General features: G+C 61.9%; 59 protein-coding genes, 1 tRNA gene and 2 pseudogenes (1 of these 62 cut by a window edge). 39 read left to right on the top strand and 23 right to left on the bottom strand.

Translation table 11 applies throughout. From position 1 onward, the window contains the following. Window positions 1-380, top strand: the end of a protein-coding gene (locus H8F26_RS08910) for a universal stress protein (protein ID WP_197158812.1). It extends 469 nt beyond the left edge of the window; 380 of the gene's 849 nt are visible here — the last part of the coding sequence; the start codon falls outside the window, past its left edge; the stop codon is at window positions 378-380. A 361-nt stretch (window positions 381-741) separates the two neighbouring features. On the opposite strand, the gene psbM is transcribed toward H8F26_RS08910, so the two are convergent. Both psbM and H8F26_RS08900 read right to left on the bottom strand, forming a co-directional pair. After that, complete coding sequence (gene psbM / locus H8F26_RS08905) at window positions 742-849, bottom strand: photosystem II reaction center protein PsbM (protein ID WP_197158811.1); 108 nt, start codon at window positions 847-849, stop codon at window positions 742-744. A gap of 84 nt (window positions 850-933) precedes the next feature. After that, window positions 934-1,419, bottom strand: a complete 486-nt coding sequence (locus tag H8F26_RS08900) for a 2Fe-2S iron-sulfur cluster-binding protein (protein ID WP_197158810.1) — start codon at window positions 1,417-1,419, stop codon at window positions 934-936. Window positions 1,420-1,622: 203 nt separating this feature from the next. On the opposite strand from H8F26_RS08900, the gene psbB reads away from it, so the two are divergent. From psbB to H8F26_RS08830, 14 genes are all read left to right on the top strand, one after another. Further along, window positions 1,623-3,182 (top strand): photosystem II chlorophyll-binding protein CP47, encoded by a 1,560-nt coding sequence (gene psbB, locus H8F26_RS08895; protein WP_197158809.1) that lies wholly within the window; start codon window positions 1,623-1,625, stop codon window positions 3,180-3,182. Between the two features lie 24 nt (window positions 3,183-3,206). Then, on the top strand, window positions 3,207-3,302 hold the full coding sequence (locus H8F26_RS08890; protein ID WP_006042122.1) for a photosystem II reaction center protein T: 96 nt from the start codon (window positions 3,207-3,209) through the stop codon (window positions 3,300-3,302). 202 nt (window positions 3,303-3,504) lie between these two features. After that, window positions 3,505-4,008, top strand: coding sequence for a transcriptional regulator NrdR (gene nrdR / locus H8F26_RS08885; protein WP_197158808.1), 504 nt, complete (start codon window positions 3,505-3,507; stop codon window positions 4,006-4,008). A gap of 115 nt (window positions 4,009-4,123) precedes the next feature. After that, window positions 4,124-5,197, top strand: a complete 1,074-nt coding sequence (locus H8F26_RS08880; protein ID WP_197158807.1) for a 30S ribosomal protein S1 — start codon at window positions 4,124-4,126, stop codon at window positions 5,195-5,197. 50 nt (window positions 5,198-5,247) lie between these two features. After that, a complete protein-coding gene (locus tag H8F26_RS08875) occupies window positions 5,248-6,081 on the top strand; it encodes an HAD family hydrolase (RefSeq protein WP_197158806.1) in 834 nt (277 codons plus the stop codon). Window positions 6,082-6,112: 31 nt separating this feature from the next. Continuing rightward, a complete protein-coding gene (gene metK, locus H8F26_RS08870; protein WP_197158805.1) occupies window positions 6,113-7,384 on the top strand; it encodes a methionine adenosyltransferase in 1,272 nt (423 codons plus the stop codon). A gap of 123 nt (window positions 7,385-7,507) precedes the next feature. Continuing rightward, window positions 7,508-8,758: an FGGY-family carbohydrate kinase gene (locus H8F26_RS08865; RefSeq protein ID WP_231605568.1), complete on the top strand. Its 1,251-nt coding sequence runs from the start codon at window positions 7,508-7,510 to the stop codon at window positions 8,756-8,758. A gap of 186 nt (window positions 8,759-8,944) precedes the next feature. Then, entirely contained in the window at window positions 8,945-9,226 is a 282-nt protein-coding gene (locus tag H8F26_RS08860) for a DUF2470 domain-containing protein (RefSeq protein ID WP_197158804.1), read from the top strand. A gap of 287 nt (window positions 9,227-9,513) precedes the next feature. Continuing rightward, window positions 9,514-10,026, top strand: coding sequence for a ComF family protein (locus H8F26_RS08855; protein ID WP_197158803.1), 513 nt, complete (start codon window positions 9,514-9,516; stop codon window positions 10,024-10,026). 8 nt (window positions 10,027-10,034) lie between these two features. Beyond that, window positions 10,035-10,107, top strand: a tRNA-Phe gene (locus H8F26_RS08850). A gap of 292 nt (window positions 10,108-10,399) precedes the next feature. Then, the gene (locus H8F26_RS08845; RefSeq protein WP_197158802.1) at window positions 10,400-10,711 is read left to right on the top strand and encodes a hypothetical protein; all 312 of its coding nucleotides are present in this window, start codon (window positions 10,400-10,402) and stop codon (window positions 10,709-10,711) included. Beyond that, window positions 10,689-11,003 carry a hypothetical protein gene (locus H8F26_RS08840; RefSeq protein WP_231605567.1) on the top strand — a complete coding sequence of 105 codons (315 nt, stop codon included), beginning with the start codon at window positions 10,689-10,691 and terminating at the stop codon, window positions 11,001-11,003. Before H8F26_RS08845 ends, H8F26_RS08840 begins: the two co-directional genes overlap by 23 nt. An 11-nt stretch (window positions 11,004-11,014) precedes the next feature. Further along, window positions 11,015-11,617 carry a chromophore lyase CpcT/CpeT gene (locus H8F26_RS08835; protein WP_197158800.1) on the top strand — a complete coding sequence of 201 codons (603 nt, stop codon included), beginning with the start codon at window positions 11,015-11,017 and terminating at the stop codon, window positions 11,615-11,617. A gap of 158 nt (window positions 11,618-11,775) precedes the next feature. Then, window positions 11,776-12,552: a phycobilisome rod-core linker polypeptide gene (locus tag H8F26_RS08830; protein WP_197158799.1), complete on the top strand. Its 777-nt coding sequence runs from the start codon at window positions 11,776-11,778 to the stop codon at window positions 12,550-12,552. 5 nt (window positions 12,553-12,557) lie between these two features. Here the strand turns inward: H8F26_RS08830 and H8F26_RS08825 are convergent, their stop codons facing one another. Together H8F26_RS08825 and H8F26_RS08820 are read right to left on the bottom strand one after the other, a co-directional pair. Next, window positions 12,558-13,034, bottom strand: a complete 477-nt coding sequence (locus H8F26_RS08825) for a hypothetical protein (RefSeq protein ID WP_197158798.1) — start codon at window positions 13,032-13,034, stop codon at window positions 12,558-12,560. Between the two features lie 239 nt (window positions 13,035-13,273). After that, window positions 13,274-14,308: an IS5 family transposase gene (locus tag H8F26_RS08820; RefSeq protein ID WP_197157164.1), complete on the bottom strand. Its 1,035-nt coding sequence runs from the start codon at window positions 14,306-14,308 to the stop codon at window positions 13,274-13,276. A gap of 250 nt (window positions 14,309-14,558) precedes the next feature. On the opposite strand from H8F26_RS08820, the gene H8F26_RS08815 reads away from it, so the two are divergent. The 7 genes from H8F26_RS08815 (at window position 14,559) to H8F26_RS08785 (ending at window position 19,405) form a co-directional block, all read left to right on the top strand. Continuing rightward, window positions 14,559-15,404 (top strand): phycobilisome rod-core linker polypeptide, encoded by an 846-nt coding sequence (locus H8F26_RS08815; RefSeq protein WP_197158797.1) that lies wholly within the window; start codon window positions 14,559-14,561, stop codon window positions 15,402-15,404. A gap of 35 nt (window positions 15,405-15,439) precedes the next feature. Further along, window positions 15,440-15,691: a phycobilisome linker polypeptide gene (locus tag H8F26_RS08810; RefSeq protein ID WP_197158796.1), complete on the top strand. Its 252-nt coding sequence runs from the start codon at window positions 15,440-15,442 to the stop codon at window positions 15,689-15,691. A gap of 406 nt (window positions 15,692-16,097) precedes the next feature. After that, window positions 16,098-16,616: a phycocyanin subunit beta gene (locus H8F26_RS08805; RefSeq protein WP_197158795.1), complete on the top strand. Its 519-nt coding sequence runs from the start codon at window positions 16,098-16,100 to the stop codon at window positions 16,614-16,616. 84 nt (window positions 16,617-16,700) lie between these two features. Further along, window positions 16,701-17,189, top strand: a complete 489-nt coding sequence (gene cpcA, locus H8F26_RS08800; protein WP_197158794.1) for a phycocyanin subunit alpha — start codon at window positions 16,701-16,703, stop codon at window positions 17,187-17,189. 145 nt (window positions 17,190-17,334) lie between these two features. Then, window positions 17,335-18,183, top strand: coding sequence for a HEAT repeat domain-containing protein (locus H8F26_RS08795; RefSeq protein WP_197158793.1), 849 nt, complete (start codon window positions 17,335-17,337; stop codon window positions 18,181-18,183). A gap of 12 nt (window positions 18,184-18,195) precedes the next feature. Then, window positions 18,196-18,879, top strand: a complete 684-nt coding sequence (locus H8F26_RS08790) for a HEAT repeat domain-containing protein (protein WP_197158792.1) — start codon at window positions 18,196-18,198, stop codon at window positions 18,877-18,879. Next, window positions 18,872-19,405, top strand: a complete 534-nt coding sequence (locus H8F26_RS08785) for a low molecular weight protein-tyrosine-phosphatase (protein WP_197158791.1) — start codon at window positions 18,872-18,874, stop codon at window positions 19,403-19,405. The genes H8F26_RS08790 and H8F26_RS08785 overlap by 8 nt, the downstream gene beginning before the upstream one ends. Window positions 19,406-19,465: 60 nt before the next feature. Here the strand turns inward: H8F26_RS08785 and H8F26_RS08780 are convergent, their stop codons facing one another. Both H8F26_RS08780 and H8F26_RS08775 read right to left on the bottom strand, forming a co-directional pair. Continuing rightward, window positions 19,466-21,046 (bottom strand): bifunctional pantoate--beta-alanine ligase/(d)CMP kinase, encoded by a 1,581-nt coding sequence (locus H8F26_RS08780; protein WP_197159082.1) that lies wholly within the window; start codon window positions 21,044-21,046, stop codon window positions 19,466-19,468. Window positions 21,047-21,121: 75 nt separating this feature from the next. Continuing rightward, on the bottom strand, window positions 21,122-21,721 hold the full coding sequence (locus H8F26_RS08775; RefSeq protein WP_197159081.1) for a septal ring lytic transglycosylase RlpA family protein: 600 nt from the start codon (window positions 21,719-21,721) through the stop codon (window positions 21,122-21,124). 436 nt (window positions 21,722-22,157) lie between these two features. On the opposite strand from H8F26_RS08775, the gene purM reads away from it, so the two are divergent. Both purM and H8F26_RS08765 read left to right on the top strand, forming a co-directional pair. After that, window positions 22,158-23,195, top strand: coding sequence for a phosphoribosylformylglycinamidine cyclo-ligase (purM, locus tag H8F26_RS08770; protein WP_197158790.1), 1,038 nt, complete (start codon window positions 22,158-22,160; stop codon window positions 23,193-23,195). Window positions 23,196-23,329: 134 nt separating this feature from the next. Continuing rightward, on the top strand, window positions 23,330-24,001 hold the full coding sequence (locus H8F26_RS08765; protein ID WP_197158789.1) for a 2-hydroxyacyl-CoA dehydratase: 672 nt from the start codon (window positions 23,330-23,332) through the stop codon (window positions 23,999-24,001). An 11-nt stretch (window positions 24,002-24,012) separates the two neighbouring features. Here the strand turns inward: H8F26_RS08765 and H8F26_RS08760 are convergent, their stop codons facing one another. Further along, on the bottom strand, window positions 24,013-24,987 hold the full coding sequence (locus H8F26_RS08760) for an aldo/keto reductase (RefSeq protein ID WP_197158788.1): 975 nt from the start codon (window positions 24,985-24,987) through the stop codon (window positions 24,013-24,015). A gap of 737 nt (window positions 24,988-25,724) precedes the next feature. On the opposite strand from H8F26_RS08760, the gene H8F26_RS08755 reads away from it, so the two are divergent. The 3 genes from H8F26_RS08755 to H8F26_RS08745 all read left to right on the top strand — a co-directional run bounded on the left by H8F26_RS08755 (window position 25,725) and on the right by H8F26_RS08745 (window position 27,999). Further along, a complete protein-coding gene (locus H8F26_RS08755; protein WP_197158787.1) occupies window positions 25,725-26,162 on the top strand; it encodes a hypothetical protein in 438 nt (145 codons plus the stop codon). A 40-nt stretch (window positions 26,163-26,202) separates the two neighbouring features. Then, window positions 26,203-26,346 carry a hypothetical protein gene (locus tag H8F26_RS08750; protein ID WP_197158786.1) on the top strand — a complete coding sequence of 48 codons (144 nt, stop codon included), beginning with the start codon at window positions 26,203-26,205 and terminating at the stop codon, window positions 26,344-26,346. A gap of 234 nt (window positions 26,347-26,580) precedes the next feature. Then, a complete protein-coding gene (locus H8F26_RS08745; RefSeq protein WP_231605566.1) occupies window positions 26,581-27,999 on the top strand; it encodes a hypothetical protein in 1,419 nt (472 codons plus the stop codon). A 104-nt stretch (window positions 28,000-28,103) separates the two neighbouring features. On the opposite strand, the gene H8F26_RS08740 is transcribed toward H8F26_RS08745, so the two are convergent. The 5 genes from H8F26_RS08740 to H8F26_RS08720 form a co-directional block, all read right to left on the bottom strand. Further along, window positions 28,104-28,292, bottom strand: a complete 189-nt coding sequence (locus H8F26_RS08740; RefSeq protein ID WP_010311765.1) for a hypothetical protein — start codon at window positions 28,290-28,292, stop codon at window positions 28,104-28,106. 328 nt (window positions 28,293-28,620) lie between these two features. Then, window positions 28,621-29,289, bottom strand: a complete 669-nt coding sequence (locus H8F26_RS08735; protein WP_231605565.1) for a hypothetical protein — start codon at window positions 29,287-29,289, stop codon at window positions 28,621-28,623. Window positions 29,290-29,637: 348 nt separating this feature from the next. Continuing rightward, on the bottom strand, window positions 29,638-30,210 hold the full coding sequence (locus H8F26_RS08730; protein ID WP_197158785.1) for a recombinase family protein: 573 nt from the start codon (window positions 30,208-30,210) through the stop codon (window positions 29,638-29,640). A 309-nt stretch (window positions 30,211-30,519) separates the two neighbouring features. Next, the gene (locus H8F26_RS08725) at window positions 30,520-32,547 is read right to left on the bottom strand and encodes an acyltransferase family protein (protein WP_197158784.1); all 2,028 of its coding nucleotides are present in this window, start codon (window positions 32,545-32,547) and stop codon (window positions 30,520-30,522) included. A gap of 1,238 nt (window positions 32,548-33,785) precedes the next feature. Then, window positions 33,786-34,178 carry a transposase gene (locus H8F26_RS08720; protein ID WP_370594698.1) on the bottom strand — a complete coding sequence of 131 codons (393 nt, stop codon included), beginning with the start codon at window positions 34,176-34,178 and terminating at the stop codon, window positions 33,786-33,788. A gap of 228 nt (window positions 34,179-34,406) precedes the next feature. On the opposite strand from H8F26_RS08720, the gene H8F26_RS19370 reads away from it, so the two are divergent. Then, window positions 34,407-34,694, top strand: a complete 288-nt coding sequence (locus tag H8F26_RS19370) for a transposase (RefSeq protein ID WP_231597691.1) — start codon at window positions 34,407-34,409, stop codon at window positions 34,692-34,694. A 10-nt stretch (window positions 34,695-34,704) separates the two neighbouring features. Then, window positions 34,705-35,577 carry an IS3 family transposase gene (locus tag H8F26_RS08715; protein ID WP_231598222.1) on the top strand — a complete coding sequence of 291 codons (873 nt, stop codon included), beginning with the start codon at window positions 34,705-34,707 and terminating at the stop codon, window positions 35,575-35,577. A gap of 213 nt (window positions 35,578-35,790) precedes the next feature. Here H8F26_RS08715 and istB read toward each other — a convergent pair whose 3' ends face one another. The 3 genes and pseudogenes from istB to H8F26_RS08700 form a co-directional block, all read right to left on the bottom strand. Beyond that, window positions 35,791-36,585 (bottom strand): IS21-like element helper ATPase IstB, encoded by a 795-nt coding sequence (gene istB, locus H8F26_RS08710; protein WP_231597868.1) that lies wholly within the window; start codon window positions 36,583-36,585, stop codon window positions 35,791-35,793. A 622-nt stretch (window positions 36,586-37,207) separates the two neighbouring features. Continuing rightward, window positions 37,208-38,047: pseudogene (istA, locus tag H8F26_RS19365) on the bottom strand (IS21 family transposase); the annotation flags it as partial. 127 nt (window positions 38,048-38,174) lie between these two features. Continuing rightward, window positions 38,175-39,014 (bottom strand): annotated as a pseudogene (locus H8F26_RS08700) (IS256 family transposase); the annotation flags it as partial. A gap of 465 nt (window positions 39,015-39,479) precedes the next feature. Between H8F26_RS08700 and H8F26_RS08695 the strand changes: the two are divergent. Further along, window positions 39,480-40,460, top strand: a complete 981-nt coding sequence (locus tag H8F26_RS08695; protein WP_197158783.1) for a hypothetical protein — start codon at window positions 39,480-39,482, stop codon at window positions 40,458-40,460. Between the two features lie 259 nt (window positions 40,461-40,719). Here the strand turns inward: H8F26_RS08695 and ltrA are convergent, their stop codons facing one another. Continuing rightward, window positions 40,720-41,970, bottom strand: a complete 1,251-nt coding sequence (gene ltrA / locus H8F26_RS08690; protein WP_231597922.1) for a group II intron reverse transcriptase/maturase — start codon at window positions 41,968-41,970, stop codon at window positions 40,720-40,722. 562 nt (window positions 41,971-42,532) lie between these two features. On the opposite strand from ltrA, the gene H8F26_RS08685 reads away from it, so the two are divergent. After that, window positions 42,533-43,744: an IS256 family transposase gene (locus tag H8F26_RS08685; RefSeq protein WP_197158927.1), complete on the top strand. Its 1,212-nt coding sequence runs from the start codon at window positions 42,533-42,535 to the stop codon at window positions 43,742-43,744. 231 nt (window positions 43,745-43,975) lie between these two features. Here the strand turns inward: H8F26_RS08685 and H8F26_RS08680 are convergent, their stop codons facing one another. Continuing rightward, window positions 43,976-45,418, bottom strand: coding sequence for an IS66 family transposase (locus H8F26_RS08680; RefSeq protein ID WP_197158782.1), 1,443 nt, complete (start codon window positions 45,416-45,418; stop codon window positions 43,976-43,978). Here H8F26_RS08680 and H8F26_RS08675 point away from each other — a divergent pair. From H8F26_RS08675 to H8F26_RS08665, 3 genes are all read left to right on the top strand, one after another. Next, entirely contained in the window at window positions 45,411-45,902 is a 492-nt protein-coding gene (locus H8F26_RS08675; protein WP_197158781.1) for an alpha/beta fold hydrolase, read from the top strand. The genes H8F26_RS08680 and H8F26_RS08675 overlap by 8 nt on opposite strands. A gap of 173 nt (window positions 45,903-46,075) precedes the next feature. Beyond that, the gene (locus H8F26_RS08670; RefSeq protein ID WP_197158780.1) at window positions 46,076-46,321 is read left to right on the top strand and encodes an AbrB/MazE/SpoVT family DNA-binding domain-containing protein; all 246 of its coding nucleotides are present in this window, start codon (window positions 46,076-46,078) and stop codon (window positions 46,319-46,321) included. Between the two features lie 29 nt (window positions 46,322-46,350). Next, window positions 46,351-46,677, top strand: coding sequence for a type II toxin-antitoxin system PemK/MazF family toxin (locus H8F26_RS08665; RefSeq protein WP_231605563.1), 327 nt, complete (start codon window positions 46,351-46,353; stop codon window positions 46,675-46,677). Between the two features lie 299 nt (window positions 46,678-46,976). On the opposite strand, the gene H8F26_RS08660 is transcribed toward H8F26_RS08665, so the two are convergent. Together H8F26_RS08660 and H8F26_RS08655 are read right to left on the bottom strand one after the other, a co-directional pair. Further along, entirely contained in the window at window positions 46,977-48,035 is a 1,059-nt protein-coding gene (locus H8F26_RS08660) for a transposase (RefSeq protein ID WP_197158778.1), read from the bottom strand. After that, window positions 48,035-48,832, bottom strand: a complete 798-nt coding sequence (locus H8F26_RS08655) for a tyrosine-type recombinase/integrase (protein WP_231605562.1) — start codon at window positions 48,830-48,832, stop codon at window positions 48,035-48,037. The genes H8F26_RS08660 and H8F26_RS08655 overlap by 1 nt, the downstream gene beginning before the upstream one ends. Window positions 48,833-48,963: 131 nt before the next feature. Between H8F26_RS08655 and H8F26_RS19360 the strand changes: the two genes are divergently transcribed. From H8F26_RS19360 to H8F26_RS08645, 3 genes are all read left to right on the top strand, one after another. Beyond that, window positions 48,964-49,251, top strand: a complete 288-nt coding sequence (locus tag H8F26_RS19360) for a transposase (protein WP_231597691.1) — start codon at window positions 48,964-48,966, stop codon at window positions 49,249-49,251. 10 nt (window positions 49,252-49,261) lie between these two features. Further along, a complete protein-coding gene (locus H8F26_RS08650) occupies window positions 49,262-50,134 on the top strand; it encodes an IS3 family transposase (RefSeq protein ID WP_231598222.1) in 873 nt (290 codons plus the stop codon). 644 nt (window positions 50,135-50,778) lie between these two features. Next, the gene (locus H8F26_RS08645) at window positions 50,779-52,107 is read left to right on the top strand and encodes a dipeptidase (RefSeq protein WP_197158776.1); all 1,329 of its coding nucleotides are present in this window, start codon (window positions 50,779-50,781) and stop codon (window positions 52,105-52,107) included. Between the two features lie 63 nt (window positions 52,108-52,170). Here the strand turns inward: H8F26_RS08645 and H8F26_RS20140 are convergent, their stop codons facing one another. Further along, window positions 52,171-52,383 (bottom strand): DUF3955 domain-containing protein, encoded by a 213-nt coding sequence (locus H8F26_RS20140; protein ID WP_197158775.1) that lies wholly within the window; start codon window positions 52,381-52,383, stop codon window positions 52,171-52,173. Continuing rightward, window positions 52,380-52,820 carry a lysozyme inhibitor LprI family protein gene (locus H8F26_RS08635; RefSeq protein ID WP_197158774.1) on the bottom strand — a complete coding sequence of 147 codons (441 nt, stop codon included), beginning with the start codon at window positions 52,818-52,820 and terminating at the stop codon, window positions 52,380-52,382. Before H8F26_RS08635 ends, H8F26_RS20140 begins: the two co-directional genes overlap by 4 nt. Window positions 52,821-52,880: 60 nt before the next feature. Between H8F26_RS08635 and H8F26_RS08630 the strand changes: the two genes are divergently transcribed. Further along, the gene (locus H8F26_RS08630) at window positions 52,881-53,231 is read left to right on the top strand and encodes a hypothetical protein (RefSeq protein WP_197158773.1); all 351 of its coding nucleotides are present in this window, start codon (window positions 52,881-52,883) and stop codon (window positions 53,229-53,231) included. An 8-nt stretch (window positions 53,232-53,239) separates the two neighbouring features. Here the strand turns inward: H8F26_RS08630 and H8F26_RS08625 are convergent, their stop codons facing one another. Then, window positions 53,240-53,530 (bottom strand): hypothetical protein, encoded by a 291-nt coding sequence (locus H8F26_RS08625; protein WP_006170418.1) that lies wholly within the window; start codon window positions 53,528-53,530, stop codon window positions 53,240-53,242. Between H8F26_RS08625 and H8F26_RS08620 the strand changes: the two genes are divergently transcribed. Further along, window positions 53,522-54,196 (top strand): hypothetical protein, encoded by a 675-nt coding sequence (locus H8F26_RS08620; protein ID WP_197158772.1) that lies wholly within the window; start codon window positions 53,522-53,524, stop codon window positions 54,194-54,196. The genes H8F26_RS08625 and H8F26_RS08620 overlap by 9 nt on opposite strands. Before the next feature lie 227 nt (window positions 54,197-54,423). Here the strand turns inward: H8F26_RS08620 and H8F26_RS08615 are convergent, their stop codons facing one another. Next, entirely contained in the window at window positions 54,424-54,957 is a 534-nt protein-coding gene (locus tag H8F26_RS08615) for a GNAT family N-acetyltransferase (protein ID WP_197158771.1), read from the bottom strand. Window positions 54,958-55,007 lie beyond the last annotated feature (50 nt).

Here is a 55,007-nt window from a genome sequence, read left to right as displayed (position 1 = left end):
GCATGGCCTGTGAACTGGTGCGCGACATCCCCGGTGGCAGCCTGATCGGCGTCCACGTGACTCGGCACGACATCACGCCATCCCGGGGCGGCAAGAGCCCGGTGGACGAGGTGCTGGAAAAGGCCGTGCTGCGTGCCCGGGGCTTTGGCGTCGAGATGCAGACCCTGCACCGCACCGGTGACATCGGCCGCACCGTCTGCGCGGCCGCCGAGGAAGCCAAGGCAGATCTGCTGGTGATCGCCTCCCAGGACCGCAGACCCCTGGTGGCGCAAGCCCTTGTCGACCTCGACAGACTGCTGGGCAGTTCGGTGAGCGATTACATCCGCGTGCACGCACCAGCCCCGGTGCTGCTGGTTCGCGAACCGGAAGGGCGCCGCTGAGACCAGAGCCCGTCGGATTGATCAGCCGTGGCCTCTGCTGCTGAGCGCTCGCCTCTTCGTGAGCAGTTATGCAGTGAGCGGGGCCACAGCAGGAGTCCGGAAAGACAGCCGGCAAACCAGGAGCGGTGCTTCCTCAGACCCGAGCAGATAGAGACCAGACAAGGGAACCAGCGCCAATCGGGGGCCAGAACAAGCATGGCCACCCAGGGCGTGCAACCTCGGCCACCGCCAGAGCTATGCCAGTGGCAAAACGGGCATCAAGGCTCCAAGCAAGCCAGAGGCCTGGCTGGTAGAGAGCCAGCCAGGCCTGCTGACGCCTGAAGACAGCTTGAACTAAGGCTCAGATCACCCCAAAGACCGATCAGCCGCCCTGACGACTGCTGGTCTGGATGTAAAGAATGATCAAAAACACCGCGGGCACCAGAACAAACAGCAGGCTGGCGACGAAACCGAGATCGTTGGTTTCCATGGCAGTGTTGGAGATCCTGGGAGGGTATCACCGCCATTCGGCACTCTTTTCGGCCCCTTCATCGCTCGTTGTGATGCAGCCCTCTCAGCCCTCAAGCGGATCGCTGGGAAGGTCAGCCAAGTTGCCGTCAGCCTCGGCGCCTTCCGTTGCGATCTCCTCAGGGGATTCGATCGGCTCGGGTGGAGCGGGCCAGGCGGTGGGCCCCTCGGGCAGTGGTTGCTGGCTGACCTTCGCCAGCACAGCGTCGCGATCGGGAAGACCCACCTGGGGGCGGGTCAGCACCAGCACCGAGCGGTTCACGAGGGTCTGACAGGCGAGTCGCCAGCCCTGGGGCCGGCGGCGCAACTTCTGCTCTTCCACCGCCGTGAGCGGGCTCAGGGCCGACGGCTTCTCCCGACCCTCCACGATCTCCACAAAGCAGGTGATGCACTGGCCGCATCCGCCGCAGTTGCCCAGCTTGCCCTTGAGGCCATAGAGCTCCAGCCCCTGGCGCAAGGCCACCTCGCGCAGGTTCTCACCCGGGTAACACTCCACATCCTGACCTTCACGCACGAATCGGATCACGGGCATGGGGCTTCTATCCAGCTCAGCCCCCATTCTGAAACCGGCAGTTGCGCTCCGTAACTCAGGCTCCCGCCCGGCCGGGAACAACCCTTACGATCACCAGAACTGATCGTCTCAATGGCTTTTCAGCCAATGGGTCAATCGTTGCTGGCCAACCCCATCGACGGATGGGCGACGGCCAGCTCCCTGTTTCCCCGGACCTAACCCCCATGGGATTGCCCTGGTATCGGGTGCACACGGTCGTGATCAACGACCCGGGCCGTTTGCTCGCCGTGCACCTCATGCACACCGCTCTGGTTGCCGGCTGGGCCGGCTCCATGGCGCTTTATGAGCTCGCCATTTTCGATCCCTCTGACCCGGTGCTCAACCCCATGTGGCGCCAGGGCATGTTCGTGATGCCCTTCATGGCGCGTCTGGGCGTGACCGGCAGCTGGGGTGGCTGGAGCATCACCGGTGAAACCGGTGTGGATCCAGGCTTCTGGAGCTTCGAGGGTGTGGCTGCGGCACACATCATTTTCAGTGGACTGCTCTTCCTCGCCGCCATCTGGCACTGGACCTTCTGGGATCTCGAGATCTGGCAGGACCCACGCACCGGTGAACCGGCCCTGGATCTGCCCAAGATCTTCGGGATCCACCTGCTGCTGGCCGGCCTCGGCTGCTTCGGCTTCGGTGCCTTCCACCTGACCGGCGTCTTCGGTCCAGGCATGTGGATCTCAGACCCCTATGGCGTCACTGGCCACCTGGAGGCTGTTCAACCCGCCTGGGGCCCAGAGGGCTTCAACCCCTTCAACCCGGGTGGCATCGTTGCTCACCACATCGCCGCCGGCATTGTGGGGATCATCGCCGGCATCTTCCACATCACCACCCGACCCCCGGAACGCCTCTACAAGGCTCTGCGGATGGGCAACATTGAAACGGTGCTGGCCAGTGCCATTGCCGCCGTGTTCTTTGCAGCCTTCGTGGTGGCAGGGACCATGTGGTACGGCTCCGCTGCCACCCCTGTCGAACTGTTCGGCCCCACGCGTTATCAGTGGGATCAGAGCTACTTCAAGACCGAGATCAACCGTCGGGTTCAGACCGCACTCGACAACGGCGCCAGCAAGGCCGAAGCCTATGCCGCGATTCCTGAGAAACTCGCCTTCTACGACTACGTCGGCAACAGCCCTGCCAAGGGTGGTCTGTTCCGCGTCGGTCCCATGGTGAATGGCGATGGCCTGCCCACCAGCTGGCTGGGCCATATCTCCTTCACCGACAAGGAGGGCCGTGATCTCGAAGTGCGCCGCCTGCCCAACTTCTTCGAGAACTTCCCTGTGGTTCTCCAGGACAAGGACGGCATCGTCCGCGCTGACATCCCCTTCCGCCGGGCTGAAGCCAAGTACTCCTTCGAACAGACCGGAGTCACCGCCACGGTCTATGGAGGCGCACTCAACGGCCAGACCTACACCGATCCTGCAGACGTCAAGCGGTTGGCCCGCAAGGCCCAACTGGGTGAAGCCTTCGAATTCGACCTCGAGCGCTACCACTCCGATGGCACCTTCCACAGCTCCCCGCGTGGCTGGTTCACCTTCGGCCATGCCACCTTTGCACTGCTCTTCTTCTTCGGTCACATCTGGCACGGTGCCCGCACCCTCTACCGCGATGTGTTCGCCGGCATCGACCCCGATCTCGGCGAGCAGGTGGAATTCGGTCTCTTCCAGAAACTGGGAGACCGCTCCACCCGTCGTCTGCCGGAGGGCTATGCACCTCCTGCCGGCTCCCCGCTCAGCTGACCGCCAGTTCCTTCGAGGTAACCCATGGAGAGCTTCGCTTACATCCTGATCCTCACGCTGGCCATCGCCACCCTGTTCTTCGCCATCGCCTTCCGCGATCCCCCGAAGATCGGTAAGTGAGAGTCCACTTGCGGCTCCAGGGTCGCTTTCCAACCCCCGCCACGGCGGGGGTTTTTTCTTGGCAGCACCTGGCAAAGCCATGCGATCTGGAGCAATGTTCCGTGACTGTTGCAACACCGGGCAGCATCTGTCGCCCCGCTGGCTATTGCCGAATCAGAGGATCGCTGTCTAAGCTAAAGAAATACGCGTCGCACCTTCAGGGATGCAATGTCCCTCCTGCCAACACACGGACAGTCGGGTGCTCGAATCCCGTGCGGCCGATGTCGGGCGGAGCGTCAGACGCCGCCGCGAATGCCTGGAGTGCAGCTTTCGCTTTACCACCTATGAGCGGGTCGAAACCGTACCGATCACCGTGGTGAAGCGCAGCGGCGGTCGTGAGATCTTCAGCCGCCACAAGGTGTTGCATGGACTGATCCGCGCCTGCGAGAAGACCGGTATCGAACCGGCCTGCCTCGAGAGTGTGGTGGAGGAGATCGAAGTGCACCTGCAGCAGCGGGGTGGACGCGAGGTTCCCAGTGCCGAGATCGGGGAACTGGCCCTGCAACGCCTGGGGGATCTGAGCGAGGTCGCCTATGTGCGCTTCGCCTCCGTGTACCGCCAGTTCCAGGGCATCAGCGATTTTGTGGCGGCCCTCGATGGGCTCAGCCGACGGGATACGAGCAGCACCGAAGCGCGGCAGCCGGTCTCCCTGGCGGCCGTGAACTGACCCTGAAAGGCAGAACGGGGCGACCTGCCTGTAGGTTGGGAGATTGCGTTGGTTTCGCTGGCGGGCGGACGCAACGCTCCCTTCCCATCTGCCGCCGGCAGACCGCCGTTTCAACATGACCGTAACCCCTTCCGAAGCCAGCGCTCTGGAGAGCACGGCCGAGATCGCTGCAGACGTGGATCAGGCCTTCGCCGCCGACACCGAACTCGATCTGGGCATTCCGGAAGAGGTGCCCAGTGCCGATGACCCCAGCAGCCGTGCCGTGAGCCGCGACCTGGATGGCGTGGGCTTCACCCTGGATGAATTCGCAGCACTGCTCAGCAAATACGACTACAACTTCAAGCCCGGTGACGTGGTGAACGGCACCGTGTTCGCCATGGAGCCCAAGGGCGCCATGATCGACATCGGCGCCAAGACCGCTGCCTTCATGCCCCTGCAGGAGGTGTCGATCAACCGGGTCGAGGCGCTCAGCGATGTGCTCGAACCCGGGGAGGTGCGCGAATTCTTCATCCTCAGCGAGGAGAACGAAGACGGCCAGCTCACCCTCTCGATCCGTCGCATCGAGTACCAGCGTGCCTGGGAGCGGGTGCGGCAGCTGCAGAAGGAAGACGCCACGATTCACTCCGAGGTCTTCGCCACCAACCGCGGTGGTGCCCTGGTACGGGTCGAAGGTCTGCGCGGCTTCATCCCCGGCAGCCACATCAGCACCCGCAAGGCCAAAGAAGAGCTGGTGGCCGACTTCCTCCCCCTCAAGTTCCTGGAGGTGGACGAGGAGCGCAACCGCCTGGTGCTCAGCCATCGCCGCGCCCTGGTGGAGCGCAAGATGAATCGCCTCGAGGTTGGCGAAGTGGTGATCGGCACCGTGCGTGGCATCAAGCCCTACGGCGCTTTCATCGACATCGGTGGCGTCAGCGGCCTGCTGCACATCTCCGAGATCAGCCACGAGCACATTGAGACGCCTCACACGGTGCTGAATGTGAACGACCAGATGAAGGTGATGATCATCGACCTCGACGCCGAGCGTGGGCGGATCTCCCTCTCCACCAAAGCCCTCGAGCCCGAACCCGGCGACATGCTCACCGACCCCCAGAAGGTGTTCGACAAGGCCGAGGAAATGGCGGCCCGCTACAAGCAGATGCTGCTCGAGCAGGCTGAAGACAACGAGCCCATGGGCGTCACCCTCGACTGAGCCACCCCGTTTCCGTTCTGCTTGACCGCGCAGCATCCGTCCCCTTGCCCATGGCCCACCTGACGCTGCGCGGCCAGCCCCTCGGCCGCTTCGCGGCGGTGCTGTTCGACAAGGACGGCACCCTCAGCCACAGTGAACCGCTGTTGATCACCCTGGCCGAGGCCAGGGTTTTTCATGCGGTGCAGCGCCTGAACGCCGTCCATCCGGAGCGGGTCCACGATGGCAGCAGCACCGAACTGGAGACCCTGCTGCGCCGGGCCTACGGCCTTGATCAGCACGGCGTCCATCCAGCCGGCACCACGGCCGTGGCTTCGCGCGAACACAATCTGATCTCCACCGCCACCGCCCTGGCCCAGGTGGGGGTCGGCTGGCCCGAGGCGTTGGCGCTGGCGCATGCCGTGTTCAGCGACACCGATGGGCTGCATGGGGAGGGTGCCGCCGCTGCGCTCCCCACCAACGGACTGATGGAGCTGCTGACGGCGCTCTCTGGCGCCGGCCTGCGTTGCGGTGTGATCAGCAATGACGGAACCGCCGGTATCCACCATTTCCTGCATCACAACGGGCTGAGCGGCTTCTTTTCGGCCAGCTGGAGCGCCGATCACCAGCCCTGCAAACCGGATCCTGGTGCGGTGCATGGGCTGTGCGACCTGTTGCGGGTGAAGCCTGCCGAGTGCCTGCTGATCGGAGACGCCAACAGTGATCTGCGCATGGCTCTGGCGGCAGGGCTCCCCACCGCCCTTGGGTACACCGCCGGCTGGCAACGACGACCACCACTGGACCCCCTGTTTCCCCAGCTGCAGCACTGGTCTGAACTGGCCGTCATGGGGACGGACGGGGCGAGCGTTGTGAGCAGCGCGATTTCAGGCTGCAGCACTGCCGAATAAGCTGCTCGACTGATCCATCAGCCAGCGTGGGATGAGCCGTTACGTCTTTACCTCTGAATCGGTCACCGAGGGGCATCCCGACAAGATCTGCGATCAGGTGAGCGATGCGGTACTCGACGCGTTACTGGCCCAGGACCCCGCCTCACGGGTGGCCTGCGAAACGGTGGTGAACACCGGCCTCTGCCTGATCACCGGTGAAGTGACCACCACCGCCCGGGTGGACTTCAACACCCTGGTCCGCGGTGTGATCCAGGAGATCGGCTACGAGGGCGCCCGCGCCGGCGGCTTCGATGCCAACAGCTGCGCCGTGCTGGTGGCCCTTGATCAGCAGTCGCCCGATATTGCCCAGGGAGTGAACGAAGCCGATGACCACGACGGTGATCCGCTGGATCTGGTGGGTGCCGGCGATCAGGGCATCATGTTCGGCTACGCCTGTGACGAAACCCCGGAGCTGATGCCGCTGCCGATCAGCCTGGCCCACCGGCTGGCGCGGCGCCTGGCGGAGGTGCGCCACGATGGCACCATCGGCTACCTGCTGCCCGACGGCAAAACCCAGGTCAGCGTGGTGTATGAAAACAATCAGCCGGTGGCCATCGACACCGTGCTGATCTCCACCCAGCACACCGCCGAGATCGACGGCATCAGCGAGGAGAACACCCTGCGCGAGCGTATTGCCGCTGATCTCTGGGATCACGTGGTGCTTCCCGCCACCGCCGGCCTGACACTCCAGCCCCGCAAGGAAGCGACCGACGACGGTCCATCCACCCGCTTCCTGGTCAATCCCACCGGCAAGTTCGTGGTGGGAGGCCCCCAGGGTGATGCGGGCCTCACCGGCCGCAAGATCATTGTCGACACCTACGGCGGTTATGCCCGCCACGGCGGTGGTGCCTTCTCCGGCAAGGACCCCACCAAGGTGGACCGATCCGCCGCCTATGCCGCCCGCTACGTGGCCAAAGCCCTGGTGGCCGCCGGTCTGGCGAAGAAGGTGGAAGTGCAGCTCAGCTACGCCATCGGCGTGGCCCGGCCCGTGAGCATCCTGGTGCAGAGCTTCGGGACCGGCCGCATCAGCGACGAGAACCTCACGGCGCTGGTGCAGGAACACTTCGATCTGCGCCCCGGCGCCATCATCGAAACCTTCCAATTGCGGGAACTGCCCGCTCAGCGCGGCGGCCGCTTCTACCAGGATGTGGCCGCCTACGGCCACTTCGGCCGCACGGATCTCAACCTTCCCTGGGAAGACGTGGCCGCGATTGCCGCCACGATCCAGCAGGCCACCAGGGATCTGGTGGCTGCGGCCGCCTGAAACCAGGGTTCAGCGGTCGTCTGTTCGGCAGCACCCATCGATACGCCAGCCCCCTGCAGTGATCCAGGCCCAGCGGACTGGTCGCTTGGGGTTGACCTGGGCAGCAGCGGCCTACGGATTGCCTTGATCGATGGGGCCGGCCAGCGACAGGCCGACGAATCCTGCGACTACCCCGCTCCGTTCCCGGATCCCGGCGGCTGGCGCACCGGTCTGATCACCCTGGTGCAGCGGCTGCCGCGGCCGTGGCGCCAGCGGATCGGCGCCATCGCCGTGGACGGGACCTCCGGCACGCTGCTGCTCTGCCATCCCGATGGCGCCCCCCCCGCCTGCCCGTTGGGCCAGGCCCTCCCGTACCACCAGGCCTGTCCAGACAAAGCTGTCGAATCAGCCACCCTGGCCGCAGACTGCACCGCCGCAGCGAGTCCCAGCGGCAGCCTGGCCCGGGCCCTGCGCCTGCTGGATCAAGCGGCAGCAGCGGGCTACGGGCCTGCGGATCTTTGGCTGCGTCATCAGGCCGACTGGCTGATGGGCTGGCTGCTGAACGACTGGCGCTGGGGCGAGGAAGGCAACAACCTACGCCTCGGCTGGCACTTGCCAGACTCGGCGACAGGAGACGGGCACTGGGCCGGAGCGATCCACCAGCAGGCCTGGAGCCCTGCCCTGCCCCAGATCCGGCCCAGTGGCACCCGCCTGGGCCCGTTGGCGCCGGCCGCAGCGGCAGCCCTCGATCTGCCCGCCAGCTGCCTCGTGATCGCCGGCAGCACCGACAGCAACGCCGGGGTGCTCGCCGCCGACCCAGCCCCGGACGACGGCATCACGGTGCTGGGCACCACCTTGGTGTTGAAACAGTTCAGTGCCGTGCCGGTCCGGGCGCCTGGGGTGAGCTGCCACCGGCTGGGGGGGCGTTGGCTGGTGGGGGGAGCCTCCAATGCGGGCGCGGGCATCCTGCGCCGCTTCTTCGACGACGCCACGATCGCGGCCCTCAGCCGGCAGATCGATCCAGGGCGGCCCAGCGGCCTCAACCTGCTGCCCCTGCCCGGGACGGGCGAACGGTTTCCCGTGGACGATCCGGAGCTCAGGCCTCGGCTCGATCCCCGCCCTGTGAGCGATGCGCTCTACCTGCAGGCCCTGCTGGAGGGGCTCACGGCGATTGAGCAGGCCGGCTGGCAACGGCTGGAAACCCTCGGCCTGCCTCCGGTGCGGCGGGTGATCACGCTGGGGGGAGGGGCCCGCAATCCTCAGTGGCGTGCCCTGCGCCAGCAACGGCTGGGCCGAACCGTGCTGAACCGGCCGGCGCTGTCGGCCGCCCTCGGCATGGCGCGCCTGGCCCGGCAGGGTCTGAGACTGGGCCCGTCCCCCACTGATGCCCCATGAACGAACGACTGCGCACCGTGATCTCGATGGCCCTGTTTGCGGTGCTGGCGGGATACGTGGGCTTCAGCGCCATCCGCCTGGGCCTGCTGCTGTGGCAGCGCTTCGGTGCCGCCTGACGTGAAACCGGCCGGGAAGGGGCCCGGCGCGAGCGCCAGAATCAGGCCGACCCCACCCACCTGTTGTCCCATGGCCGCCGACCCCCTCACCACCGCCGTGAGCGATCGGATCTGCAAGCACATGAACGAAGACCATGCCGAAGCGGTGCTGTCCTATGCCCGGCACTACGCCGGTATCAGCGGAGCGACCGAGGCCCGCCTGCTGGCGGTGAACCCCGATGCGATGCGGCTGGAGGTGGACGGAGCCAGGGTGGAGGTGGCCTTTGATCACCAGCTCAGCGACAGCGAGGATGCCCATCGCACCCTGGTGGCCATGCTGCGGGCGCTGCCGAAGCAGGACACCAACGCCTGAACCCGCTGGGTCCGCCTTGGGGAATCCTTTCGCCAGTTCGCCTGCCGCCGGCAGCTGCCGTTCTGGTCACCTCCCATCGTGCCTCCCCCCAGCTGTCACCGCCCGATCCGATCCAGCGGGCGCTCAACCTGATCAGCCGTCCCTGTTGCCCCCTCTGCCGCCGTGCCCGGGCCAGCACCGATGAGAGCTGCGGCGATCAGCACCACTGGCCCTGCGCCCCCTGCCAGGAGCGCCTGGACCTGCGGTTTCCCTGCCTGCACGAGAGTGCTCCACTGCCCTGGTGGGCAGTGGGCAGCTACGACGGCCCGCTGCGCCAACTGCTGCTGAACCTGCGCAAGCACGCCGATGGCGCCACCAGCCGCGACGCCATCGCCGGCCTGTTGCAGCAGATGAGCCTGGGCCTGCCGCTCTGGAAGCAGCCGCCACTGCTGGTCGCCATTCCCAGCTGGAAACGGCGCAGCAATCCCCTGCCGGCGCTGATCTGCGACGAACTGCAGCGGTTGCTCGCCTGCCGCAGCCAAGCACTCCTGGAGCGCAGCCGCCCCACCCTGGGGCAACACCACCTGGGCCGCGCCCTGCGGCTGGCCAACCAGGCGGGTGCCTTCCGCTGCAGCCAGGTCAGACCGGTGCAGTCGGGGCCGCGCCAGCCGGTGCTGTTGATCGACGACATCCTCACCACAGGAGCAACCGCCTGCGCCGCCGCCGCCGCCCTGGAGGAGAGTGGCTGGCGCGTCGCCGGCCTGCTCTGCCTGGCCCGAACGCCGGCGTTGGGTGGTGATCTAAGATCTGCGAATCGCTGAGGCGACGGGCCGGGATAGCTCAGTTGGTAGAGCAGGCGACTGAAAATCGCCGTGTCCCCAGTTCAAATCTGGGTCCTGGCATCACATTTCAAGTCAACTCCGACCGCTTTCGATTGGAAGCGTTGATGATCCCCACCCAGGGACAGACAGTCCCCATCGCCGCCGATCTCCCTTGGCAGGGAGTCATTGGACCTCAGCGCCACGGCTTCAGCCTGATTCAACCCATTGACCCGTGGAGCGCGACACCCACAACGCCTCTCACAGCACGACAAAATTGTCCATGACGCCACCTCGGGGGCTTCGCAGCCTGGAGGCCTGCCGGCCAGCAGCACCGGCCCGTCTTCACCTGATGCCGCAGAGGCAGCCCTGAACCATGGGAAGTCCAATCGATAAGGAGACCTTCCTGGCACGGGCACGAACCCGCTTCGGCCAGCGCTATGACTATCGCGACATCGTGTACAAGAGCTACAAGACACCCATCAAGATCCGCTGCAGTCTGCACCCGGTGAAGCTGATCACGATCACGCCGGAAAAGCATCTGCAGACCACCGGGGGCTGCAAGTTCTGCCTACGCGAGAGCCGCATTCAGATGCTGGAGCGGGAGTTGCGCCGCGACCCCGCCGATCGCCCCCAGGCCCTGGACAAACCCAAAGCCTCCCGCCATGTCCCGCAAGCAGGCGGCTGAAGCAGGCTTCACCGACGCCGGAACAGCCACGTGGTGCACGGGCACAATGGGATGGTTGCTGCCGAGGCTGATGCCCGTACCGCCACTGGCCACCGATCGGTTGTATGACAACGCCGACAGTTTCGCCCAGAGCTTCGATGCCGCCTGGAAGGCCCTGGGGAACAGCCCAGAGGACGCCAACCACAGGATTGACCTGGTGCTCGACCAGCTCCGCGACCACCCCTTCATGATCAGCCGCCCGGCCATGGCCCGCCAGGTGGCTGACTTTCGGATTCGCCTCCTGGGTTTGTAAGGTCTGACGTCATGAGCAGCTCTCTCGGTCGGCTGGTGGCCATGCTGAGCGCCGGCTTCAGCAATCAGGCCCAGGCATTCGATACCCCCCCCCTCTACGCCCACATCCTGGTCCACTTCCGGCCCTTGCCGCAGCTGGCCCCGGGATCGTTGCTGCTGGAGCAGTCGTACGCCATTGCGCCGGCAGTCCCGTACCGGATCCGGGTGCTGCAGGCTGAAGAGCGGCAGGGAAGCCTGATCATCCGCAACCAGGCCCTGCGCGATGAACGTCGCTTCTGGGGTGCCATCGACGACGCCGAGCGACGCGACCAGATCGTCGCCGACGATCTGCTTCCCCTGGAAGGTTGCAATTACGTGGTGCGCGAACAGGGCGAAGGATTCGTGGGCGAGGTGGAGCCGGGTTGCCGCTGCCTGGTGGAACGCAAGGGCAGCACCGCCTACCTGGTCAGCAGCTTTGACATCGATAGCCGCGGCATGCGCACCATTGACAGTGGCCATGACCCCAGCACCCACGAACAGCTGTGGGGATCGCTGGCAGGCCCGTTTGAATTCAGCCGCACCCACGACTACAGCGCCGAGATTCCTTCCTCCTGGGGCGACACCTTCCGGATCTGAATACTGTGGGGGCCTGTCCTGTCAGCCCTGGACAAGGCTCACGAAACATAGAAGAGCGACATCAATCTTGAAATCGTGAAGCGATGTAATAAGCCGCGCCGAACGGACCCATTTCCGCCAGAAGCCCCATACCGTTCAGCACGTTATTCTCACCAGGCATGGCACTGCCCCTTCTCAGCACCAACCCCACCGCGATCAACGCGAGAGTCCAGGGATTCACCACAGGAAGTGAGCAGGATGCCGGGCGACTGGCACAGCGACTGCCCAGTGAAACCGCCGCTCGTAGCCGGGAAGAGGTCGATGCTCTGATTGAGCGGGCCTATCAGCAGATCTTCTTTCATGCCTTCCGGGTCGACCGCGATGCGGCGCTGGAATCGCGGCTGCGCAACGGCCTGATCAACACGCGCGACTTCATTCGCGGCCTGTTGTTGTCGCAGGCCTTCCGAGATGGCTTCTACCGCTGCAACAGCAACTACCGCGTGGTTGAGCAGATGGTGGGCCGCGTTCTGGGACGGCCGGTGCATGGCCAGCAGGAACAGATTGCCCTCTCGATTCTGATCGCTGAACAGGGTCTTCCAGGCCTGATCGACACCCTGCTCGACTCCCAGGAATATCTCGAGGCCTTTGGTCTTGACGAAGTTCCCTATCAGCGCAACCGGGTGCTGCCAGGACGCGCCATCGGCGCGATTCCCTTCAACCAGCAGGCACCGCGTTACGACCAGTACTGGCGCGAAGCCACGAACCGCCGGGCCCCAGCCGGCGGACTGGGCTCGGGAGCACGTTTTTCCGGCGAAATCACCTCGCCGTCCTGGAAGGGCGGCAAGCCTCCGGAATGGGCCCAGCGACTCTGGCTGGGACTGGCCGCCGTGGGTGCTCTGGAAGTGGGCCGGGTGCTGCTGACCACCGCCGGAGCCATGCTGAGCACCGGTCCCTGAACGGATCAGGCCGTTTGTTGCGCCAGAGGAACCTCGTCATCCATGAAGGCCTGTTCCTCCTCCTCCGGGAACGGATCAGGCGGGCAGGGATCAGGCGTGAGCATCACCACCTGATCAGCACTGGCAGGTTCTGGCCTGACCGTGTCTGGCTTGGCGGCTGACGGGCTGGCCACTGCGGCAGGAACCACTTGCAGCCTGGCGGGGGGTGCGGCCTTGGATCGCGCCTCTTCCCCACCCAGCAGGATTTCCAGTCGCTCCAGCCGATCTTCGGTCTCCAGCAGGCGCAGTTCCGTTTCCTCGGCCTGATGGACCGCCGCCGCGCTCTCAGCCTGCAGCCGCTCCAGGCTGCGGGCTTCCTGGGCATTCAGCCGCTCTTCCAGATCGAGAAGGCGATAGGTGAGCGTCTCAGCGACCTGCGACAGGGATTGAAGCTGCTCGGCAAGTCGCAGGGCGGGATCGGCAGCCTCGGGAGCCTTTGCCATCACGAGGAGTTCGCAGATGTGGGCGGATGGTATCGGCCCTGCCCAGGCTGGCCAGAGGGGATAGGCCGCAGGCAGAGAGCCAGCCAGAGCGGGCGAAACAATTGTGGCCACCTCGAATAATCAGCTATTCGCAAGGTCTCTGTGGACACGAAAAAGCCGCCGAAGAGGCGGCAGAGCATGAGAGCCTTATATCGTCTATTGACGAGATCTCCTGAACTATGGGAGCTTCTCTGGGAGATTCATGCAACAGTTGCTATATGGGAAGAGCGCTGGAGATAACGAAGGAAGTTGAAGGTCAGGTTCTTGAGGCCCCACCAAGCATCATTCCTTTCTAGCCCAATTTTTCTTGTCAGTTTTCCACCCATGGACATAGTCATGCAGCCGAAGACATGCTCCACACAAGCTCTGATTGACGACTTGACACGATTCAGTTCCTTGGCTTTGTCGCCGAGAGGATGATTGCGAGCACCTTTTTCATGGATCAGGCTTTCGAAGCCACCTAGACTCAGAAGATCCTCAAAGCATTCACCTGAATACGCTGAGTCTGCCCAAACAAAGTCATGTTCGTTTTCTGGATCCAGCAAGCGTGGGAGCAACTGGCTGTCGTGAATGTTGGCAGGAGTGACAGCATATCGGCGGATGAATCCATGGTCAACATCGATACAGATGCTGTTCTTGTAACCGTAGTAACTGATGCCGTTCTTTTTTGTCCAGCGAGCATCTAAATCCTTCTGCTGCAAGCGATCTGGGTTTTCATCCCAGCCCTCCGGCAGCCTCCCGGCTTTGATTTCTTTGTTCTCCTCGCGGGTATTGCGTTGCTTGGGAACCGGAACAAGAGTTGCATCGATGATCTGGCCACCGCGGGCTTGGAGGCCCTGGGAGCGGAGGTATGCCTCAAACATCTCGAAGAGCTCCTCGATAACTTCCGCCTTGCGCAGTCGCTCTCTGAAGAAGGCGACTGTGGTGGCATCAGGAATGCTGTTCATCACACCAAGCCCGACAAACTCCTCAAAGGAGCGCCTGTCATTCACCTGAAATTCAAGCTCTTCATCGCTGAGGTTGAAAAGCTGCTGGAGAACGAGCATCTTGAAAAGGATCAGCGGATCAATCCTCTTGCGCCCTGCATTAGTCTTGCGCTCATGGACATAGCCCTTGTCAAGCAGTGGGCGGAATGAATCCCAAGGGATCGATTCAGAAAGTCGCTGAAGAACCGGCTTCTTCTCCTTGAGCTTTGCGACTCTTTGCTGTTCGTCCCAGAAGCCTCTCTGACCCACTGCAGAATTAGAATGTCATCAATCTAATATTAGCTCAGATTAGGCATATTGCATTGGCTTGTTGATTTATCGAGGTGCCCTTGTAACGATTCTGAAAGCCAGCCCGGAGAGAGAAACCGCCCCCATAGGATCCGGCTGAAGCCTCTTGGTCAGAACCGCCAGCGGCTTCCCACGCCACCGGACGTCTGCCGATGACGTCCTCGGCACCGTCTTCTGCCTGTCCGCTTCCGCCCCCCGGCCCCTCACGCCCATGACTCTCGCCAACGCTGCCTACCTGGGCATCGAGCGCTTCTCCAATGCACGGAACAAGGAGAACTGGACGAACGGAACGGAGGTGGATAAGTCCACCCTGATCCGGGCCGTCTACCAGCAGGTGCTCGGCAACCAGTACATCATGGAAAGCGAGCGCCTTGAGGGTCCCGAATCCCTGTTCCGGCGCGGCTACCTGAGCGTGCGTGAGTTCGTGCGTCAGGTGGCCAAAAGTGGCCTGTACCGCCAGAAGTTCTTCGAGAACTGCAACGCCTATCGCTTCATCGAGCTGAATTTCAAACACCTGCTCGGTCGCGCTCCCCAGAACAAAGCAGAGATGCTGGAGCACTTCACCATTCTCCAGGAGCAGGGTTTCGACGCCGAGATTGACTCGTACATCGACAGCGCCGAATACCAGAACCGCTTCGGTGAGGAGATGGTTCCTTACCTGCATGGCTGGGACTACTCCATTGGCCAGCAGGGCCTGCAGTTTTCCTACATGCTGCAGCTCAGCCGCGGCGCTGCGGCCTCGGTCAAGGGTGACATCCTCAAGAATCAGTCCCGCCTCAACCCCGCCGTCCACTCCGAAGCTGCCGTTCCGGTGGTGAGCCCCAACGCCAAAGGCTCCGTGTTCCGGAAGGTGCAGGCCGATGGCGTGACCCGCATGGGTGTAGGCGCGTCCGAGGAAGGACGCACCTTCCGGGTGGAGATCACCGGCTTCAGCAACTACCGTCTGCACAAGCGCAGCAATCGCGTGCGTTTCATTCCCTTCGCAAAACTGCTGGCGTACCAGCAGCAGATCCACCGGGAAGGCGGTCGCATCGCCAGCATCACCCCGGTGAACTGATCGCTTACTTCCATTCCCTCGCTGTTTGAACCACCATGAAAGTTTCTGCCGGTTCCCGGGGCACGAGCTTCAGTAGCGGCCGTCAGGTCACCATCCAGGTGACCGGGCTCGCTCAGAATGATTTCGTACGCAGCGCTGATTGCGTCATGCAGGTGCCTTACACCCGCATGAATGAGACCCTTCAGATGGTTAACCGCATGGGCGGAAAGGTGACGAGTGTGTCAGTGAATGGCGGCGACCTGCCCGGCGCCGGCGGAGCTGCGCCCCGCAAGAAAGCCAAAGGCTGAATCCTCCGCAGTGCTGCAATCCGAACGGTGCCCTGCACTGCCCGGCCCCAAGGCCCCCTGACGGGGGCCTTTTTGCTGCGCGGATCTGGCCATCCCCATCGGAGCACCCATCCCATGGCGAGACACAACGTTCATTGCGATACAAAGACAGTCAGGTCCGGCTGTCCACCACGAACCGACCAACCCGCCCCCTGGAGCAGAGCCACTGCACCGCAGCCGATCTGGCCAGTGGTGACCGTTTGTGAATCACTCCTCATTCAGGTGGGGTCAGGGTCCAACAATGGTCAGGTCTTGTTGACAGAGGTTCGCCAAGAGCGGCTCCGATCAGCTGACCAGAGTGCGTGGAATCACGCCTCGACCATTCACCATCCCGACACTGAACGTCGAGAACAGGAGCTTTAACTAAATGTTCGACGCCTTCACCAAGGTTGTTGCGCAGGCTGATGCCCGCGGCGAATTCCTGAACGCTGGTCAGATCGACGCTCTGTCGTCGGTCGTTGCTGACAGCTTCAAGCGCATGGATTCCGTCAACCGGATCACCTCCAACGCTTCCAAGATCGTCACCAACGCAGCTCGCGATCTCTTCGATCAACAGCCTGCCCTGATCGCCCCCGGCGGTAACGCTTACACCCACCGTCGCATGGCTGCCTGCCTGCGCGACATGGAGATCGTTCTCCGCTACATCACCTACGCCGTGTTCACCGGCGATGCTTCCGTGCTGGAAGATCGCTGCCTCAACGGCCTGCGTGAGACCTACCTCGCCCTGGGCGTCCCTGGCGCTTCCGTGGCTGAAGGCATCCGCAAGATGAAGGACGCCGCCATCAGCATCGCCAACGATCGCAACGGCATCACCCCCGGCGACTGCTCCGCTCTGATGAGCGAGATCGGCACCTACTTCGATCGCGCCGCTGCTGCTGTCGCCTGAGGCGACCAGCTCCGCTGATCCCTGGCTGTTGCCCTCGGCAGCAGCCTCCTGATTTAGGTCCACCCTTCTTCTTCAATCCCTTCAATGAAGACCCCCCTTACCGAAGCCGTCGCCGCCGCTGATTCCCAGGGCCGCTTCCTCTCCAACACCGAGCTCAACGCCGCTTTCGGTCGTTTCGAGCGCGCCAAGAATGCCCTCGAGGCTGCCAAGGCCCTCACCGCCAAAGCCGATGAGCTGGTGAACGGTGCTGCCCAGGCCGTCTACAGCAAGTTCCCCTACACCACCCAGATGCAGGGAACCAACTATGCGTCTGACGCCCGTGGCAAGGCCAAGTGCGCCCGTGACATCGGGTACTACCTCCGCATGGTCACCTACTGCCTCGTGGCTGGTGGCACCGGCCCCATGGACGAGTACCTGATCGCCGGTCTCGATGAGATCAACCGCACCTTCGAACTGTCCCCCTCCTGGTACGTCGAAGCCCTGAACTACATCAAGGCCAACCACGGCGTCTCCGGCGACGCCGGCGTCATCGCCAACAACTACATCGACTACGCCATCTCGGCTCTCGTCTGATCCCGATCCGAGCCTTCGTTCCCTGCGGTTCGTTCGCTCCAGGATCCAACGCCCCCCTCACGGGGGGCTTTTTTGTTGCGCAGGCCCCTCGCCAGGAGGCTGCGGCTGTCAGCATCGGCAGCATCTGACCAGCAGTCTGCGGGCCATGAGCGGCAGCGGCGATTCCCAGGCCATCCAGGTGGAGGGCGATCCGATCGACGAGGCGGAAGCGCTGCGGCGCCTCCGGTGCAGCGATGATCCCTCGGCCCAGTACTACGCCGCCTGGTGGCTGGGGCGGGCGCGCAGCAGCCATCCCGACACCGTGCCGCTGCTGCAGTTCGCCCTGCAGCAGCGGCGCCCCCGTGACCCGGGAGCCGGTGTGGAGGAGAACGCAGTGGCACGGAACGCCGCCCGGGCCCTGGGCAAGCTCGGCTCAGCCGCCACACCGGCCATCGGCGACCTGCTGGAGACCCTGGACGACCCCGATGACGGTCTGCGGGAGGCGGCGGCACGAGCCCTTGGTGACCTGAGGGCCGCCGTTGCCGTCGAGCCCCTGCGGCGACGCCTGGCCAGTGGACCGGCGAGGGCCGGCGCCCAGCAGAGCAACAGCCCCCGCCTGGTGGAACCCTGCGAGGCCCTGCTGGAGGCCCTGGGCGACATCGGTGTGGCCAGCGACGAGGTGGTGGCGGTGATCCGTCCCTTCGTGGAGCACGAACGTCCGCTGATTCGCAGCGCGGCCTGCCGAGCCCTGCTGCAGCTCACCGGCGAGGCCCACTGGGGGGAGCGGCTGGTCGTCCTGCTGCAGCATCCCCAGCTGCAGGTGCGCCGCGCCGTCCTGATGGATCTCGGCGCGGCAGGCTGGCGGCCTGCCCTGCAGCCCATTGCCACCACCCTGGCGGAAAACAGCCTCAAGCTGATTGCCTTGCGGGGCCTGGTGGAGCAGGACGGCGATCCCGCCACCCAGGTGGATTCTGAGATTGCGGCGGTGCTGGAGGCGATGGATGCCCTGCTCTGAGAGCCTGAACCGATGACGATCTCCCCTTCAACAACGGGCGAAACCACCGATCTCCAGCTCCCGCATGAGCTGATCGAGCGGGTGCAACAGGCCAGCACGGCTCTGGAGTTGCTGCAGGCCACCCAGGCCCTCGCCGCCGCCGCCCACCCGGCCGCCGCCCCCTGCCTGGTGGATGTACTCGGCTTCAACAATCCAGGCGCCGCCGTGGCCGCGGTGGATGGCCTGATCGCCCTGGGACCCCAGGCCGTCGAGCCGATCCTCGACAACCTGGATGGCTACAACTACGGCGCTCGCGCCTGGGCCGTGCGGGCCCTGGCCGGCATCGGCGATGTGCGGGGCCTGGAGGTGCTCGAAGACGCCCTGGCTCAGGACATCGGACCGAGCGTGCGCCGTGCTGCGGCCCGGGGACTCGGTCAGTTGCAGATGCAGGGGCTGGAAGAAGCTCCCCGAACCGCCCTCGCGGAGCGTTGCCTGCGGGCCCTGGAGGCGAGCTGCGGCGACGGCGAATGGGTGGTGCGCTACGCGGTGGTGGTGGGACTGGAATCCCTGGCCGCCCGGCTGCACCCCACGTCGGAGCTTCGGCCACGGCTGCGCCAGGCGCTGGAGGGCCTCCGGCAGAGCCCTCCCGAGGCCGCGGCCGTGGTGCGACTGCGGGCGGAGCAGGCCCTGCACCGTCTGGAGGCGCGGCATGGCTGAACCGCGTCTGCTGTTCGTCTGCCTCGGCAACATCTGCCGTTCCCCCGCTGCGGAGGGGGTGTTCCTGCATCTGCTGGCCCGCGAGGGTCTGGAGCAGGCCGTTGTGGTGGATTCGGCCGGCACCGGCGGCTGGCACGTGGGCCAGCAGGCCGACCCCAGGATGCGGGCCGCCGCGGCCCGGCGCGGCATTGCGCTGCCGAGCCGGGCCCGCCAGATCGAGCGCGCCGACCTGGAGCGCTTCGATCGCATCCTGACGATGGACGAGGACAACCTCAGGGCGGTGCAGAGCCTGGCCCGCGCAGGACGGCAAAAATCAGAAAGGACAGACGCAGAGGCAACGGACGGGAATGGGGCAGCCCACCCTGGCGCCCTGGTCGAACCGATCACCAACCATTGCCGCCGCTTCAGGGCACGGGAGGTGCCGGATCCCTACTACGGGGGCGAGGAAGGCTTCGAGCAGGTCCTTGATCTGCTGGAAGACGCCTGCAGCGGACTGCTGGAGGACTTGCGCGCCAGTCTGGATTGAAACAGGCAGCCGGGACTGCCCATCGCATCGGCAGCCCCGCTGAGCCCCTGCAGGCGCTGGTCAGTCCTGCAGGGGCTCAGCGGGAGCCGGCCAGGCATCCTCCGGCACCCGCTCGCGGAACAGATCGACGAGCCGCTGGATCACGGCCTCGATCGTCAGGCCATCGGTGACCAGGGCGACAGCATCCTCGGCCTGCAGCAGCGGCGCCACGGCACGGGTCGAGTCGAGATGATCCCGTTCGGCGATCTGCGCTTCCAGCTCCGCTAGGGGCGGCACTGCGAACCCCCTCTGCTCAAGATCGAGGGCGCGCCGGCGGGCCCGTTCCGCAGGGGTGGCCGTCAGGAACACCTTCAGCTCGGCGTCGGGAAACACGGCGGTGCCGATGTCGCGGCCTTCCGCCACCAGACCTCCCCTGCGGCCCAGTGCCTGCTGCTGGCGTGTGAGCACGTTGCGCACGCAGGGCTGGGCCGCCACCTGCGACACGAGGGCCGTCACCGCGGGGGAGCGGATCGCCTCGGTGACATCCTGCCCATCGAGCTTGACCCGCTGGCTGCCGTCCTCCGCCAGGCTCAGCTGCAGATCGAGGAGCTGCAGCTGCGGGGCCAGGTCAGCGAGAGAGGACAGATCGAGGCCCTGGCGCTGCACCCACCAGGTGAGAGCCCGGTACATCGCCCCCGTATCGAGATAGAGCAGGCCCAGCCGCTGAGCGAAGGCACGGGTCACGGTGCTCTTTCCGGCACCGGCGGGGCCATCGATGGCAACGATCGGGGGACGGCTCATCAGAAAGGTGTGATCGATCAGGCGACTGGAGCCGCAGCGGGCAGCCACCGCCAACAGGCAGAACGGGCTCGCCTGCCGCAGGGGCTGGAGACCATGGGGCTCCACCAGCTCCCCATACTCCACTGTCAAACCCACCGCCTCCAACGGCGCGCGGACAGCCTCCAGCAATGGAGCGGCCTGCCGCTCTCCAGAGCGATAAAGCTCCGCCGCCCGGGCCAGGGCAACAGGCAGCATCGCCGCCCGCTGCCGCTCCACCGGGCTGAGGTAGCGATTGCGGGAGCTGCAGGCCAGCCCATCAGGTTCCCGAACAGTGCAGCAGCCCTGCACGGTCACCGGCAGGGCCAGATCCGCCACCACACGCCGCAGAATCACCAGCTGCTGCCAGTCCTTCTCCCCCAGCAGGAGACGATCAGGACGCACCAGCGCCAGCAACCGGGCCACCACGGTGGCCACACCCTCGAAGTGACCGGGGCGCTGGCGACCACAGAGCGAGGCCTGCAGCTGGGCCGGTGGCTGGATGCGGGTGAGGGCGGCTTCACCGCCCGGATAGATCTCCTCCGCATTCGGAGCGAACAGGGCGTCAGCGCCCGCCGCCGCCGCCAGGCCTGCATCGGCTGTCAGATCCCGCGGATAGCGCTCGAAATCCTCACCGGCTCCGAACTGCAGCGGGTTGACGAACACACTCACCAGCACGGCCGGTGAACCGGAGCCCCCCCCCCGAGCCGCCCGACGGATCAGTTCCTGATGACCCCGATGCAGTGCGCCCATGGTGGGCACCACATGGAGTGGGCGGCCGGAGGCGCGGATCTCGGTGCACCAGCGGCTCAGCTCCGTGCGCGACGTGAGCAGGGGAAAGGGCAGGCGAGACACAGGATTGACAGCAAAAGCCCATCCGCCAGGTTGACGGATGGGCCAGGGGCTGAGGCCGGGTCGGGCTCAGCGCAGGACTTCGAGCTTCACCTGAGCAACACCGCTGGAGACCAGACCAAGATCCTGAGCGGCACCATGGGCCAGATCGATCACACGGTTTCCGTGGAACGGACCCCGGTCGTTGATGCGGACCACCGACGACCTCCCATTGCGGAGATTGGTGACCCGCACCTTGGTGCCAAAGGGGAGAGTGCGGTGAGCTGCTGTACGGGTACCGGGCCGGAACACCTCACCATTGGCGGTGCGGTTGCCGAAGAAACCGGGCCCATACCAGCTGGCCTGACCGGTGATCACCTGTGCCACTTCGGGCAGACGAACCGAAGCCAATGCCAAAGGGGCGATCGGCGCCTGCTGCATCAACGACGGCTTGGCGGGAGCCGAGGAATCTTCAACCTGACGAATGGCAACGGCTGAACTCGGAGCAGAGGAAGCAGCCAACGCCAGATCCGAAGTCCCCTTGGCTGGAGCCACGTCGATGGAAAGGCCATCCAGGGGACCGCTCAAGGTCAGTGGAGTTGTTTGGCCGACTTCCGCTATGGCAGGGAAGACAGAACCGGCACCAGAAATCAGGGCGGTGAGAACACCGAGAGAAAATGTTGCTCGCATGACAGGCGAAACTCGCCGCCCAAAGCAACTGACATCCAAGGATCAGATGACCAGTTGACGATGACTTCAAGCCTCAATTGCGGAAGAGGTAGAGGCAGAAGCCGTCGGCGGAGTTCCTATCGGGAAATGACGACGAGCAGAACTTAACCGCACTGGACCAGCCAATTGGTTATCCGTGGACAACCGATTGGCGATCAGGAACTGTCATCATTCCCCAGATTCTTGACACCTACAGGCTTCGCCCGCCCCACGCCAGCCTCGGCCCATCAGCAAGGTCAATCACTTACATAAGCTGCGCTGATTAAAACTTGTGCCGATTCGAGAATCGACCACCGAATTCGTGCGTAACGGATCGCTGGACGGCGGCAAGTCGAGGGTCGGGGAGCGAGAAGCGGCAGGATCGGTGGAAGACGAGCGACGCCTGGAGACACCCTGAATGGATTACCGCACGGCAGGAGTGGATGTGGTGGCGGGGCGAGCCTTCGTTGATCGCATCCGCAGCAGCGTTGAATCCACCCGCCGCCCGGAGGTGGTGGGTGGTCTGGGCGGCTTCGGCGGGCTCTGCCGCCTGCCCGAAGGCCTCAAGCGCCCCCTGCTCGTATCAGGAACCGATGGGGTAGGCACCAAGCTGGAGCTGGCCCAGGCCCACGGTCGCCATCACGCCGTCGGCATCGACCTGGTGGCCATGTGCGTCAACGACGTGATCACCAGCGGCGCCGAACCTCTCTTCTTCCTTGACTACATCGCCACCGGCAAGCTCAGCCCCGAGGCCATGGCGGCCGTGGTGGAAGGCATCGCCGACGGTTGCCGCCAGAGCGGCTGCGCCTTGCTGGGTGGCGAAACGGCGGAGATGCCCGGCTTCTACGGCCCCGGCCGCTACGACCTGGCCGGCTTCTGCGTGGCCGTGGTGGAGGAAGACGAGCTGATCGACGGGAGGGCGGTGCAGGCGGGCGACCGGATCCTGGCGGTGGCCAGCAGTGGTGTGCACAGCAATGGCTTCAGCCTGGTGCGCCGCATCCTGGAGATGAACCATGTCACCCAGGACACACGGCTGCCACAGACCGGAGAGCCCCTGATCGACACCCTGCTAGAGCCCACCCGTCTCTATGGGGCCCTGGTAAAGGGGCTGCGGCAGCGGCGTCTGCCGCTGCATGGCATGGCCCACATCACTGGCGGAGGCCTGCCGGAGAATCTGCCCCGCAGCCTGCCGGACGGGCTCCATGCCGCCATCGAGGCCGGCAGCTGGGAGCGACCGCCCCTGTTCCGCTGGCTGCAGCAGAGCGGCGAGGTGCCCGAAGCCGACCTCTGGAACACGTTCAATCTTGGGGTGGGTTTCTGCCTTGTGGTGCCGCAGGCCGCCAGCGAGACAGTGCTTGAGGCCTGCCGCGAGCTGGGTCACCAGTCCTGGCTGCTCGGTGAGGTGCGACAGGGCGAGGTGCCGGCGGAGGCACCACTGGCCGGTTTGCCGTACTGAAGCCAGGCGCCAGGGCGCCGGTGGGGTCATCCGCCCTGCTTAACCTTCTCCAGCGCCCGCTCCACCGCTTGCCGGCAACACGGCACCGAGGCCTGCGGACGCTGCGCGTCGCATGTCATTCGTTTTCTGAGCCCATGTTCGATACCTCCAAACGCATCACCCGGCGACGTAGCTCCGCCGGCCCCAGGCCTCCGGTCCGTCCACAACGCCCCCGCGAAGGATTCACCGGACCTCGCAGCGGCGGCCTGCGGCCCACCTTCCTGGCCCTGCGTGATCACGGCAAGGTCTACGTGGCCGATCTGCCGCGTCTGTCAGACGGCCAGCTGGCCCACGTGGCCAAGGAGGCGCAGGAGGTGCTGGAAAGCCTGCGGCGGCGTCTGGAGGAACTCGAGAGTCAGGTGTCCCTCAGCGAAGCGGAGCAGGACACCCGCATCCGGGCATCCACCAAGCGGGACGTGACCGAACGGTTCATCGGCGCCATTCAGGAGGAGCAGGAACTGCGGCGCAGCAACCCGGCGTTGCGGGCTGCCGCCGGCGAATCCCTGGCCCGTGCCTTCCTGGAAGTGGCACGCCACCGGTTACCTGGTGCCACCTTCGACTCCCTGCTGCAGGAAGCCTTGGCGGCCTGCGGGCCAGACGGTTCCGAGGAGAGCACGCAGAGCGAAGCGCCTGTATCCGTGGGTTCGCCAGCGCCACTGCTGCGACGGCTGGACGGTCCGGTCGTGGTGGCGGCAGCCGAGGAACGCCCGCGCGCCCTGCCGGTGGTCCTTACCCCAGCCCCCGAGCCGGCCGAAGCCATCGGCTGAGCAGGATCGATTCAGGCGCTCTGGAAGGGGTTGGCAGGCATGCGGACCCGATTGGCAAGGGCCAGGTCATCCAGCCCCTGACGCTCCGCCTCGCTCAGCGTCCAGGAGAGGGCCGCCGCTGCGGCGTCGACCTGCTCCGGTCGCCGCAGCCCCGGGATCGGCATGGCGCCATGGGCCCGGCACCAATTGAGCGCCACCGCCGCTGGCGTGGCCCCATGGGAGCCAGCGATCTCCTGGAGGGCCTGCAGCAACGGTTGGGCTGCCGGCAACAGCCGCCGCTGCAGGGCGCCCCGGGGACCCGACAACGTGTGGGCCAACTCTCCAGGCGGCTGGCCGAGCACCCCAAGGGCCAGGGGGCTGTAGGCGATCAAGGCGATGCCCAGCTCCCGGCAGACCGCCGCCACACCATCGGGAGCGATCGGCTCAGGGGCCAGCAGGGAGAGCTGCACCTGCAGGCTGAGGATCGGGATGCCGCGTTCAGCCAGGCGGGCCTGCACCTGCCGCAGGCGCCGCGGCCCCATGTTCGACAACCCCAGACCGGCCACCTCCCCTGCGATCACCAGGTCGGCGAGGCCATCGAGCAGCGGCGCTTCCTGCCAGGGCGCATACCGGGCCGTGCTCCAGTGCAGCTGGACCCGGTCCAGTTTCCCCTGGAGACGCCGGCGGGAAGCGGCGAATGCCCGGCGGAATCCCCCCCGCCCCCAGCGCCAGGGGAAGGGTGCCAGCTTGGTGGCCACAGTGAGCCGCTGCCGTTCCAGTGGCGAAAGGACCCCACAGCAACGGCCCAGCAGGTCCTCGCTGCGGCCATCGAAACGGCCCGTGCCGTAGGAATCCGCCGTATCAAAGAAATGGAGCCCCCGGTCCAGAGCTTGCCGGAAGGTGGCCTCCAGCTGGGGATCCTGGGAAGGCTCGTAGCCCCAGAGGAGCCGGTTTCCCCAGGCCCAGGTACCGACGCCGATCCCCGGCTGGGTGGTCTGCAGCGCCATTCCCCGAACCCCATGAACGGAAACGCCATGATCGTGCTGCCGCTCCCCACTGCCCCCAGCCCGATGTCCTCCCTGCCCGCAGAACCAAGCGCTGTTCAGGCCAGAGCCACAGCCGGCGCTGCTGTGGCGACCAAGCCAGCAGAGCCAGCCGTGCAGCCACAGCCTGATCGTGTGCTCTGCCAGCACTGTGGCCGCACCGCCAGCAACGACATCAGCTGCCAGGGCATCTGCGTGGCCGATTCGGGCTACTGAGCCTCGGCAATGCCGCCAACACGGGCAGCGGTGCCACGATGCCGATGCGCAGCATGCCGAATCTGGTGAGAGCGGCTACAGCCATGGCGCTCTGCATGTGCTTCGGCGCAATCGAAGCCCTGGTGTCCCCAGGGGCAGCTGGCAATCCCCCGGAAGATTTCGGCCGCTGGGAAACCTCAGTGAGCCACTGCCGGTGGCAAGCGCTGGTCCTTGAGGCTGGGCCGGCGCCGCCTCAAGGACCAGCGCCACAGCGCGCGGCCCGGGCAATCCAGCGCGTTGGGGCGGCCCGTCCTGCCAGCCGGAGGCAAAACTCAGACAGCCAGCAGCCCCTGGAGCGGCCGCGGCCTACGCACCCTCCGCCACCTCTGCCGAGCCTTGAGGAGAGCGCCGCAAACGAGCCTGGAGATGGCAACACGCTCTCGGGAGAGACCAGGGAGCCCCCTGCAGTGCCTGCCGAGTCACCCGCGCATGCTGCGGCAGCCCCGATGAAGGCAGCGGTCCTACCGAAGAGCAACCTCAACGGGAGGCATGACCTGCCGGTGGGCGATGAGCCCGACGCCGCGCAGGAAAGCCGGGGCTGCCAGAGCCTGCGCCTCGATCAACTGATGGAGGGACTGCTCAGCATCCAGATCATCGGCCGCGGGGGTGGCTCCCGCTTCTCGAGTGAGCAACTGGTCTTCGTGGGACTGCTGGAGCCAGGCAGTGCCTCCCTGCAGTGCCAGGCGGGTCGATGCAGCCCCCAATGGCCCCTGCGGGTGAAGGTGAGCACGGTCGCCAGCCGCAGCTACGACGACCAGGGGTTGGTGACAAGGCTGCCCAGCAGCCGCCTGGCCCGGGGGGAGTGCCGCCTCGATCGACACCACTTCCGCTGCGAAGCCCATGACGGAGACGGTGGACTGTGGCGCGTTGAGGGCGACCACTGAGGGAGACGACTGAGGGCGACGACCGAGGCCCCGCAAAGGGTTGCAACAACCACTGGCGGGCCTACAGATTTCCTTTAGGATTGGCCCATCGGAGGACGTCATGCTGCACACCACATCGCTGCTGGCCCTGGTGGGCGCCGTCGGATTCGCCCTGCTCTCGGTGATGTTCGGCATCTTCACCTGAGCGCAGGCGCGCTGCCACTCGGCTCGGAAGCCAGAGATTCAGCTCAGCCACCATGAACTCCAGCTGGAGTTCGGAACATCAAGGCGGCACCCAGATTCGAACTGGAGAAAGTTGCAATATCTTCATCATTGGACGCCATATGTGGGGGAGAAAGCGCCAGAGTGGCACTAAATCAAGGGGCAAACGCCCCTGCTCACCTTCCACTCACCTTCCAGTGGGGATAAAGTCAGTGCCTTGACCGCCGCCCAAAACTGGGGCAAAAGGAAGGTGAAATCAGGGTCACGACCTCTGCCAGAGAACTGGTCGGTGCTCAGCGTTTCCGACCTCGGCATCAAGGGGTCTTACCCCAACAATCTGAAGATTCGTAAAGTCGCACGCACGCAAAACCTCTCAGCGTCGTGGTTGCCCTCTTTAGAGGAAGACCATCGCCCTGACAAGGGGCGTGTAGGGAAGACAGGCAAGCGCGACCCTCTGCGTGGGTCTATGGGCACTCCTGACCCCTATGAGGCGGCAAAGAGGGCGGTGGAATGGGTTCAGGAACTCCAACGCTCAGCACGCATCCTCAAAGAGCAGCAGGAGGCGGAGCAGCAACACGCCCTGGAGATCTACTGGGAACGCTGGTATGCCCGTGAGAGCAGCAAGCGCAAGACCCAGCGGAACTTTGCCCGTTGGAGCAGGGACACCCGCCTGAAGTGGGATGGGCAGTCCTATGGGGTGAAGCACCAACCCTGGGCGCAGAAGTCAGTTGAGAAGATCACCGCTGCTGACTTTGCGGACTACTGGGCAGTGCTTGATGCCCGCAGGACTGCGACCAACGATATGGGCGGCACAAAGGCACAACAGAAAACGCTAATACGGGAACTGCTCAAGGAAGCACGATCTGACTTCCCACACCTATCGATTCCCGATTTCCCCTCCATTTCCAGGCAGGTCAAACAGGTTCAGCACCTGAAGCGATCTGAATGGGATCGACTAATGGGCAAGATTGTCGAACTTTCAGGCGGAGTAGCAAGGGCAGACCTCACACCCCAGCAATACAAGGCGCTGGAGTGGAAAGCAGCAAATCGCTTGAACCAGAGGAACTGGGTCGATCTCTACGACACTCTCAACCTGATGTGGTTCTTTTATCTACGGGCAGAAGACCTGCCCCGACTCCGAGCAGAATGGTTCCAAGATCACGGTGAAGAGATTATCTGTCTCCTGGAGCAGACCAAAGGAAACCGACCGCAACAACGCACAACTCACTACCGCCCTGATGCGATTGCCAACTGGAGAAGGATGAACCTCAGGCGACCAAAAGGGTTACTTGTATTTCCACACATCAAACGCTCTGAGTCGGATGTTTCAGGGACTCTCAAGAAGAATCTAAACGACCTGTTGAGGTATGTGCTCGACCAATGCGATCCGCCAATCCTATCTCAAGCGGTGACAATGACCAACATTCGCCATACGGCATTTCGCCTCACCCTTGAAGAAGTTCCTGAACTGGGTCGTCCTCCTGGGATCTATGCCTTTGCCCAAAACGGGATGACCTCAGCAGAAATGCTTCAGCGAACCTACCTGCGTTTCATCGAGGAAGAAGCAACCGCGAAGAGAGTAAGAACACAAATCAAACCTGGGCAATGGTCAATGGTGAAAAGAGTTTCGCCATAAGGATTTATCCACTCCTTTCCTGGATGGATTTCTGGCGGGATTTTTTTGAACACGAATGGAATGCTTTGTAGGTTAGGTTCCCTGCTCACTTTTCAACTGCCATCTCACTGACGCCCTTGGTCAATAGCGGCGAAGGTCTCCTGAACCTCCAGTTCCGCCAGGATGCGTTTCTGAATGTCCAACTCCCGCATCAGATAGTCGTAGGTTTCAGGTAGGTAGTGATCCAGTGACACCAGTTGATCCTCCAGGAACCGAATCTTGGAGAACACCTGCTGCTTACTTGAGTTGCCCATATGCTGCTTGAATTGCTTTCTTGAGAAACTGTTCTGGTTTCAGGCGGTTCCGCTTGGCGACCTCAAGAAGCATTTCGTATTCAACGGAGTCCAGGTAAATGGGTTTTGCCATCATCACACCACCGTCTGCTTGTATTTTTCATACCACCTGTAGTGGGTCAGGAGGAAGTGGAGAGTTCCTGTTCTGGATCGCCTCAAGGACTTGGAAAGGGACTCAAACTCCTCAAAGGTTTCCTGGTGCTTGTTGCCAAAGAAGATATTGATGGATTTGCCTTCAGGGGATAAGGTTTGATTCATATGGTTTCTGATGTGACTACCTTCTTACTATTTAGTTCCTGGAGAACTGGAGATCAGAATTTTCAATGTCCAGCACCAGGTCTGAATCCTGATGGTGCCTGAAGCGGTAGTAATCCTTGAGGTTGTAGTTGGCGTGATGCTCGCGGATCCAAGGTTTCAGGACGAACCCTTTGTTCTCCTTTGAATTGCTGGTGGAGAACCGATGAAACCCTTTGGCAACTTGATTACGGATCAACCAATCCAAACGGATCCAGGTGTCATAAGGTTCAGGGCATTCCTCAAGATGAAAGTGGGTATGGAATGCGATCTTGAAGCGTGGATTTTTGGAATCTTGTGGATTGATACACATTGGTGCCTTTTCGTGAAACCAGATGATTCGTGGTCGTCCAGGAGGATTTGGAATCTTGGTTGGTTTCGTATTCAGGAGGGCACAGAAGAACTTATTTCGGAAATGCCGTGCTTCCTTCACTGCTGTGGCGTAGTCAGTGATAAAGGGTTGCCATTGAATGCTGCCAAACCAGTGGGGTTGGAAGACCTCCTGGAATTGGTATTCAACGATTGCCTTATGGATTCTGGTGGGATCTTGATAGTTCTTGGAATCCAGTAGCAAATTCTGGATTTGGTGGTGTCCTGATTCAATCACCCGCTTCGCGTGTGATTGTTGCTCACTTCGTTCGCAACGGATTCGTGTGTAAGTCATAGTTGATTTGAGAGTTATAGTTTCGTTGAATCTCTTGTGACCACAAGGTCTTTGAGGGTTGAGAACCCTTATGAGTTCTTAGTCCTTATTCCTCTGTGGATTGGACTCTTCCCAGCAGATCCTTATTTTCTCCTCGTTCCGCCACAAGACCTCTGCCTTATGGTTTTCGGATTTGATTGTCTCCAGTAATTATATAGCAGATTTTATGTTTTGAGTATCCCTTCCTGATTGAACGCCGCCTAAGGCGGCGAGAACACATCACGGTTTTATGTTTTTCAGACCGTTTCGGGGCGTGATTATTGTTTCTGGGTATTTACCATTGAGTTTATATCAAGAAAAACAGGGGAATCACTCTGCCTCACTGATGATTCGCCGAATTGTGGAAAGTGCCAGACCCGTCTGCTCTCTGATGGAGCGGTAGGAGCACCCCTCATCCCTCAACCGCAGCACAAGGCGTTCCTTTGCCTGGTTGGTCTTAGGTCTGCCGCCAAGTTTCCCACCCGCTTCCCGCCTGTGCTGAACGCTTTCCAGCGTCCTCTCACGGATCAGTGACCGCTCCACCTCCGCCAGACCTGTCAAGAGTCCGATCAGAACAGGTGCGAACTTGCCCAGTGCCTTCGTATTGACCAGGTTGTCCAGAGTCCGAATGTGAATCCCACGCTCTTGGAGGTCGTGGAGGCGGTTGATGACGCTCCGCTGATCCCTGCCGAGGCGATCCAACTTCGCCACCACCAGTTCGTCGCCATCCACCAGGGCATTGAGTGCCGCTTGGAGTTGGGGGCGATCCTTCTCCGCCGTTCTGGTGCTGATGGTCTCCTGAAAAACCACTGCACACCCTGCCGCTTTCAGGGCAGCGACCTGGGCATCGGTGGTCTGGTGGGTAGTTGAGCAGCGGGCGTAACCAACGCTTCTGGCGGTCACTGTTCCAAGAACGGTTGTTCCAGAAACTCTACCATCCGAACACTGTTTCTGGAACGCTCAGAACCCAGTGGATTGGGTTTTGGGCGATGCTCTGGTTTCCGTTCGGTTTTTGGAACATTCGTGACAGGCGGTTTCTTGCTGCCTGTTTCATGCCATGAGAGTCGATGGGCAGTTCCAGCAGAAGCAGGAGAGATACATCAAGGCGCAGATCAATTCGCAGCAACAATTATCGAGCAGGACATAAAGAAATTGGGGCAACTATTGATTTACCTAAAGTTGGGTTGTCGGAGCAACCGAGAATGATTACGCTCATTCCTGGACGGCACCACTTTTTACTGGCGTCAGTTCAAGGAAATCATAAAAACCGTTAGAGCGGAGTTTGCTGCTCAAATACCCTGCCAATTCGCCCGACGCCTTCACTGTAATATGTCCATTGTCGTGCCATATTGGCGACCCAATAGAAGTATATTGCCCACAGACATTGTCATTGCACAAACCCAATCGAAGTGGAGCATAAAATACATTACGAGATCTCTGAGAAAGTCCTGTCGCCATTTCGTCGAATCTTGAATATGCCTGCTTTGCTTCTTGGGTTGTCTTTTCGCAATTTCTAGCGTCTGGGAAAGGGCGCCATAATTCATTTGTGCAGAGTTCGGGATTTTTCCCTGGAGGGAATGTCCCGTCAAACAAAACTATGGCAACCCCCTTTTTGTTTAGGGATTTGGCAAACTTTTCTACATGGGCAAAGTATTCTGCTTTTGCTCTCAAAAGATGGTCGCCGTCGCGCAATGCTTGACCTATAAAGACGATGTCTCCAGATTTTGCCTCTTTTTGGATCAACTTAGTGACTTGTTCCACATACTGAGAGCATTTGACCTTGGATTCAATGGCGTCGTCAATCATGCTGCCTGGCAGAAAAGCGCATCCATATCCCATGGTCAGATAATTGACCGAGTATCTCGGGAAAGTATTTTTTACTGCAATCAAGTAGTTTCTCGCATGACTGTCCCCTATCAAAAAAACCGTTGGTTTATTTCGTAGAGATCCCGACCTCAAGCAGTCGTTCATGACTTGCTTGGAAAACTCGCCTTCGACATGGCAGTATTCAATATATCTACCCTCTTTGTCATGCCACCATGTGGAAAGGATGACTGGGTTGCTTGATTTTAGCGCAATCTTGCTGGCATATCGCTTAGCGTATTGAATTGATAGTGCGGTGGAGGCGAGAATGCCTACTCCTCCAACTATTGCCAACTTTCTTGTGATCCCCTGCTTACTCTTCCGTATAGGTGTTTCTATTTTGGCGTATGAAAGCATTGCCAGACCGAGCATCACTCCGATTTGAATCGGCACAGACCACCAGTGAATGCCAATAGTCCAACGACTTATTGAAAGAATAGACCAGTGCCAAAGGTAAAGAGAATATGAGATCAGACCTACATAAACGACCTTCTCAAGAGTAAAAAAGTCATACGCCGCAGTTCCACTTTTGAGGCAGGCAATCAGAACTGCTGAAAGCGCCACAATGGATATGGTTGCTGGAACTGCCGCCGATACTGGAAGGAACATCACGCCGACCATTGCCGCAACCACCAGAAGGGGGGGAAACTGCTCCAGCGCTTGCTCAATCTTTGCTCGTTTCTGGAATCCAATGAAAATCAGACACCCTGCTGCCATTTCCCAAAACCGAGGTGGCATCAGGAAGTAGGCAGCAGGTTGATTGATCTGATATAGGTAAATGAAACTGATCAAAGAAGCAATCGTAAGTGCCCCGACCCAGAAGAAGAGATTCCGTGCTCCTTTTGCCGTCTGCTGTCCGAACCCCGAGAACCAGATCAGAAATGGGAACAGCAAGTAGAACTGTTCTTCCACCCCGAGTGACCAGGTGTGCGTGAAAGGATTTAGTTCGGTGGATTGGGCGAAGTAGTCCGTTGAAGTCCGATAGAGATTTATGTTGGAAAGTCCAAACAGCGATCTCCATCCCAGACCGAGTGCCGCCCCAGGGTCAGGATTGAAAAGTGAAATCAAAATGCTGGTGATCAAGACGAAGACCACCAGCGCAGGCACCAGGCGCTTGATCCGCCGCTCGTAAAACCCCGTAAGGAAATCCAGGAAGTTCTTGGACTCCCTGCTCGCCAGCGACGAAGTGATCACATATCCCGAAATCACGAAAAAAATATCAACACCTAAATAACCGCTGGGCAGTAGATCCTTGTTGAAGTGGTTGATGATGACGGCAACCACCGCAAATGCCCTCAGACCATCAATCTCGGGACGATATTTGCTCTTGCTTGGCGAAGTTTTATTGGTAACGGATGGTGCTGATACTGCCGCCATCTGCTTTTAGGGGGGAGCAAAACTATATCGCCACCGTTCGCTGCGGCACCTTCTGTTCTTTTCTGTCCCTCATCCACCAGTGGTCGGGAGGCGCTGATCTGTCGCCGACACGGTGCTCTCAGCGTTCCTTCGGTGGGGTACTGGTGTCCTGGCGTCCCGTGATCCAGGTGATTGCTCAGGGGGTGCTGAGGCGCCGCAGCAATGGCAGGTAGGGGCGCCAAGTGCCAGGAGGGATCAGGGTGGCGCCACAGCGTCCAGTAGGCGTTGTGGGCGCTGCGACGCGCCTCTGGGCACCTCGGAGTGGATTGGGCGCAATGAGTGGAGCGACAGGCGCTGGGAAGGTGAATCCTGGGAACCTTTTCCACGACCAGATGCGCACCCCTTGTCACCTTCCGCTCACCTTCCGCTTGAGAGGGGACTGGATCGCCAGGTCGCGGTGACCGAGGACACCAGATATGGTGCCGCGACACCTCCATCCGTCCGTCAGGGCACCAGATATGGCGTGCCTGCGGTTTAAAAAATCAGAGGCGGCACCCAGATTCGAACTGGGAGACTTCAGTCGTAAATCCCACTAACACCGGGGTCTGTGCAGTGAAAATCTCCAACTTACCTACCACTTACCTACCAAAAACGGCAAAGTGGGTTCGTAGTCGGGACCGGGCGGCAAGACCCAGGTAGGTAAGCGAGGTGGGCAAAGCAGCACTCCCCGATCACTGGACGACCCTGAACGTGTCCAAGGTCTTTGGCGTGCGTGGTTCCTACCCGCAGAACCTCAGGATCAAGCGGCAGACCCATACACGGGTTCTGTATGCGGAATGGTTACCTGACCCCAGCGACGACCTGAGACCGCATCAGGGGCGATCCAAGGGGGGTCTGGGGAAGCGTTTGACCATCCAGCGGACCACAGGTACTGAAGACCCCTACGAGGCGGCAAAAAGGTCGGTCTCTCTCTTCGGCCGCGTCCCTTGGCGTGGTGTAAATCCCGAGGCCCGATTGCCCTGGACTGAGGGAGAACAGGGGTGAATGACGGGCTGTCATTCTCGAGGCGCATGTGCACCTCGTTATTTCACGATGAATCCAGACGATTGACTTGTCAAGTCTTTCGTCTGGATTGCCGATCGGTTGTGGGCTACACCTGCAATCTTGGTCGTGACGTCTGCGGTGCCGGCCCCCGGGCGGTGATCGCCGCCGCTGCGCCCTGTGGGGGCGCTACGGCGCGATCTCCTGGGGCCTGAGGCTCAGGCCGCTGCTTCTTGCAAGGAAGGCTGCGTGGGCAGCTCCGCCAGTGAGGGGATGGCGGCCATGCTCTCGGCGGAGAACATGCGCCGGCCCTCCAGCTGCCAGTGCTCGTCCTGCTCCAGCAGCACAGCCCCCACCAAGCGGGTGATCGAGGCGTCATTCGGGAAGATGCCAACCACCCGAGTGCGGCGTTTGATCTCCTCATTGAGGCGCTCGAGCAGGTTGGTGCTCCAAGTCTTTTTCCAGTGTTGAGGCGGGAAGTGACGGAAGGCGAGCACGTCTTCCCGGGCGTGCAGCATGAGCTCAGCAGCCTTGGGGAAGCGATCCACCAGTGAGCTGGCCAGATCGTCCCAGCGGGCCTCGATTTCGTCCGTTTTCTCCTGGGCGAACACCGAGCGCAAGGCAGCTGCCCGATGTCAACTACGTAGGCGGGTCGCGTCAATTACGTAGGCGGGTTACCCCGGGTCCTCCCCCTGCCATGGCAGGGGGAGGCGACAGCGAAAAGTGAGCCACCCTGGCCCGGTCCTCTGCCATGGAGTCTGAGGTGGTCTGGCTTTTCTGGACAGGCCCCATCGTTAACCTCTGAGGCGGGGTACCGCCCCTGAAAGGGGCTCCCACCGATGAGCAAGCGCCGCACCCACAGCCCCGAGTTCAAGGCCAGGGTCGCCATGGAGGCGATCAGTGGCCGCAAGACGATCCAGGAGATCGCCGCCGACCACGCCATCCACCCGATCCAGGTGAGCCAGTGGAAGCGGCAGCTCCTGGACGGTGCCAGCGAGCTCTTCACCCGAGGCAAGAAGACCAAGGACAAGGAGGAGGGGCAGGCCAAGGAGGCGGAGCTGTTCCAGCAGATCGGACGGCTGCAGATGGAGCTGGAGTGGCTCAAAAAAAAGTCTCAACTGCTCTGATGCCCGTGAACTGCGCAAGCTGGTCGATCACGACCACCCCGAGCTCAGCATCAGCAGGCAGTGTGCGCTGCTGGGGCTGCCTCGATCCACGCTGTACTACCGGCCGACACCGGTCCGTGTATCGACGCTGCGGATCATGGCCAGGATCGATGCTCTCTACCTGGAGGATCCCTGCAGCGGCAGCCGCCGGATGGTGGACTATCTGGCCCAAGATGGTATCCCGATCAGCCGAGATCGAGTGCGAAACCTCATGCGGCGCATGGGATTACGGGCGATCTACCAGAAGCCCCGGACGACGGTTCCAGGTGATCCGTCCGTGCGGTTCCCCTGCCTGGTGGACCTCACGCAGGTCACGTCGGTGGATCAGGTCTGGGCGACCGACATCACCTACATCCCTCTGCAGAAAGGGTTCCTCTATCTGGTGGCGATCATGGATCTCCATTCCAGGCATGTGCTCAGCTGGAGGCTCTCCAACAGCCTTGACACGAAGTTCTGTCTGGAGGCCCTGGAGATGGCCTTGGGAGGCGGCCGTAGGCCAGAGATCTTCCACTCCGATCAAGGCTGTCAGTTCACGTCCGCTGACTTTGTGGCCAGACTCAAAGGGGAGCGGATCCAGATCAGCTGGTCCGGCAGAAAGCGGTGCTACGACAACATCCTTGTTGAACGGCTGTGGAGGACTGTCAAGTACGAGGAGGTCTACCTACGGGCATACAGCGATGGCTGGGACGCTGAAATCAGCCTGGCCCGCTTCCTGTGGCGGTATTGCCATGTAAGACCTCACAGTTCCCTTGGAGGCAAAACTCCCCACGCGGTCTACACTGAGGCCGAACCATGTTCCACCCGTCCTGGGTTAACGATGTCAGGGGCCGGAACTGTCCAATAAAAGGCACCCACCTCAGCCGGGATCTTCTGATCGGCCCCAGGCGTCAAGCCCGTTGGCCGGTGCTCTTGCTGCTGTCCCGCCTGAGCGCTGCAGCGGAGCGCACGAGCCGGCGGACCCCACGGTCCGACGGCAGCGCGGAGCTCATCACCGGCACCTGGCGCCAGGGGTTGGCTTGTGGTTGGCGGGTAATTGACGCCTGGTCGCGGCGACGAATCAGCCTGCGCTGGAGCGGTCAATCCGCCGTGCCCGTTTGCGGCGGTAGCTCTCGCCATTGATCTGAATCAGCGTGCTGTGGTCCACCAGCCGGTCCACCGCTGCCACGGTCATGGCGCTGGTGGAGAAGACGTTCTCCCACTCGCTGAACGGCTGGTTACTGGTCACCAACAGGGATCTGCGCTCGTAGCGGTGCATCACCAGCTCGAACAGCACCGAGGTCTCGGCCTCGTCCTTGCGGACGTAGCCGATGTCATCGATCACCAGCAGGGCAAAGCGATCCAGTCGGGTCAGGGCCTTAGCCAGGGCGTAATCGGCTTTGGCGCGCTGCAGCTCCTGCACCAGCGTGGTGGCGGAGAAAAACCGCGCCGTGCGGTCCAGGGCGATCAGGCTGCGGCAGATGCCTGCTGCCAGGTGGGTTTTGCCCACACCGCTGGGACCGAATAGCAGCAGGTTCTCGGCCCGATCCAGCCAGCCGGTGTCGTGGGCGAGCTGCTCGATCTGAGGACGCTCAAGATCCGGGATGGCGTTCCAGTCGTAGTCCGCCAGGGTCTTGGGGACCGGCAGCTGGGCCTCATGCAACAGCCGCCGTTGACGGGCTTGATGCCGCTGCTGGTGTTCCTGCTCTGCCAGCACATAGAGGTAGCTGGCTGGACTCCAGCCAGCGGCTGTGGCCTGCTGCTCGGCCGCCTGCCACTGGCTGCGGAACTGGGGCAGTTTCAACTGTTTCAACACCGATGGCAGAGCCGTTTCCAGTGCCGGCCTGCTCGGGGGTTCCAACCAGGAGTTCGTCATAGCTGCTGAGGGTGTGTTCGGGGATGTCGAGCTGGGGCATGGCCGCCAGGCCCCGGGGGGGCCGCAGGCCGTAGTGATCGCGCAGGGCCGTGAGGTTCAGCTCACCGCGGCGGAGCTGACGCCGCAGATACCGCTCCACACCGGCCAGATCGTCCGTCCGGGCAGCGACATGGAGGGCGTCCACCATGACCTTGGCGGCCTCATCCGGCGGCAGGGCCGCCAAAAGCAAGCGCCACAACTGACGCCAGGTCTCTCCGGGGAGCAGGTCGGACTGCAGCTGGGCACGCAGCAGCGCCCGGGGTTTGCGGCGCAGACTCTCGATCACGTGGCGGAAATCGATCCGCCGCAACGGCCCGCTTTCTCCCGCTCGCCGATGCAACCGTGGCAGGGTCTCCACGAACTTGCTGCGCAGGAACAGATCCAGCCGGTCATGGCGCAAGTGCACCGTCAGCTGCTGGCCGATCAGCCGCGAGGGGACGCTGTAGGTGACCGAGCGCACCTCGATCGTGCTGGTGCTCCGCACCCGCGCCACCACCGGCTCGTAGTCGGCAAAGCGCTCCACCGGCAGGGGCTGGAGATGCAGCTGCTCAATCTCCAGGTTCCCCTGCACCTGGTAGCGGCTGTTGAGCGTGTTGGTGACCTGGGCGACGAGCTGCCGGTAGTCGGCCTCGGTGGCGAAATCACGGCTGCCGCGCTGGATCAGCTGCTGCTCCAGCCGATGTTTCCAGTGCCGGTGCGGGCCCTCGATCGCGCCGTTCTCGTGGGCAACGCCGCGGTTGTTGCGGGTGGCGATCACCCCCAGGTGGGCGCACAGCTCGCGGTAACGGCTCGTGTAATCGCCGGCGTAGCTGCCGTCGCGGTTGCGGAAGCAAGCACTCAGGCTGTCGGTGCGGTGCTCCGCCGGCACCCCACCGCAAAGAGCGAGAGCGTTTTGCAGGGCCTCGGATAGGGCGACAAAGCTTTCGCCGCCGTGGATCACCGCCACATGGCACCAGCCCGAATAGGGCAGGCGGAAGTGGAACAGCCGGTGCTCCAGCACCTCCCCCGCCACGGTGATCGGCTCACCTTTGAGCAACGTGAAATCCGAGATCCCCAGTACACCGGCCCGGTGCTGCTGCAGGAACATCACCTCCTGGGCCGGGCCGTGCAGGGCCCGCCACTGCTCGACGCGGCGCTGCAGGGTCCGCTTGCGCCGGTACCACTCCTCGCCAGGCCTGAGCTGTTCCAGGTGAAGCAGCAGGGTCTGGGGTTCCAGTTGCGGCGCCTTCTCAAGCATCGGCACCAGCACGCTCTCCCAGACCTCGGCCAGGGGATCGGCTCGGGTGCGCCAATGGCGACCCCGCTGCTGCTGTTGCCCCTCGGGCTGCAGCTCACCCCGATCGATCCGTTGCGCGCTGCGCACCGAAATCCCCGCCGCATCAGCCGCCACCTGTTGGCTGAGCCCATTGGCCCGTTTTGCCATGTACCGCTCCTTGATCCGCAACGACAGAGGGGCGGGCATGGCAGGGCTCCAGACCGGAATCGGAACCCTGTTGTCGCGTCCTGAGACCCGCCTATGTAGTTGCGCGGACCCGCCTACCTAATCGTCGCCGGACAGCAGCGGTGACCATGCCTTGGTGGGCCTTGGGCACCCGTTGGAGCAGGTTTCTGGCGAAATGGACCCTGCAGCGCTGCCAGCAGCTGCCCTGCAGCATCCGCCGGATCGCCTTGGTGAGGCCCACGTGCGCGTCGCTGATCACGAGCTTGACCCCAGTGAGGCCGCGCTCCTTGAGCGAGCCAATGAACTCGCTCCAGAAGCTCTCGGTTTCGCTGTCGCCCACCTTGATGCCGAGCAGCTCGCGGCGACCATCGGCATTGACGCCCATGGCCACCACCACAGCCCTGGAGCAGACCTGCATCGCCTTGCCGAGACGCCCGTGGAGATAGGTGGCATCGAGGTACAGGTAGGCGTAGCCGGTGGCCTCAAGGGGGCGGTTCAGGAAGGCCTGCACCTGGATGTCGATGTCAGCGCAGATGCGGCTCACCTGAGATTTGGAGATGCCGCTCTGGACTCCCAGGGCGGCCACCAGGGCGTCGACCTTGCGCGTTGAGATGCCGCCGACATAGGCCTCCATCACCACGCCGTAGAGGGCCTGGTCCACACGGCGGCGCGGCTCCAGGATCGAGGGCAGGTGGCTGCCGGAGCGCAGTTTGGGGATGCGGAGATCGATGTCCCCCACCTGGGTGGCCAGGGTGCGCGGCCGGTAGCCGTTGCGGTAGCCGAGCCGCTCCTCGCTGCGCTCATGGCGCTCTGCGCCGAGCACGGCAGCGACCTCCAGCTCGATCAGCTGCTGCAGGCCGTGGCGCACCAGCTCGGGGATCAGCTCACCGGCGCTGCTGCCATCCAGTAGCGGCGCCAGCTCAATTGCGGCACGATTGGACGTGGGCATGGTTCGTCTGGTTGAGGTAGTGCTCAAACCAGGGTCACGGGCCTGCCCACCCCTTGCAACGCTGGCCGCTGAGCGGAACGTCTGAGGTGCGCGCTCAACCCCGGCTACGCCGGGGTTGAGGTCCCCAGGGATTTACACCAACACAGGGGACGCAAGCCTCTCTTCCAGCAGTGGCAAGAGTGCAGCAAGACAGTCCTGGACCTGCAGGAAAAACAGAACGAGAACTCACTTGGCGAGTACTGGGAGCGGTACTTCGCGTCTGAATCCCGAACACGGGAGACCCAACGCAATTTCAAGCGGTGGAGGCGAGAGGAGTCCCTGAAGTGGGAAGCAGAGGACTACGGGATCCGTCACCAACCATGGGCATCCAGAAGCGTTGACCTGATTACGAGTCAGGACTTCAAGGACTACTTCTCCCACCTGGAGAGACGAGCACGTGGAAGCAGCGGATCCAATGGCAGCGGGATGAAAGGGCAGCAGAAGACCCTGATCAACAAACTCCTGGCACTGGCAGAGGACGACTTCCCTGGACATGCATTCCCAAGATTTCCTGCGATCAGCAAGCAAACCAAACAGGTTCAGCATCTGACTCAGAAGCAGTGGGACCAACTCCTGGCAGCAGTGGTGGATTTGTCTCTCGACTCAGCGAGACAACTCCTGGATCCAGACGAGTACTGGGAGTTGGAGTGGAGCAAGAGCAACCGAATCAATCAACGCAACTGGGTCGATCTTTATGACGCACTTCTCTTGGAGTGGTTCTTCTACCTGCGTGCAGAAGACATGTACCGAATCAAGAGCGAATGGTTTAGGGATCAGGGGAACCAGACTGTTATCTGCAATTTGGAGACAACAAAAAAGGATCGTCCGATTCATCAGACAACCCACTATAGAAAAGACGGATTCAGATTTTGGGAACGACTCCACAGGAGGAAACCATCTGGATATCTGGTTCTTCCTCAGATCGACAGACCTGAAGGCAATCCAGCAGACAGTCACGTATTGAAAACTCTGAACTACCTCTTGAAGCACGTGATGGAGAGAACCTTTGGGGATGAGTTCCCTGCAACAGGAAGGAAGTGGACAACAATCCGGCACACAGCATTTCGTCTAACTCTGGAAGAAGACCCTGCATTGGCAATCCCTCCAAAGATCAACTCTTTTGCAGACAACGGTCACACCAGTCCAGACCAACTACGGAATACGTACCTGAGGTACATCGATGCAGAACGGACAGCAAGAGGTATCCGTTCAGGGGCCGTGACGCAGCAGCGCAGCATTCCACCCCTGATCGTTGATCAACGAGCAACCACAGACACCACGATCGATGACGGCCGGCTCAGGGATTCGGCAACAGCGATGGCATCTCACCGCCGCGATCATGGGCGATCAAGGCCTGCTCCAGGAACTGCCAGATATCACGGCCCTGTTGCCGCAGGCTGGTGGTGACCGTGAGCAACCTGCTGCGGCAGGCTTGCGTCCCCTGTGTTGGTGTAAATCCCTGGGGACCTCAACCCCGGCGTAGCCGGGGTTGAGCGCGCACCTCAGACGTTCCGCTCAGCGGCCAGCGTTGCAAGGGGTGGGCAGGCCCGTGACCCTGGTTTGAGCACTACCTCAACCAGACGAACCATGTCGAGTCACCCCGGGGAACTTCCCCCCGAGGTGCTCACAGAACCGTACGTGACACTCTCGCGTCATACGGCTCCCATCATCCACATGCCACTTCACTGACTCGACGCCAGTGCGCGAACAGATCACGATGTCCAGACCTGATCCTGGCAAGTACTCGCCAGCTTTGGAGCCGACGACCCCGCAGCCTTTTGTACTTCTGCCGTAACCAGGCTGCAATTCTGTCATCCAGGTAGCGATACAACTTCCTGATCAGTTCTGTCCTATAAAAACGACCGTAGTACTGAATCCAGCCACGAATCACTGGATTCAGCACTTTAGCGATCTCCTCAAGCGACAGATACACGAGCGATGGAAGCCCTATCGACCTAATCCTCTCCCGCATACGCTGGAGAGCCTGCGGACTCACTGCCGGCAAAAAGCCTGTGTAGATGACTCCGCGAGAATTGCGAGACACACGTGGCCGAAACGCGAAACCAAGAAACGTGAACGTGACATCAGCAAACGGTGCCCGGCGGTTGCTATCCCTGCAGTAGACCACCTGGGTCTTCTGGGGATGAAGCTGGAGGCCACAGGACGCAAAGCGATCCTGCAATGCCTCCAGCAACCGCCGAGCTTCCTTCTCGCTGTGGCAATGACAGATCACATCATCTGCATAGCGCTCAAAGGCAATGGCCGGGTGGCTCCGGCGCATCCACACATCAAACGCATAGTGCAGGAACAGATTGGCCAGCAGTGGACTGATGACACCACCTTGCGGTGTGCCCCGGTCCCTGGGATGGAGCGTGCCATCCGGCAACAGAACCGGTGCCTGCAGCCATCGTTGCAGGTAGAGCACCACCCAGCGCTCGGAGGTATGGGCCTTGATCGCGCGCATCAACAGGTCGTGATCGATAGCATCGAAAAACCCCTTGATGTCGAGATCGAGAACCCAGTTGGACCTCCAGCAGCGCTGACGGCAGACCTCTACTGCCTGATGCGCTGACTTGCCCGGTCTGTAGCCGTAGGAATCCTGATCAAAGATCAGCTCCAGCTCTGGCTCCAGCACCTGCTTGACCACCATCTGTGCGATGCGATCAGCAACCGTCGGGATACCCAGCGGCCTGACGCCTCCACCGGATTTGGGAATCTCCACACGCCGAACTGGTGGCGGAAGATAACTTCCTGATGCCATCCGATTCCAGAGTTTGTAGAGATTATTCTCCAGATCCTTGTTGAAGTCGTCCAGGCTTTGGCCATCCACACCGGCCGCCTGTCCGTTCCGTTTCACCTGTTGATAGGCCTTCCAGACCATCACCTTGGTAATCGGTAGCGGCTTGTCTGTTGTCATCCCATTCCTCCTGCCGTAGGCAGTTGATGGGAGACTCCAAACGGGATGATGCAACCCCTTGGCTCCGAGTCCGTTACAGACCCATCATCGCTACTACGGGTTGCTCCGCCCCTGCCACAGACATCGGTATTGACCCTCATGGTGGTGACCACTTGGGATGTTCCCTTGGCATTCCATGGCAGGTTCTCACGTTCCGCATCAGGGCCTGCGATGAGCTCGTGCCGTCTATACGCCGGCTGCCGTGTGGTCCATAGACAGGCTCTGTCCACACTGATCCAGGAGATTTGGGCCGCCTCCCGTTTTGGCAGCGTCTGAAATAGATATCGGCGCGTCATCAACGGTTCGCTTGCGCTCACCTTCTCGTCGCACACCTGACGGATCCAGTCCGCCGTTTCCCCGTCGCTCACCACCACGTCTTTTGAACGCAGCAGCACGGGGTGGTTTGGTACCAGCCCCTGCAGGCCGATCCCGGGAGGCCACACTCCCATCCCCGATGCAGTTTCATCAGCCTTGGCTTTCACCTGCTGACTCGTGACACACGCCCACGTCCAATCGTGCCGCAATTGAGCTGGCGCCGCTACTGGATGGCAGCAGCGCCGGTGAGCTGATCCCCGAGCTGGTGCGCCACGGCCTGCAGCAGCTGATCGAGCTGGAGGTCGCTGCCGTGCTCGGCGCAGAGCGCCATGAGCGCAGCGAGGAGCGGCTCGGCTACCGCAACGGCTACCGGCCGCGCACCCTGGCCACCCAGGTGGGGGACATCGATCTCCGCATCCCCAAACTGCGCTCCGGCAGCCACCTGCCCTCGATCCTGGAGCCGCGCCGCCGTGTGGACCAGGCCCTCTACGGCGTGGTGATGGAGGCCTATGTCGGCGGCATCTCAACGCGCAAGGTCGACGCCCTGGTGGCCGCCCTGGGAGTCCAGAGCGGCATCTCCAAATCTCAGGTGAGCCGCATCTGCGCTGACATCGACATCCAGGTGCAGGCCTTCCTGAACCGCCCCCTTGAGGCCACCGGCTACGCCTACCTGTACCTCGATGCCACCTATCTCCACGGGCGTCTCGGCAAGGCGATGCAGGTCTGCTCCAGGGCTGTGGTGGTGGCCATGGGCGTCAATGCCGATGGTCGCCGCGAGCTGCTCGGCATCAAGGTGGGCGACAGCGAAACCGAGAGCTTCTGGAGCGAGTTCATTGGCTCGCTCAAGGAGCGCGGCCTCACTGGGGTCAAGCTCGTGATCAGCGACGCGCACGTGGGCCTCACCAAGGCGATCCGGCGGATGCTGCAGGGCAGCTGCTGGCAGCGCTGCAGGGTCCATTTCGCCAGAAACCTGCTCCAACGGGTGCCCAAGGCCCACCAAGGCATGGTCACCGCTGCCTTGCGCTCGGTGTTCGCCCAGGAGAAAACGGACGAAATCGAGGCCCGCTGGGACGATCTGGCCAGCTCACTGGTGGATCGCTTCCCCAAGGCTGCTGAGCTCATGCTGCACGCCCGGGAAGACGTGCTCGCCTTCCGTCACTTCCCGCCTCAACACTGGAAAAAGACTTGGAGCACCAACCTGCTCGAGCGCCTCAATGAGGAGATCAAACGCCGCACTCGGGTGGTTGGCATCTTCCCGAATGACGCCTCGATCACCCGCTTGGTGGGGGCTGTGCTGCTGGAGCAGGACGAGCACTGGCAGCTGGAGGGCCGGCGCATGTTCTCCGCCGAGAGCATGGCCGCCATCCCCTCACTGGCGGAGCTGCCCACGCAGCCTTCCTTGCAAGAAGCAGCGGCCTGAGCCTCAGGCCCCAGGAGATCGCGCCGTAGCGCCCCCACAGGGCGCAGCGGCGGCGATCACCGCCCGGGGGCCGGCACCGCAGACGTCACGACCAAGATTGCAGGTGTAGCCCACAACCGATCGGCAATCCAGACGAAAGACTTGACAAGTCAATCGTCTGGATTCATCGTAAAATAACGAGGTGCACATGCGCCTCGAGAATGACAGCCCGTCATTCACCCCTGTTCTCCCTCAGTCCAGGGCAATCGGGCCTCGGGATTTACACCACGCCAAGGGACGCGGCCTGCGGCAGATTGCACCCTGGCGGGATTGGACGCCATGGCTGATCTTGCGCTGAATCACCGAATGGCGCAGGGCACGCTCGGCTGCGTTGTTGGTGGGCTCGATCCCTTCAATCTCCAGGAAGGTCCAGAGGCCATCGCTCACTTGCAGCAACTGATGGCAGGTACGCACCGTCTTGGCCCACGGCGTTCGCTCGCCGCGCTGGCAGCCCAGCTCCACAACCCGCTGCAGCGTGCCCACAAACGCCTGGCGGATCGGCCGACAGCCCTGCTGCAACGTGGACCAGTCGATCGTTCCGTCTTTGTAGCGGTGCCACTGGGCAAACAGCTGCTGCTGCAGGCCCAGCAGCTCCGCTCCAATCTCACCGCTGGCGCCCTGACGGTCAGCGATGGCGGTGAGATCGCGGATCACGTGCGCCCAGCACAGCTGGCGCTGCTCCAGCGGGAGATGGTTGTAGGCGGAGAAGCGATCGCTCACCACAATTCCGCCAAAGGCATTCCCGAGCAGGTCGATCGCGGCGGCAGCCGAGCGGCTCAGGCTCTGCAAGAACACTGTCACCCCCATGGCGGTCACCATGACCCACTCCCAGCCGCGCCGGCCATCGGGGTTGCCACCGTCAGCATTACCGGTGGGGGCACCGGTTTCATCGACGTAGACCACCGACTGCTGACGGGCAAACGCAAGGGCCTCCTGCATGGGCTGCTCCAGTGCTGCACTCAAGCGCTGGCGGATAGTGGCCATCGCTCCCCGGCTGATCTGTACCCCCAGCAGCTGATCCAGCAGCGCCTGGGTCTTGCTGAAACTCAACGGGAAGGCACTACCCAGCAGACCCACCAGAGCACTGAGCCGGGGACCGTAATGGCTTACTTCCACCTCCGCCGGTAACGAGGCACAGGTGCTGGTGGAACAGCAGGGGCAGACCAGGCGGTGCAGCCGGTGCTCGATCACCAGAGGCGTGATCGGTGGAATCTCGATCACCTGGTGCCTCAAGGGCTCGGGATCCTGACCCTGTAGCAACGTGCCGCAGCGGCGGCAGGCCTGGGGGTGGTGCTCGACCACCTCATCCACCCGCTCGATCGGCAGCAGCTCCGGCCCAGATCCGGGATGGCCCGGCTGGCCGCCGCGCTTGCGGCCACTGCCCTTGCGTCGTTCGGGCGGCTTAAACCCCTGGCCATCACTGGAGGGAGGCTTGGAAGAATTGCGGGAGCTGCGGCCGATCCGCTCGCGCAGATGGGCCAGTTCGGTCGCCAGGGCGGTGAGCTGGATGCGGAGCTGCTCGATCTCCTGTTGCTGCCTCTGGCACTGACTGACCAGCTCAAGAAATCCAGCCTTCACTCCCACCGGGGTGGCGGCCCAATCGGCTTCTGAAATCCCGGCCGGTGGGGTGGTCATCGCAAGGAGTCTCTTACTGAGATGCAACCAGGAATCAAGCCACCGTCAAGGGTTCAGCAAGCCCGATGTTCGTTGCGAGCTGTCCCGACTCCTGAACGGGTACAACTTCCGTGAGACCTACATCCAGCAACTACTGAAAACCATCAACGCATACGACCAGGAGATCCTGCAGCGACCGGGCTTTGCAACTGCCTTCTGCGAAGCAAGCGCCGAATGCTTTGCCCAAGGAAGCGAGGGCCTGGTGAGAGATTCCGAAATACTCTACCGGTCCTGGGATTTTGATGTTCGCCTGATTCAACGACGCGTTCATCTATGGCAAGGGCTTGACGACCGACTCGTGCCCGACGCGATCAACAAGGATGTTGCCGACCAGATGCCTGGAGCGGTTTGGCATCCGGTTTCGGGGGCCGGTCATTTCGTGGCAATCGGCTCGGCAGAGGAAATATTCGGAGTCGCCGCTGAGGAACTCTCCCAGAAGGCGTGAAGCGGTAATCATAGATTCAGAAGCCCAACATCCAGATCCAGAAGACGGGAGCAGAAGGCATTCCGTTCTTGCTTATGACCACAACCCGCTTCTAATCTGGGGCGTTAGAGAGATGGGGGCGAAGCGTTTGCGGCCCACAACTGGTATACTCCCTGTATAGCCGCTGGGTTGCTGTGCAGACGCGCGTCCAGAAATGGGGAAACAGTCTTGGGGTGCGGATCCCGCGCGGCCTGGCTGAGGAGGTTGGCCTCGGCGCTGGCTCTGAAGTTAGCTTGAGTGCCAAGGATGGCGAGCTTGTCGTGAAGCCGTCGGTTCCTGCTCGCCTCAGCCTCGACGATCTTTTGGCAGAGGTCTCAGAGGAGAACCTCCATTCCTCTATCGATACGGGCTCTGCTGTCGGTGCGGAGATCTTCTGTTGACTGCTGCGTATGTCCCTGATCGGGGTGACTTGGTCTGGCTGGAGTTCACACCGCAGACGGGTAGTGAGCAGGCTGGGCGGCGTCCTGCTTTGGTGATCTCGCCAAAGGCCTACAACGCGAAGGTGGGCTTGGCCTTGTTTTGTCCAGTGACATCACGAGTCAAGGGTTATCCGTTTGAAGTGGCATTGCCTGAGGGCAGTGGTGTGGTCGGTGTCGTCCTTGCAGATCAGTTGAAGAGCCTTGACTGGCGTGCCAGGAAGGCGAAGCTGATTGAGCGTGCTTCGTCTGATGTGCTGGCGATGGTTACAGCAAGGATCCTGCCCCTGCTTGTTCCTGACAATCCTGCCACTCTCTAACGAACAAGGATAGATCGTGCGCAGCCACGATCTTATCCGGTGTTGGACAAGCCCTTTGAGGCTTTAGACCAGTCGTCTACGGTAGATACGTCCCGCCTGAATTCAAGTCTGGTTCAGATTTACAACCAGGAGAATGGCCAGCAGCCTGGCTTCATGAGTGTTTCTGTTGCTTGTTTCGCATTGTACGACCACGGCAAAGCTGCGGCTGCATATCGTGATGCCGATCGCTCTCTACAGAGCCGCATGCGGATGCCTTCTGGCTATGAAACCATGAATATAATTTGCACTATGACTTCAGCTCAACACAACTGATGCTCAGTGATTCGGACCATCCTGGCGATCAGTGTCATCGCCTTCCCGCAAGACTGACAGAGAACCGGTGATCGTTGCAGGGGGAGCCGTGGCGACGGTATAGGAACCTTGAGCACAAGCTGCAACAGCTGAACCAGCCGCTTGCAGTTCGCATGCAGAATGCCAAAATCCCGCACGCGTCGAAACCGCCGTGGCAGTACGTGCCTCAGCAGCAGCCAGAGAAACTCGGCCCCTGGCATCGTGCGGATCTGCTCTTGGCCCCGGTTGTCCTTATAGCGGAAGCTGACCTCACCAGCGGTGTTTGCGATAATGTTCTTCTCTGGCAGAACGCCCCGATAGAGATAGCGACCCAGATAAACGAGGGCTTGCTCTCCGTGTCCGACATCCGTGCAGTCCACCACCCATTCATTCGGGAGCTGTTCTTCGCAGCGTAGACTCGCCACTCGTAGGGCCTCAAACCATTTGGCGAGGAAGACCCTCGCCAGATTGTTGGCCCAGAACAGGACGTTGCTCTTCTTCTCGCGCCACTCTCTACTCTGCTGGTTAATTGCGCCTGCGGGCACAATCAGATGGACATGGGGATGATAGTCGAGCCGGCGGTTATGAGTGTGCAGAACTGCATGGGCTCCAGTTCGGCCCTTCAGCCTTCGATCTCTTCTCGAGAACGAGTCAATAGTCTGCCATGCGGTTTTGAGCAGCAGATCATAGGTTTTGTGCTGATGATTCCAGAACAGACTCCTGAGCTGGGCCGGCACCGTGAAGGTGATCAAGAAATATCTGACTGGCAGCAACTTGCTGCGCTGCCTTTCCAGCCACTCCTGGCTCTCATGCTGTTGACAATGGGGGCAGCTGCGATGACCACAGGAATGCGGCAGAATGACGCTCTGTTGGCAGTCCTTACATTCCAGCAGCATCACAGCACTGTATTGATTCCGACAACGGCGGATGGCATTGAGGGCGTTGTGATGGCTTGGTAGAAGCTCATGGCCGTGGAGTCGCTCCAATTCGTTGCGGTAGTGATCCACCAGATCGGCGAGCAGAATCATCAGCTTTCCTCCCAGCGCAGCTGAAAGCCACCCAGCAGTTCCTCGATCCGCTCTTTCGCCTGGTCCCGGTTCACCTCGGTGAGATGGGCATACCGGGCTGTGGTTTCCGGCCTGCTGTGGCCCAGAAGCACCTGGATCGCCCTCAGATCCACGCCCAGCTCCAGCAGGTGCGTCGCGTAGGCATGGCGGAGCGAGTGCACCGTCAGGCGCTTGTGGATCCCGCACTCGATCCGCGCTGCTTTGAGGGCAGCTTGCACGCCACTGCGATCCATCGGCCTGCTTGCGGCTCGAACGGTGGCGGCGCTGCCGGAAGGGTTTGGGAACAGCAAGCGCCGGTGCCGATGCGTAGCCCAGAACCGTCGTAGGTTCTGCAGCGTCAATTCCGGCAGCGGCACATAGCGATCCTTCCCTCCTTTAGCCTGGCGGATATGCACCCGACGGAGTTGGCCGTCCATGTCACCGACTTCCAGATCCAGTCCCTCTCCAAGTCGCAGGCCCAGGCTGTAAACGGTCAGGAAGAACACGCGGTAACGGAGGCGCCGTACGCTATTGATCAGTCGCTGCACCTCCTGGCGCGTGGGGATATCAGGCAGCGATTGAACCTGCGGGGGTTTGACGATCTTGATCCACTCCAGTGGTCGGCCAAGCACATACTGATAGAAGAAGACCAAGCCCCATAGGTCTACCTTGATGCTGCTCCAGGAGTAGCTTTCGACCATGGCGCTGTAGTAGCTCTTGAGCTCTTCTGTTGAGAGATTGTCAGGGCAGCGATCGAAATATCCGGCGATGCGCCGCACGGCCCTGGCATAGCCATCAATCGTCTTACCGCGTTTTCCTTGCAACTTGAGTGAGGTGGTCTGGCTTTTCTGGACAGGCCCCATCGTTAACCTCTGAGGCGGGGTACCGCCCCTGAAAGGGGCTCCCACCGATGAGCAAGCGCCGCACCCACAGCCCCGAGTTCAAGGCCAGGGTCGCCATGGAGGCGATCAGTGGCCGCAAGACGATCCAGGAGATCGCCGCCGACCACGCCATCCACCCGATCCAGGTGAGCCAGTGGAAGCGGCAGCTCCTGGACGGTGCCAGCGAGCTCTTCACCCGAGGCAAGAAGACCAAGGACAAGGAGGAGGGGCAGGCCAAGGAGGCGGAGCTGTTCCAGCAGATCGGACGGCTGCAGATGGAGCTGGAGTGGCTCAAAAAAAAGTCTCAACTGCTCTGATGCCCGTGAACTGCGCAAGCTGGTCGATCACGACCACCCCGAGCTCAGCATCAGCAGGCAGTGTGCGCTGCTGGGGCTGCCTCGATCCACGCTGTACTACCGGCCGACACCGGTCCGTGTATCGACGCTGCGGATCATGGCCAGGATCGATGCTCTCTACCTGGAGGATCCCTGCAGCGGCAGCCGCCGGATGGTGGACTATCTGGCCCAAGATGGTATCCCGATCAGCCGAGATCGAGTGCGAAACCTCATGCGGCGCATGGGATTACGGGCGATCTACCAGAAGCCCCGGACGACGGTTCCAGGTGATCCGTCCGTGCGGTTCCCCTGCCTGGTGGACCTCACGCAGGTCACGTCGGTGGATCAGGTCTGGGCGACCGACATCACCTACATCCCTCTGCAGAAAGGGTTCCTCTATCTGGTGGCGATCATGGATCTCCATTCCAGGCATGTGCTCAGCTGGAGGCTCTCCAACAGCCTTGACACGAAGTTCTGTCTGGAGGCCCTGGAGATGGCCTTGGGAGGCGGCCGTAGGCCAGAGATCTTCCACTCCGATCAAGGCTGTCAGTTCACGTCCGCTGACTTTGTGGCCAGACTCAAAGGGGAGCGGATCCAGATCAGCTGGTCCGGCAGAAAGCGGTGCTACGACAACATCCTTGTTGAACGGCTGTGGAGGACTGTCAAGTACGAGGAGGTCTACCTACGGGCATACAGCGATGGCTGGGACGCTGAAATCAGCCTGGCCCGCTTCCTGTGGCGGTATTGCCATGTAAGACCTCACAGTTCCCTTGGAGGCAAAACTCCCCACGCGGTCTACACTGAGGCCGAACCATGTTCCACCCGTCCTGGGTTAACGATGTCAGGGGCCGGAACTGTCCAATAAAAGGCACCCACCTCAGAGAGCTTGCAGATGTTGTGCATAGAGCTGATCAAATCGCTCCTGTTCATCGTGGTTCATAACACCACCCATCGCTGATGGGACATGAAGGACAGCTGCACACCGCAAGGCGTGCATCCCTCACTGTGAGCCGCCAGGACTCAGCACAAGCGGAAACAAATGCTTCTGTTCCTTCTCAGAGGCTTCAACCAGGTCACTGTCGCTTAAAAAGTGATGAGTAGGCTATGCTTGGTCTTGATCTGCCGCGTAGCGGCTTCGTCCAACACGGCCATGCACCTGACCCGCCCCCTTCAATTTCCCGAAGCCTAATGAGATCCCGAACCAGCAGCTTTTTGCGGTCAGGTGATGGCCAGCGTTAGGCGGGTTCCAAACCTGGAGGCATGCGCGGTCTTTCTGTATGTCCAGTAAGTACTTGTGCTCACACACAATGCAGTACACATATGAAGGTCCGCATAAATCGTCAACCAACTGGCACAGCGCTCTGCAAAGTCCCTGACTCACAGTGGGTCCTGGAGGCTGCGGCCCAAGGAGTTAGCGTCTTATACGGAATGCGAAGCTATGGCTGCCAGTTTCTGCGGATTCAGCTAAGAACAAGTTGGACACCAATAAACACATGAGGTATATCTCAAATGAGAGACAAAATAAGAAACAATCAAGAACGTAATGGTTCCAAGGAGCTGGCCATAATCGACACGGGACTTGATGTTATAGGTTATTCGCCACCGGCATGCGATTCCACCAGGCGTGAGTTCCTGCAGACGCTCGCTCTTATAGGGGGAGGGGCAGCATCCACTCTAATCCTCGGCTCCAACAACGCATCAGCCGCTGACATCCCGCCAACCAATTCCTCGGTCAGCACGCCTAAACTTAATATCATCGATTACTCGAAGATCCCCCAACGATTGCACAAATATTCTGCGACAAACAGGGCGAAGAAAATTGTGAAGGCATCCATCACGATGGATACCCTGTTTTCTGGCGTCTGGCCGAGTCAGTGGTCTAGCCCGCAGGCACCGGAATTTCACGACGAAATGGAGCGTTGCAAGGCAGCGGGTTTCAAGGTGCTGGCATGCTGCCCATCGGCAGATTCGCTGGATTCTTCGATCAAGGGTGTCGCGCAGTCACTGATGTTCTACTTGAACAAGATCAGCGAGAAACCCGACAAATACAAAATTGTGCGCACGACCAATGATATCGATACCGCCATCAAAGAAAACAAGCTCGGCCTGTTCTTCACCCATCAGGGCACGGCATTGTTTGCTGGCGATGTGGATATGGTCGGGTTATGGCGGCAACTGGGCTATGGATATTGCCTGCTCGCTTATAACCAGCGGAATGCCGTCGGTGATGGTTGTTTTGAGACCGCCAACGGTGGCCTGACTGCGTATGGCAAACAGTTGATCGATGCTTACAACCGCTACGGCATGATTGTTGATGTCAGCCACACCGGTGAGCGGACATCACTCGATGCGATTGAACGCAGCAGCAAACCCGTGATCTCATCGCATTCGGGAGCATTGGCAATTGCAGACTACCAGCGCAGTCTCTCTGATACGGTGATCAAGGCGATTGCGAAGAGTGGTGGTGTGTGCTCGATCAATATGGTCGGCGCCTTTATGGACAAGACCAATCCGGATATCGTGACTACCGATGCTCTATTTCGTCATATCGACTACATGGCAAACCTCGTAGGCATCGATCATGTTGGTTTTGGTTCGGACTTCATTCCCAATGTCAACCTCACTGCTTCGCTGATTCAGACCCCGGCGGGTGCGGCCGTGTTTCCCGATGGCGGTTACAGCGCGGCGATGGGCGCCAAGGGCGTACCCACACCGGCGCCGTATCAGATCGTTGCCGCACTGGTGGACAAAATGCTGGAGAAAGGCTACTCGGAACAGGATTGCGGCAAGTTCCTCGGCGGCAATATGTACCGAGTGATGGAGGAGATCTGGATTTAGATTAAGACACCAAGGGCTTATGTGGGATTACATATTGAGGGCGTTAAATGCCTGACATCTGCATCACCTGCCTCTTGCTGGCTTCCTCCACAGAAGGCCAGCGATCCCAGCCCCAACGCCACCTAAGCCTAGAACATAACCGATAGGGATCAGAGGAAAGGCCTCCCGCAGGATGCCATCTGCATGCACATGTACGCCGATCAGCCGATAGGCGACCCAGCAGGCCATTGAACCAGCGAGCAGCAACAGCGATAGGCGGATGAGCGGGCGTTTCATGGCCGCAGCTGCTCCAGCAGGGTCTGGGTGAGCGCCAGCTCACAGCGGGTCGTGAAGATGCCGTAGCCCGTGCCCTGGAAGCTCACCGACTTGGCGTAGGCGCACACCCTGCGGCGTTCGGCGCGGAAAGCACGCGCCTGCTCGTTTGGGTCGGCACTCGTCTTGTAGAAGCCGGTGAGGTTGTCGCGCCAGAGCGTCTGGAAGGTTTCGCTCGGCACTTGCCTGGCCTCGCTGGCCACCCGGGCCAGGGCCTTCTCCAGCTCCCGGTCCATGGCCTGGAGGGCTTGCATCACGCAGCGGGTTTCAGCCACGGTGCTTTCTGATGGGGTGCAGACCTCCGCTGCTGGTGCCGGCAGCGGCAGCAGCAGCGGCACCAGGGAGGCGGCCAGCAGCAGGTGGAGACAGGTGCGCATCGTGAGGCTTTTCTCCAGACGCATTTTCCCCAGACACATTGTCATGCTGGATGCTGCTGTTCCGAGTCGCCGCGCCTCTTCCCCATGACCAGCCTGCTCCCCCGGCTCCCCCTGCTGCTCACGGCCATCGCCGGCTGCCTTGTCAGCCACCCGGCTGCCGCATGGGCAGCCCCGGCAGGCAGCAACCTCGCGGTGCTGCTTCAGGCAGCGGGCGGCCAGCCCCTGGGCCTCTACGACGGTGTGCGCTTCGTGCGGATCAACGCCACCGACGGCACCCGCATCACCGTCACGATCAACTGCGAGCAGGAGCTCTGGCGGGTGGCCCGCATTGAGCCCAGAACCGGCCGAGCGGACTTCCGCGACGATCGCTTCCAGAGTGCTGCCGGCATCGGCCGCAGCCGCTGGTGCACCACCCCCGTGCGCACGATGGAGTGAGTCTGGGCTCACTCCTCCAGCAGCTGCACCTGGTACACGGCCACATTGCTGTGGGCAAGCGAGCGCACGATCTCAGGCACCATCTGCATCGGGGTGCAGAGCGTCAGCGAGCGGCGCCTGCCGGCGGCCATCTCCGCCAGGTGCTGGGGATCGATGCTGGTGGAGCGCTGCTGCGCTGCAGCCTCAAACACCTCCACCGCTGGGCTCTTCCCGGAACCCAGCACAAACAGCACCCGCCGGGGCGTCTCGCTGTAGTCGCGGCTGAGGGCCTCCAGGGCAGGGATGTCCGGGTGTGTCATGGCCTGCTGGTGGTGGGGGATTGCTACACCCACCTGGATAATCGATTGGCTTTCCTTTGCTCCCGCATGCTCCACCGCCGCTTCCTCGCCATCGCTGCTGTCAGCGCGAGTGTCATCGCCGGGGCCTCCCTGGTGCGTCCTGCCACGGCCGCCCAGACGCTGGACTGCTGGATGAACGACAGCAAGCAGACCTGTCAGGTGAAGCCCTGGGGCAACGGGGGATTTGAGATCAGCTTCAGCGGCAGTGCCATCTATCGCTTCGTGCCGGCCGGTCCCCCCACCACCGACAACCGCCGCATGCGTGATGAGCAGGGCCGCATCTGGCTGATGAGCGGCCACCACAGCTTCACGCTCAGCGAGCAGAACGGCGACGGCAACAGAATCGCCGTCTCCAACGTCAAGAGTCGGCCCGCAGCGGCCGTGGATCACCAGGCCCACAGCAAGGTGAAACTCAGCGGCCATGGTCAGCCCACGGTGACCCTGTACGCCAAGCCCAACTACGGCGCCGCGATCGCGGGGATGGGGGTGTCGGGGGAAACGCTCGACAAGCTGGCGTGCACCTCAAACAGCCAGGGCACCTGGTGCCGGGTGGGCTACCCAGGCCAGAGCGGCCGGGTGCTGTGGGTGAACCGGGACTCGCTGATCTTCCTGGGGGACGGGGAGTAAGTCATCGCCCCTGCATTTGCTTGCCCTGGCCGGGTTCTCTGACCTGGCCTTTGCAGCTGCCCATGGAATCGGGATGGAGAAGCGCATCACCCATCACTACGGCCGCTCCCGGCCGTCACGTCAAAAGGCCCCGCTTCATGCCCTCCGAAGGGGCCCTTGCGCTGGCGCGCAAGCTGGCCGCCAGCGCGAGCAAGCAAAATGTTTATGACAAAACTACTCTCTACACATCAGGGAGGCCGCCCATGCGCACGAACATCGTCATCGACGACTAGCTGATGCACGATTCGATGCAGGTCAGCGGCGCCTGCACCAAGCGGGAAGCCGCCGAGATCGACCTTCTCACCCTCATTGTAGCCGGGCTCACCCAACATTACAGCCCAGGTGTGCCTCATTTGGCTGGCAACGTCCAGCCCTGCTCGCCCCAGCTGGGCGCCAATACCCTGGCAGCGGTAGGTTGATGCCACGGCCAGTGGAGCCAGACCAACGCCGGTAGGTCCCGCCGTCGTGCTGCCCGGCGAGAAGGCCACATGGCCAACGAACTGTTCCTGATCTGTAGCGACGAGGGACACCGTGAGCCGCCCGGCTTGGCGCAGTGCCATGACCAGCCTGGCCTCCGCTGGGGTGGGGAAGCAGCTCTCCAGCAGAGCAGTGATCGCTGGGCTGTCACCGGGGCCCTCCGCCCACCTCCCAGCCTGGATGAGAGCCTGGCCGCCCAGGCAACGTTCATCAGCTCGTTCCTGGTCAAGGATGGGCAGCTGCATCAGTGCCTTCTCGCTTGTGGCGGTATTCTGTTCTAGGTAGGGTCTCCTGA

The organism is Synechococcus sp. CBW1006, assembly GCF_015840525.1.
Classification (GTDB): domain Bacteria; phylum Cyanobacteriota; class Cyanobacteriia; order PCC-6307; family Cyanobiaceae; genus CBW1002.
This window is presented reverse-complemented; position numbering and strand designations above follow the sequence as displayed.

Bases quoted from the DNA above. Each gene is read 5' to 3' on its own strand.
- H8F26_RS08810 (WP_197158796.1), top strand. From the start codon at position 15,440: ATGAAAGTTTCTGCCGGTTCCCGGGGCACGAGCTTCAGTAGCGGCCGT.
- H8F26_RS08805 (WP_197158795.1), top strand. From the start codon at position 16,098: ATGTTCGACGCCTTCACCAAGGTTGTTGCGCAGGCTGATGCCCGCGGC.
- H8F26_RS19370 (WP_231597691.1), top strand. From the start codon at position 34,407: ATGAGCAAGCGCCGCACCCACAGCCCCGAGTTCAAGGCCAGGGTCGCC.
- H8F26_RS08695 (WP_197158783.1), top strand. From the start codon at position 39,480: ATGAAAGGGCAGCAGAAGACCCTGATCAACAAACTCCTGGCACTGGCA.
- nrdR (WP_197158808.1), top strand. From the start codon at position 3,505: ATGCAATGTCCCTCCTGCCAACACACGGACAGTCGGGTGCTCGAATCC.
- psbM (WP_197158811.1), bottom strand. From the start codon at position 849: ATGGAAACCAACGATCTCGGTTTCGTCGCCAGCCTGCTGTTTGTTCTG.
- H8F26_RS08635 (WP_197158774.1), bottom strand. From the start codon at position 52,820: ATGCGTCTGGAGAAAAGCCTCACGATGCGCACCTGTCTCCACCTGCTG.
- H8F26_RS08825 (WP_197158798.1), bottom strand. From the start codon at position 13,034: ATGGCAAAGGCTCCCGAGGCTGCCGATCCCGCCCTGCGACTTGCCGAG.
- H8F26_RS19360 (WP_231597691.1), top strand. From the start codon at position 48,964: ATGAGCAAGCGCCGCACCCACAGCCCCGAGTTCAAGGCCAGGGTCGCC.
- H8F26_RS08890 (WP_006042122.1), top strand. From the start codon at position 3,207: ATGGAGAGCTTCGCTTACATCCTGATCCTCACGCTGGCCATCGCCACC.
- H8F26_RS08615 (WP_197158771.1), bottom strand. From the start codon at position 54,957: ATGCAGCTGCCCATCCTTGACCAGGAACGAGCTGATGAACGTTGCCTG.
- H8F26_RS08760 (WP_197158788.1), bottom strand. From the start codon at position 24,987: ATGGCGCTGCAGACCACCCAGCCGGGGATCGGCGTCGGTACCTGGGCC.
- H8F26_RS08875 (WP_197158806.1), top strand. From the start codon at position 5,248: ATGGCCCACCTGACGCTGCGCGGCCAGCCCCTCGGCCGCTTCGCGGCG.
- H8F26_RS08755 (WP_197158787.1), top strand. From the start codon at position 25,725: ATGAAGGCAGCGGTCCTACCGAAGAGCAACCTCAACGGGAGGCATGAC.
- H8F26_RS08725 (WP_197158784.1), bottom strand. From the start codon at position 32,547: ATGGCGGCAGTATCAGCACCATCCGTTACCAATAAAACTTCGCCAAGC.
- H8F26_RS08765 (WP_197158789.1), top strand. From the start codon at position 23,330: ATGTTCGATACCTCCAAACGCATCACCCGGCGACGTAGCTCCGCCGGC.
- H8F26_RS20140 (WP_197158775.1), bottom strand. From the start codon at position 52,383: ATGAAACGCCCGCTCATCCGCCTATCGCTGTTGCTGCTCGCTGGTTCA.
- H8F26_RS08740 (WP_010311765.1), bottom strand. From the start codon at position 28,292: ATGGGCAACTCAAGTAAGCAGCAGGTGTTCTCCAAGATTCGGTTCCTG.
- H8F26_RS08880 (WP_197158807.1), top strand. From the start codon at position 4,124: ATGACCGTAACCCCTTCCGAAGCCAGCGCTCTGGAGAGCACGGCCGAG.
- H8F26_RS08645 (WP_197158776.1), top strand. From the start codon at position 50,779: ATGAGAGACAAAATAAGAAACAATCAAGAACGTAATGGTTCCAAGGAG.
- H8F26_RS08735 (WP_231605565.1), bottom strand. From the start codon at position 29,289: ATGACTTACACACGAATCCGTTGCGAACGAAGTGAGCAACAATCACAC.
- H8F26_RS08680 (WP_197158782.1), bottom strand. From the start codon at position 45,418: ATGACCACCCCACCGGCCGGGATTTCAGAAGCCGATTGGGCCGCCACC.
- ltrA (WP_231597922.1), bottom strand. From the start codon at position 41,970: ATGACAACAGACAAGCCGCTACCGATTACCAAGGTGATGGTCTGGAAG.
- H8F26_RS08845 (WP_197158802.1), top strand. From the start codon at position 10,400: ATGGGAAGTCCAATCGATAAGGAGACCTTCCTGGCACGGGCACGAACC.
- purM (WP_197158790.1), top strand. From the start codon at position 22,158: ATGGATTACCGCACGGCAGGAGTGGATGTGGTGGCGGGGCGAGCCTTC.
- H8F26_RS08835 (WP_197158800.1), top strand. From the start codon at position 11,015: ATGAGCAGCTCTCTCGGTCGGCTGGTGGCCATGCTGAGCGCCGGCTTC.
- H8F26_RS08840 (WP_231605567.1), top strand. From the start codon at position 10,689: ATGTCCCGCAAGCAGGCGGCTGAAGCAGGCTTCACCGACGCCGGAACA.
- H8F26_RS08625 (WP_006170418.1), bottom strand. From the start codon at position 53,530: ATGACACACCCGGACATCCCTGCCCTGGAGGCCCTCAGCCGCGACTAC.
- H8F26_RS08900 (WP_197158810.1), bottom strand. From the start codon at position 1,419: ATGCCCGTGATCCGATTCGTGCGTGAAGGTCAGGATGTGGAGTGTTAC.
- istB (WP_231597868.1), bottom strand. From the start codon at position 36,585: ATGACGAACTCCTGGTTGGAACCCCCGAGCAGGCCGGCACTGGAAACG.
- H8F26_RS08815 (WP_197158797.1), top strand. From the start codon at position 14,559: ATGACTCTCGCCAACGCTGCCTACCTGGGCATCGAGCGCTTCTCCAAT.
- cpcA (WP_197158794.1), top strand. From the start codon at position 16,701: ATGAAGACCCCCCTTACCGAAGCCGTCGCCGCCGCTGATTCCCAGGGC.
- metK (WP_197158805.1), top strand. From the start codon at position 6,113: ATGAGCCGTTACGTCTTTACCTCTGAATCGGTCACCGAGGGGCATCCC.
- H8F26_RS08790 (WP_197158792.1), top strand. From the start codon at position 18,196: ATGACGATCTCCCCTTCAACAACGGGCGAAACCACCGATCTCCAGCTC.
- H8F26_RS08860 (WP_197158804.1), top strand. From the start codon at position 8,945: ATGGCCGCCGACCCCCTCACCACCGCCGTGAGCGATCGGATCTGCAAG.
- H8F26_RS08775 (WP_197159081.1), bottom strand. From the start codon at position 21,721: ATGCGAGCAACATTTTCTCTCGGTGTTCTCACCGCCCTGATTTCTGGT.
- H8F26_RS08785 (WP_197158791.1), top strand. From the start codon at position 18,872: ATGGCTGAACCGCGTCTGCTGTTCGTCTGCCTCGGCAACATCTGCCGT.
- H8F26_RS08660 (WP_197158778.1), bottom strand. From the start codon at position 48,035: ATGATTCTGCTCGCCGATCTGGTGGATCACTACCGCAACGAATTGGAG.
- H8F26_RS08795 (WP_197158793.1), top strand. From the start codon at position 17,335: ATGAGCGGCAGCGGCGATTCCCAGGCCATCCAGGTGGAGGGCGATCCG.
- psbB (WP_197158809.1), top strand. From the start codon at position 1,623: ATGGGATTGCCCTGGTATCGGGTGCACACGGTCGTGATCAACGACCCG.
- H8F26_RS08630 (WP_197158773.1), top strand. From the start codon at position 52,881: ATGACCAGCCTGCTCCCCCGGCTCCCCCTGCTGCTCACGGCCATCGCC.
- H8F26_RS08830 (WP_197158799.1), top strand. From the start codon at position 11,776: ATGGCACTGCCCCTTCTCAGCACCAACCCCACCGCGATCAACGCGAGA.